We start from the raw sequence: 55,666 nt of genomic DNA, 5'->3' as shown, positions 1-55,666 counted from the left end.
ATGTGGCCGCCTATACGATCACGGCGCGCTTCGCGGTCGGCTTGAGCGCGCTTTTGATCCTGGAAGCGCAGCTTCGCCACGGCGTCGGGACGGAATGGCTCGACGTGACCTGCGCCGGGGCCATCATCTTTGGCTATGTTGGTTGGCTGTGCCCGGCGATTATGGGCGCGGACAAGGAAAGCGTCTCTTACTATATGGTCTTTGGGACCATATTCATGATGAGCGCCAATCTTTTCTTTACATTCAATTTCAAGCTTTCTATCGTAACCTCGACAATAATCCTATGTATACTTTATATCGTAAATTACTTTGTTCCATCAACTCTCATATACAAAATGGTATTTGGGGCTTTCTATGTTTCTTGTTTCACGTTCACCTCATATGTGAACTGGAAACTGAATGAGGAACGCTACAACGTCTTCCTGAACGCCCTGGAAGCCAAGATCCAGCACAATGAGGCGACCGAACGCGGCAAGGCCCTGCTGAGGTTGTCGCGGACCGATCCGCTCACGGGTCTGGAGAACCGGCGCGCGATCGACGAGAAGCTGCGAGACTACTGGAACGATTGGCAAAAGGTCGGCACCAGCTTTGGGGCGATCCTCATCGACGTGGACTTCTTCAAGAAGTTCAATGACTGCTACGGCCATCAGGAAGGCGACCGCTGCCTGATCCATGTCGCCAATGCCCTTAGCGATATGATCAAACAGTATAATGGCTCCATCGGCCGCTATGGCGGCGAAGAGTTCATCGTCCTGGCTCGCATGGAGAAAAAGGAGCAGATCCTGGACATTGCGGAAGCCATTTGCAGAACGGTGGAGAACCTGGCTCTGACGCACGAACTGCGGCGCGACGGCGTCTCTATCGTAACGGTAAGCGTTGGCGCCGCATTCACCCGGACGCAGACCGGGGCCAAGCTGGAGAAAATCATTCACGAGGCCGATCGCGCTCTCTATCTGGCGAAAGCCGGCGGCCGAAACTGTGCCCGGCTGTTCGATCCAACCGACCCGCAAAGCAGTGACGAGAGCGAGAACATTGCGGCTTTGCTGAAGATCGCGATCGGCCAGAATCTCGTTTCACTCGTTTACCAGCCTATCCAGGATGTCAAATCGGACCGGGTTGAAGCGGTGGAGGCTCTGATGCGCCTCAAGATGCTCGACGGCACATCGGTTCCGCCGAGCCTGTTCATTCCGGTCGCCGAACGGACCGGCGCGATCCTGGAACTCGGGCGCTGGGCGATAAGGACAGTGTGCGCCGAACTGCTGGCGGACGACCACGTCCGTGTCGTCAGTGTCAACGTCTCCCCGATCCAGCTCAAGACACCGGGCTTCGCGACGTCGGTCGCGACAATTCTGGGCGAGACGGGTGTCGCAGGCAACAGGCTGGCCTTCGAGATCACCGAAGGGCTGGAGATGGAGATGCACTCCGACATCCTGCGCTGCATCAGCGACCTGAAGCTGCTCGGGATCAAGATCTGGCTTGATGATTTCGGGACCGGCTTCGCGGGTCTTTCGTGGCTTCGCCTGATTGATTTCGATACGGTGAAGATCGATCGCTCGTTTCTGCATGACTGCAGCTCCCCGAGCGGCAAGGCGATGCTGCAGGACATTATCACCCTGGTTCGAAATCGCGGCCACAAAATCCTGGTCGAAGGGGTGGAGACAGACGAGCAGATGGCCCTTATGCGCGAATTCGGCATAGACAAGATCCAGGGCTTCCATGTCGGCCGTCCCGCTCCCGCCGTCAGTTTCCAGGCAAAGCGAGCCATGCGCAAACGGCCATTTGCCGTGCTTAAGTCCGCATGATGGTGGCCTCTTCCGACGTTTGGCTTAGCCGTCGTCAAGCCGTGCTAGCGGTCGCCGGTCAACGCGGCGCGTAACGCCTGGATCTGCCGGTTCAGCGCATCGAGCTCAGTCAGCGTCATGCCCGAGCGTTCGACCAAGGCTTCGTTCAGGCAGTTGCATTGGACAAGCAGTGCGCGCCCGGCTGATGTCAGATCGACCTGCACCTGGCGTTCGTCGGTCTGGCTGCGCTGGCGGGTCACCAGCCCGGCCTGCTCCATTCGCTTCACCAGCGGCGTGACGGTGCTCGATTCCAAAGCGAGCCGATGGGCGATGGTGCCGACCGACATGCCGTCGGCCTCTCCAAGCGCGTTCAACACCAGGTACTGGGGATAGGTGATGCCCATCTCGTCCAGCATCGGCTTGTAGGTGCGGTTGATCGCCATGCTGGTGGCATAGAGCGTGAAACAGAGCTGATTGTCCAACGGGAGAGGCACGGCGCATTCCTTTTGCCAATGTGGGCATCATTTCGATACCACGAAAAATGATATCGCGATACATATTTTTGTGGACAAGGGTTTTAGGCCGCGTTAGCTATGTCGTTATCGCGATATTGTTTATCGCGAAAATAACCAGAAGGAGATTGAGATGACCTCGCAAACCAAACCCAGCTCCGGCAGCGGCATGATCACCACCAGGGACGGAACGCAGATTTACTACAAGGACTGGGGGACCGGGCAGCCTGTCGTCTTTCATCACGGCTGGCCGTTGAGCAGCGACGATTGGGACGCCCAGATGCTGTTCTTCGTGTCACAGGGCTACCGTGTCATTGCCCATGATCGCCGAGGCCATGGCCGCTCGACCCAGACGGATATCGGCAACGAGATGGACACCTATGCCGCCGACGTCGCGGAACTCGCAGCCCATCTGGACCTCAAGAACGCCATCCATGTCGGCCATTCGACCGGCGGCGGCGAAGTGGCGCGTTATGTCGCCAAGTATGGCGCCGGCGGCCGTGTCGCCAAGGCGGTGCTGATCGGCGCGGTGCCGCCAATCATGCTCAAGACTGCCGCCAATCCCGGCGGCCTGCCGATCGAAGTGTTCGACGGCTTCCGCTCCGCGCAGGCAGCCAATCGCGCCCAGTTCTTCCGCGACGTTCCATCAGGTCCGTTCTACGGCTTCAACCGCCCGGGCGCAGAGGTATCGCAGGGCGTCATCGACAATTGGTGGCGCCAGGGCATGATGGGCGGCACCAAGGCGCATTATGATTGCATCAAGGCCTTTTCGGAAACCGACTTCACCGAGGATCTGAAGGCGATCGACGTGCCTGTGCTGGTCATGCACGGCGACGACGACCAGATCGTTCCCATCGCGGACTCGGCGCTGCTGACGATCAAGCTGCTCAAGAAGGGCGAGCTCAAGGTCTACAAGGGCTTCCCGCACGGCATGGCCACGACCCATGCAGACATCGTCAACGCCGACCTGCTGGCCTTCTTCAAAGCATAGGCCGTTGGAACGAAAAAAGCACCCGCCGTCCGGCGGGTGCTTTTCCTTGCGTGGGTTTCAGGCCTGATCTAGGCGGCCGCCTGCGCCTTGCGCGCTTCCTTCATGTTGGGCAGGAACACGGTCAGCAATCCAAGGAACGGCAAATAGGAGCAGATCTGGAAGACGAAATCGATGCCCTTCATGTCGGCGACGACGCCGAGCACGGCCGCCGCGATGCCGCCCATGCCGAAGGCGAAGCCGAAGAAGATGCCGGCGATCATGCCGACGCGACCCGGCACGAGCTCCTGCGCAAAGACGACAATGTTGGAGAACGCCGAGGAGAGGATCAGGCCGATCAGCACCGTCAGCACCATCGTCCATTCCAGATTGGCGTAGGGCAGGGCGAGCGTGAAGGGCAGCACGCCGACGATGGAGAACCAGATCATCGCCTTTTGCCCATAGCGGTCGCCGAACGGGCCGCCGAGCAGGATGCCCAGCGCCGAGGCACCGAGGAACAGGAACAGCATGACCTGGCTCATCTGCACAGAAACGCCGAACTTATGCATGGAATAGAAGGTGTAGTAGCTGGCGAGGCTGGCGATGTAGGCATTCTTGCTCAGCACCAGCAGTGTCAGCACGATCAATGCATTCATCACCTTGCGGCGCGGGAAGGGCGAAACGAAGCTCGCCGCCTTGCGGGTGCCCTGCGCGGCACGCAGCCGGCTGTACCAGCCGCCGACCTGCCACAAAACGATGATGCCGATCAGCGAGCCGACGGCGAACCAGGAAATGCTGGTCTGGCCGAACGGCACGACGATGAAGGCCGCCAGCAGCGGCCCCATGGACTGGCCGAAATTGCCGCCCACCTGGAACAGCGACTGCGCCAGGCCGAAGCGGCCGCCGGAAGCGAAGCGGGCGATGCGCGAGGATTCCGGGTGGAAGATCGCCGAGCCGATGCCGATCAGCGAGGCGCCGATCAGCAGCAGCGAATAATGCCCGGCATAGGCGAGCACGATCAAGCCGATCAGCGACGACGCCATGCCGTAGGGCAGCGAATAGGGCATCGGCCGCTTGTCGGTGATCATGCCGATCAGCGGCTGCAGCAAGGATGCGGTCACCTGGAAAGTGAAGGTCAACAAGCCGATCTGCCAGAAATCGAGGCCATAATTCTCTTTCAGGAGCGGGTAAATGGCCGATAGCAGCGACTGCATGATGTCGTTGATGCAGTGGCAGAAGCTCACCGCCAGGATGACGGTGAAGGCCGTCGCCTGGGCTGAGGCGTGACTGGCGCTCGCCGGTGGGGCGACGCTGGCTGCTGTCGTATCGGTCAAGGTAGGCTCCGTGGTCTTTTTGGCGGGCACGCCCGCAGGCAACTGGCGGACGCTCCTTGCGGCCATCCTAGGGACGGTGCCTTATAAGCCGCTTGCGAGACGACTTCTTTCGTGGTTTGGTCCAATAGTTTCGCAAGTGGGCCATAACTAGATGCCGCACGGCAAAGAAGTCTTTCACGCTGGCAATGCCAATCTCGGCCAGTTGCACGAGAGCCGCTGGCAGTGGCTTGAGCAAGTGGCCGGGCCGGCGGTGGCATTGCCGACCGAATATCCTGACGGCTACCGCGTGCCACAGCACCGCCACAGCCGCAGCCAGCTCTTGCATGCGCTTGTCGGTGTGGTGCTGGTGACGACACGCTACGGGCGCTGGATGGTGCCGCCCGACCACGCGATGTGGATTCCAGCCGGCACCGAGCATTCCGTCGAGATGCTGGGCGACGTCTCGATGCGTTCGGTTTATGTCATGCCACAGGCGATCCCCGGGCTGCCCGAAGGCTTGCGCGTTGTGGGCGTCACCGACCTGATGCACAGCCTGATCGTGGAATCGGAGAAGCTCCCGCAAGGCGGCGTTCTGGAAGGACGCGGTGGGCTGATCATGAACCTTTTGCTGCACGAAATCCCGACCTTGCCGGAACGGCCTCTCGGGCTGCCATTTCCGTCCGATCCAAGATTGTCGGCGCTGTGCCGACGCTTCGTCGCAGCACCGTCGCCGCATGCGACCATCGACGAGTGGGCCGATGCAGCCGGCATGAGCCGCCGTTCCTTCACGCGCGCCTTCCAGCGCCAGACCGGCCTGTCGCTGTCGACATGGCGCCAGCAGGCCTGCCTGTTCGCGGCGCTGCCCAGGCTGGCGGACGGCGAGCCGATCACCAGGGTGGCGCTTGATCTCGGCTATGACAGCGTGCCGGCCTTCATCACCATGTTCAAGCGCATGCTGGGGACCTCGCCGCGCGGCTATATGCGCGGCGCACGCGAGAACGTCGAGGTCGCTCGTCGCCTGATCGGCCCGGTTCGGTTGGAAAGCTCCGCGCCTTAAGGGCAGGCGGGTTTAGTCGAACAGGCTGGACACCGATTCCTCAGTCGCCGTGCGCGAGATGGCTTCGCCCATCAGGTCGGCGATCGAGATGACGCGGATGTTGGGCGCGTCGAGCACGCCCTGGGTCGGCTGGATGGAATCGGTGATCACCAGTTCCTGCAGCTTCGAGCCGCTGATGCGGGCAACGGCACCGCCCGACAGCACGCCGTGGGTGATGTAGGCGGTGACGCTGGTGGCGCCGTTGGCCAGCAGTGCATCGGCGGCGTTGCACAGCGTGCCGCCGGAATCGACGATGTCGTCGATCAGGAGGCAATCCTTGCCGGCGACCGCGCCGATGATGTTCATGACTTCCGATTCGCCCGGCCGTTCGCGGCGCTTGTCGACGATGGCCAGTTGCGCATCGAAGCGCTTGGCCAGCGCACGAGCGCGGACCACGCCGCCAATGTCGGGCGAAACCACCACGACGTTGCCGAGTTGCTTGTATTTGGCCTTCACGTCGCGGGCCATGACCGGCACGGAAAACAGATTGTCGGTCGGGATGTCGAAGAAGCCCTGGATCTGGCCGGCATGCAGGTCGAGCGTCAGAACGCGGTCGACGCCGGCGCGGGTGATCATGTTGGCAACCAGCTTGGCCGAGATCGGCGTGCGGCCGGAGGCGCGGCGGTCCTGCCTGGCGTAGCCGAAATAAGGGATGACCGCCGTGATGCGCTTGGCCGAGGAGCGCATGAAGGCATCGATCATGATGAGCAGTTCCATCAAATGATCGTTGGTCGGAAACGAGGTCGACTGCAGGATGAAGACATCTTCGCCGCGCACGTTTTCCTGGATTTCGACGAAGATTTCCTGGTCGGCGAAGCGCCTGACCGTGGCTTTGCCCAGCGGGACATTGAGGTACCGGGCGACTGCTTCGGCCAGCACCCTGTTGGAATTGCCCGCGAAGAGTTTCATGCACGGTTCCTGGTGGAGGATGATGAGGCCTGACGGACTCGCTTGCGCCCTTTAACCGGGCTTTTAGCGGCCCGCGCTGGTATTGCAAGCGCCGAGATCGGGAATCCGCCGGCTAAACTCAAGAAAGCTCCGCGCCATCGCCGGACTGCAACAGGGAACACGGGACTTGTGCTGGTCCTTCTTCTCATTGGGCATCGGATTTTCCCAAAACCGTCTCCACTTTGGGGTCCGATGCCTCTAGCCCGCCTTGCCGCCGAGCCAGGCGGCGAACTGGTCGATGGTCTGGTCGGCGATCGCCTGCATGGTGGCCGGCGAGATCCCCTTCCAGCTGTCGCCGCCCGCGCTGCCGCCGGAATTGACCGACGGAGCCTTCTGCTGGCCATTGATGCGGTGCAGCCGGTTGCCAGCGGGGTCATAGACGTCCCAGACATAGATGACGGTGGTGTCGGCGCCTTCCGACATCGTCGAGAAATAGCCTTTCAGCACATGTGTCACGGTCTGGTCGGCGCTGCCGGCGAGAGTGATGCCGCGCTGCCTGGCACGGGTCTGCAACTCCGCCGTCAGAGGTGTCGCAGCTTCCACCGAAGCGCCGACGATCGGCGCGATCTGCAAGCGGGTCTTCGACAGGATGGCAGCGCTTTGGGCTGATGTGACCGGTGCGGCGGCGGTTGCGGGAGCGCCAGACGTGCTGGTGGCGGGCCCGGCCGGAACCGTTGCCGCCGTGTTGCCTGACGTTGCGGGCAGCGTCTGGGTCGACGTCGCCGGCGGGGTGATCGCCGACGGTTCGAGCACGTCCTTTGCGTTGGTGCAGGCGGCAAGAGCCAATGCCACAAGCAATGACACGGTCGTCACATGCGATCGTCTCATTTGCCTTCTAACTCCTTGGCGAAGAACGCCTCCCACTGTGGATTCACTTTACGATCAAGTCGAGATCATGGCGGGACAGCGGCCTGGGCTGGGATTCGGTGGTCAGGTAGGTGCGGCCAAGCGTCATCGCCGTCTCGGTGTCGGAGTCCATGATGATCATATGGGCGAACAGCGTCATGTTGGGCGCGATCGGTTCGGGATTGCCCTGGTAGAACATCGGCATGTCCATCCAGGACGGGGTGAAGCGGGCGCCGACCGAATAGCCGCAGGCGTTCAGCCGGTGCTTGGTCAGGCCGTGTGCCTCCATGGTGCGGGCATGCGCATCGAAGACGTCGCCGAAGCTGTTGCCCGGCATCATCGCCTTCTCGACAGCCAGGAGTGCTGCGCGGGCGGCGTCGAACAGTTCCTGATGGCGCTTCGACACCTTGCCGGTCAGCACCGTGCGCATCATCGGCGCATGGTAGTGGTTGAAGACGCCGGCCCATTCGAGCGTCAGCTGGTCGTTCTTGGTGAGCTTGCGGCGGCCGGCCTTGTAGCGGCACAGCAGCGCATCGACGCCGGAGCCGATGATGAACTCGTTGGCCGGATAGTCGCCGCCGCCGGCGAAGATCGCGCCCTGCATGGCGGCCAGGATCAGAGCTTCGTCGCCGCCTTGCTTGATCAGCGGCAGTGCCGCGTCGAGCGCATCGTCGGAGAGATTGGCGGCCTTCTCGGCCTTGGCGATCTCGGCCGGGCTCTTGAACAGGCGCAGCCGGCCGACAATGCCGGACGCATCGGCGATCTGGCCGAAGGTCTGCAACTGCTCGTCCAGGCGGCGGCCGTTGAAGGCGGTCAGGCCGTGGGTGTCATATTCGACACCGATGCGGGCGCCGAGCAGGTCGAGTTCGTTGAGCAGATTGCGCAGGTCGACCGCGGGATTGGCGCCGTTGCGGTCGGTCCACAAGACGATGTTGTCGATAATCGAGGTCTGACGTGCCTGGCGCAGGTCGGCCGAGCGGGTCAGAAGCACCATCGAACCGTCGGCCTTGACCACCAGGCACTGGAAGAAGCAGAAGCCGAACGTGTCGTAGCCGGTCAGCCAATACATGCTTTCCTGCGCGAACAGCAGGATGGCGTCGAGCTTCTTTTCGGCCATCTCGATGATCAGCCGGTCGCGCCGCGCGTCAAATTCAGATCGTTCAAAATGCAGCGCCATTATTCCCTCTCCAAGACAATTGCCGAAACCTGCCGGCCGTAATCGGGCTCCTTGCGATGCGTGGTGCGCCGATAGGAGTAGAACAGGCCTTCCTCAGCGTAAGTGCAGCGGTCGAGGCCCTCAGCCGTCACGCCTGCCTTGGCCAGCCGGTCAACCGTGTAGCGGTTGAGGTCGAACATCGCATGGCCGGCATTGGCGGACGGAGCGAAATAGAGGATGTTTTCGGCGTCGGATTCGACAAAGCGGGCGACGAATTCCGGGCCGACCTCGTAGTTTCGCGGGCCGATGGAGGGGCCTAGCACGGCGACGATGTTTTGGCGCCGGGCGCCGAGGCTTTCCATCGCCAGGATGGTGTTTTCGAGCACGCCGGTGAACGCGCCTTTCCAGCCGGCATGCGCAGCGCCGATGATGCGCGCCTGCGCATCAGCGAACAGCACGGGACCGCAATCGGCGGTCGAGGCGCCGATGGCGATGCCCGGCCGATCGGTGACGATGGCGTCCGCCTTGGGGCGCTCGCCGGCAAAGGGCTCCCTGGCAATGACGACATCGGGCGAATGGATTTGCCAGGCGGTCAACAGATGGCTTGCCGGCACGCCCATCCAGGCAGCGACACGGGCGCGGTTCTCGGCAACCAGCGTCTGGTCGTCATTCGATCCGGTGCCGATGTTGAGGCCCTGATAGATGCCGCCGGAAACACCGCCGACGCGGGTGAAATAGCCGTGGCGGATGCCTTGTGCCTGCGCCTCGTCCAGCAGCGGCGACCGAACGGGATCCGGTTTGGTCTGATTCAGCATGCGGGCGTTGTTGTCCGTGTGGGCGGTTTCGTCAAGAAGAAGGTGCTTGCTCGAGAACAGGCTGCAAAGCGCGGACGGGAGATTGGGAGGGGCGGCGGTAAAAAGTCAATCCGCCTCGGCAAAGGGCCGAACCGCCACGCCGCGAGGCAGCACCGCAAGCACCTTGAACAGCTCGCCCATGGCTTGCGGCCCGGCGAGGCGCTCGACGTCGCCGGCGATCCTTTCGCGCGCCGCCTGACCGGCATCGGCGCCAAGGCGGCCGGCGCGCTCGAGGATGCCCATGCCGAGCAGGAAGTCGCCCTGTGTCGTCAGATGGGCTTCGAGGCCATGTGCACGCGCGATCGCGGCAAGGGCGGCGAAATCGACGTGGGACGTGAGGTCGGCCTCACCGGGATTGGCCAGCACATCTTCGTGATCGTGGCTGCGCAAGGCCTGCAGCGTGTCCCCGACACCCGGCTGGAAATGGCCGTAATCGAGAAACAGGCCGGCGCCGCCATGCCTGGATATGCGCTCGGCGATTGTTGCCATGAGCGCGGTGCGGGCAGGTGCCACTTCGGCGATCGCGCCTTGCGGCGCGTGAGCGGCATCGGCGGGCAGCAGCGTCGGGTCGACCGAGCCGGCGCCGGCGAAGAAGCAAAGGTCGTTGGTCTCGTCGAGGCCGACCATGCGCTCGCGCCAGCCGGCGCCGGCGCGGATGAACTGGCGGATGGGAACGGCGTCGAACAGTTCGTTGCCGACGATGAACAGCGATTGTTGCGGCAAGGTCTCGATGGTTTCGTGCCAGCCAACCGCGAAGGGTGTGACGCCAAGCGTCTTTTTTTGCACCTCGGTCAGGCGCGGGCTTGTCTCGATCATGGCGAAGGTGGCGCCGTTGGCCAGGTCAGGATCGAGCCGCGACAGCGTGCGCAGCATGTCCTTCATCAGCGTGCCGCGGCCGGGTCCGATCTCGGCGATGGTGGCCGACCGCGGCCGGCCGCCCGCCAGCCAGGCTTGATAAAGCCACACGGCGGCCAGTTCGCCGAACATCTGGCTGATTTCCGGCGCGGTGATGAAGTCGCCGCCCGCACCAAAGGGCTCGCGCGTCGTGTAGTAGCCGTCCGCCGGGTCGAACAGGCAGAGCGCCATGTACTCGTTGACGGGAAGCGGCCCCAGGGCCTCGATCAGGTCGACGATGCGGGTCTTCAGCCGTGTCATGCCGGCTGCGGCTGTGCCACCGGCTTGGCGGTCAGCATCGCCCAGATGCCGGCCAGCACCATCGGGGTAGAAAGGATCATGCCCATGGTCAGCCAGTTGGTGCCGAGGAGATAGCCGAGCTGCTGGTCAGGCTCGCGGAAGAACTCGACGAAGATGCGCGACAGGCCATAGCCGCAGATGAAGGCGCCGCCGACGAAGCGCGGCGTCTTCAGCTTAAGGCGCGAATGGGTGAGAATGCGCAGCACGAGGAACAGCACCACACCCTCGAGCAGCGCCTCGTAAAGCTGGCTCGGATGACGGGCAAACGGCCCGCCATTGGGAAACTCGAACGCCCAGAGCACGTCGGTTGGTCGGCCCCACAGTTCGGAATTGATGAAGTTGGCGACGCGCACCAGGCCAAGGCCGACCGGCACGCCGGCCGCCACGACATCGAACAGCGACCATGTGCGGATGCCGCGCTTGATGGAAAACAGCGTCATGGCGAGGATGACGCCGAGCAGGCCGCCATGGAACGACATGCCGCCCTGCCAGACGGCGAAGATGTCGAGCGGGTGCGCGATGTAGCGCGCCAGATCATAGAAGAGCACATAGCCGGTGCGGCCTCCGAGCACGACGCCGATGGCCGCCCAGACGATGAAGTCGTCGAGATCCTCCGGCTTCATCGGCAGGACGCCGTTCGGCCACAGCCTGGCATTGGCGGCGAGCCGCTTGGCATACCACCAGGCGAACAGGATGCCGACGATATAGCCGACGCCATACCAGTGCACCGCCAGCGGCCCGATCTGGATGAGGATCGGGTTGATGTTGGGGAAGGGCAGGGAGGCCAGCGGCAGCAGGAAATATTCGTTCAACGGGGAACTCTCGGTTGCGAACGTGTTTGGGCGCGGACCATGCGGCAGGGTTTTGGCAGGGTCAAGGCAAGGTGGGCGCACTCGACTTGATGCCGCAGCAAGGTGCAACAAGCTTGCATTCGACGCGCGGCGCCACTACGTCAATTTTGTGCAAGCGCGAGGATTTGCCATGTCGACCGGACCGAACCGCATTCTCGATGAATTCGCCAAGCTGATGACCGACGCCGCCGGCGCCGCCCAGGGCGTGCGCCGTGAGGTGGAGACCGCCTTCAAGGGGCAGGCCGAGCGCATTCTCAACACGATGGACGTGGTGCAGCGCGAAGAGTTCGAAGCCGCGCGCGAGATGGCCGCCAAGGCGCGGGAAGAAAACACCCGCCTTGCCGCCCGCATCGAGGCGCTCGAGGCGAAGCTTGCCGAACTGGCCGGTGACGCCACACCAGCGACGGCCGCCAAGCCGCGCACAAAAAAATAATCGTTAAACTTTTCCACATAGCCCGATCCTGAAAAGCGCTTTGCCGTGAATCGCTTAACGGCATTGCATGAATCTTTGTGACAGCGGCTTTCCACATGCGAATGACGCAGTGCGAAAAATTGGGCTGTTCACGCGACTCCCGATCAATAGACTGAATTTGTTGCATGATTCGGAGCAGGATCATGCGACCGGGCGGTGGGGTCCGGTCTGGGGTCTTTGCGTCGAGAAGTCGTCTTTGCGCGAAGAAAGTCCTGGCCGTCCGAGTTCTAGACAAGATTGTTCGTTGTGTGTGCCCTCCCGCGGAGCGTGTGGCGGCGCTCGTACAGAACGACAGGAAGCATTCCATGGAACTTCTCGAACTCGAATTCTCCCGCGAAATCCATCCGGTGGATGTTATCGAGCAGGTGGCCCACAACAACGACTGGTCCTTCGAGCGGGCCGGCGACGACGAGATTTCGATCTCGGTTGCCGGAAGCTGGACCGACTATCACGTCTCCTTTTCGTGGATGGAGGATTTCGAGGCGCTGCACCTGGCCTGCGCCTTCGATATCAAGGTGCCGGAGACCCGCACGCTGGAAGTGATGCGGCTCTTGTCGCTGATCAACGAGCAGATGCTGTTTGGCCATTTCGACCTCTGGGAGCAGGAGGGCGCGATCATGTTCCGCCAGTCGCTGCTGCTGGCCGGCGGGGTCGAGCCGTCGAGCCAGCAGGTCGAAGTGTTGCTGTCGTCGGCGCTGGAAGCCTGCGAATGCTATTTCCAGGCGTTCCAGTTCGTCGTCTGGTCGGGAACCTCGGCCAAGGACGCCCTGGCCGGTGTGCTGTTCGAGACCTACGGCAACGCCTGAGTCCCCGTTAAGGCAGACAAGACCAAGATGAGTTCGAACACCGAGCGCAAGCCCGAGATCAGTTTTGCCGATTTCGATCGTGTCGACATCCGCGCCGGCACGATCGTCGAGGCCGAGCCGTTTCCCGAGGCGCGCAAGCCCGCGTTCAAGCTGAAGATCGATTTCGGCGCCGGCATCGGTATCAAGAAATCGTCGGCGCAGATCACCAAATACTATACACCGGAGACGCTGATCGGCCGGCAGGTGTTCGCGGTGGTCAATTTCCCGCCGCGCCAGATCGGTCCATTCATGTCGGAAGTGCTCACTCTCGGCTTTCCCGACGAAGAGGGCGCCGTGGTGCTCGGCGCGATCGAGCGTAAGGTGCCGGATGGCGGGCGGTTGTTTTAGGGTCTCAACTGGGGATCGGAATCCCCCGCGAACCGGGACGGATTGATAATCCTTTCGGCAGATGCTTCAGCATGAATTCATGCCATGTCGTGACAGGAGTGTCGCGCGTGGACATCATCCGCTTTTCCTGTCCGCGTCGACCAATTTCCTTATTCTGTAAAATTTGAACTGTTTGCCTTCGGCGATTAATTCAAGATTGCCGTGTTGTGGCGGGCTGCGCTCCGGCGCGATTACCAGCAGATAGTCAAAGTCACGGGTCCAATGCGCTGCATACGCTGCCTCGACCGGTGGTAAAGCACCGGCGGCGTAGGCCTCCAGCTCAGACATCGGGATAGGCCCGCCTTGCGGTACGGTCAGGTTTGCCACTTCCGGCCGGGGCCTCACCGGCTGTTTTCCCGGATAGGTGAACAGCGTTGGCATCAGTGCATTGCGTGTGACTACAGCCAACGCGGCAGCATTGTACATTGGATAAAGGAGCAGATTCGTTGGCGGGTCGTCTGGAAGGCCATTCTGGCCGGTAAGGATTCGCGAACCCATTGGAATGGCGTCGAACGCGGTCATAAGGGCACGATATTCGCTGCGGCACGACAATTGGGCCCAGATCGCGATGCCACTGTTTGCAAGCCCGGCGCCAAACGCCAGCGCGACGAGAAGTGTTCCACGCGAGTCTTGCGGACGCTTGATCGTGACGAAGGCTGGCAGGATCAGAATAAGCGCCAGAAGGACGCGCCCGTCGACAAAGGCCGTGTCCACAACGCGAAACGGCATGACAATGAACAGGCACAAGAGCCCAAAGCCTATCCAGCAGCCGACGCGAGAGACCGCCACCATCCTGTGCTTCACCGCAAGGTAACTGAGAATGACCAGCACCACGGTCACGGCTGAGGAAGTGTATCTGCTGAAGCCGTTGACTTGAACCAGCGCCAACAATTTCGCCGACAGGGCCCATTCGGTTCCTTCGCCACCCACTTTGCCGCCGTAGGCGAGCGCCAGGGCGCCAACTGCGACGACCGGAGCAGCCATTCCGGCAACCAGCAAGATCGTGCGTTTCCAATTCTCAATATGGTCTGGCCAGCGGGAGAGTTCGTACAGCCCCACCACAATGCCATAGAGGCCGAGGGCAAATAGGTGAGAGATATACAGAACCAGGACGAAGACGGCGTGGATCGCAAGACGCAGCGGCAAAGGTCTTTCCGCAAGCCAAATCCAAACCGCGATGGACCAAAGAACGATCCCCAGTCCAAATTCAAAATTCACGAATCCGAAAGCGAAAGGCATGGCGTAGAGGAAGAGCGAAGCGACGAAGCCGCTGAGGATCACGCGCCCCTGTGCGGCCGCTCCGACGGCCATTGCCCCGCTGACGACCAGCATTTGCGAGACTAGATAGAAAAGCTTTGATGCCAGCTCGATCCCGATCAAGCGCCCAGCGAACGGGACGATGAGATCCATGGCTAGATTAGGGTAGGGTGCCCACGCGGCTTCATAGTAGGGATGGGCTTCGGGCGTACCGGCGCGCATCAGGATCGACATTCTTGCGAGATGATTTGGATAGTCTGCCATAGCGGGTATGTCGACGAGCAGTACGGACAAGAAAGCCACCACCAGCAGAACTATCAGCAAGATACCTTCGGGCCTGATGAAATGGCTCGTGTAACTGTTGATTTTGTTGCTGACTGTTGCTTCGAGCATGCCGCAATGTAGGTAGAAATGGTAAATTTTGAGTCGCCGACAATTATCAATCTGACTTGGTCATGGCTCCGAAGTCGCACAATACGTCACGCCGAACCAACCCTTTGAAACAAGGTGCCGTGGCAGACTAACGGTTGATTGTGCGTCGCCGCGCTTTGTCATTCGTGGCGGTGTGTCAGCTTCGCCCTTGGATAACGAAAAGCACGATCAGGCCGCCAGCTTTCGCGGTGTGCCCAGTGCTTCCTCGACCGTATCGAGGAACATTTCCGCACAGGCCTTCCAGCTATAGCGCATGGCGCGTTCGCGGGCTTCGGCACGGTCGACGTTGAGCGCGGCGAGTGAGGCCTCGCGCAAATCGTTGGAGACCGCGCCGCCAAAACCATCGCCGACAATGTCGATCGGCCCGGTCACCGGATAGGCGGCAACCGGCGTGCCGCTGGCCAGTGCCTCGATGATGACGTTGCCGAACGTGTCGGTGCGGCTCGGGAAGACGAAGACGTCGGCCGAGGCATAGATCTCGGCCAGTTCGTCGTTGGGGCGATGGCCGAGGAAATGCGCTTGCGGATATTTCGCCTTCAGTCTGGCAAGCTCGGGGCCTTCGCCGACGATCACCTTGCTGCCGGGCAGGTCGAGGTCGAGGAAAGCACCCAGGTTCTTTTCGATGGCGACGCGCCCGACGCAGAGGAAGATCGGGCCGGGGAAGCCGAGGTCCTTCTTCCTGTCCGGGCGGAAATGGTCGGTGTCGACGCCGCGCGTCCATGGCCGCAGCTTGGTGAAGCCGCGCGCGGAAAGGTCGTCGGCGAGCGACTGGGTGGCGACCAGCGTGCCTTGGCCGGAATTATGGAAATCGCGCAGCCAGCGATAGGCCCAGCTTTCCGGCACCGGCAGGCGGGCGCTGAGATATTCGGGAAAGCGCGTGTGATAGCTGGTGGTGAATGGACGGCCGGCATTGCGGCAATAGCGCCGCGCCATGATGCCCAGCGGTCCTTCGGTGACGATGTGGATGTGGTCGGCCTTGCCGGCGTCGATCAGGCGCGCGACATGGCCGGGCGTGGTCAGCGCCAGCCTGATGTCGGGATAGGTCGGCAAGGGCAGGGTGCGAAAGATATTGGGCGTCAGGAAATCCACCGCAACGTCGAAGGATTTCAGCGTCTCGGTGAGCCGCTCCAACGTGTGGACGACGCCGTTGACCTGCGGGCGCCAGGCATCGGTGACCATCAGTATGCGCATGGCGGCCCTTTGCTTGAAAGGTCGACGGTTGCCTTGAGACGATGCCGGAACGGCGACCAGCCTGCTGCTCTCGCTTCGCTCCAGCGCACCCGGACAGGTACGGGGTCGAAGATAGGCGGCAAGGCCGAATCAATTGAGGTCGCGCGCTTCATGCGCGCTCTTGATCATGGTTTCATGACGGGCGGATGAAGCGGTTTCCACTTTTCGGAATCGTGCCCGGTTATGCCGGAACCTTGATGATGGCGCGCAGTCCGCCGAGCGGGCTGTCTTCAAGAGTGATGTCTCCGCCATGGGAGCGGGCGATGTCGCGGGCGATCGACAGGCCGAGCCCGGTGCCGCTGGCATCGAGGTTGCGGGCCTCGTCGAGCCGCACGAAAGGCTTGAACACGTCTTCGCGTCGATCGGCGGGAATGCCCGGACCATCGTCATCGATGGTGACCAGCAGCGAGCCGCGGCCATGGGTGGCGTTGACCTCCACCGTCTTGGCATAGCGGAAGGCGTTGCCGATGACGTTGGACATCAGCCGGGCAAAGGCATTGGGCCGCACATGCACATCGTGATCGCCGGCAAGCGTCGTCGACAGCTTACGCTTGCGCAGCCTGGCTTCCTCGTCGAGCTTTTCGAAATAGGCCTCGAGATCGAACCGTCCGGCGTCTTCCGAAGCTTCGCCGCGGGCAAAGGACAGATAGCCTTCGAGCATCGACTGCATGTCGTCGATGTCCTGGTCGAGCGCTGCCTTGGTCTCGGCCTTGCCGCCGGAAAGCGCCAGCTGCAGCTTGAAGCGAGTGAGGATGGTTCTGAGGTCATGGCTGACGCCGGTCAGCATGGCGGTGCGCTGTTCGATCTGGCGTTCGATGCGCTCGCGCATCTGCATGAAGGCAAAGCCGGCGCGGCGAACCTCCTCGGCGCCGCGCGGCCGGAAATCGCGCGGCATCGGCCGGCCCTTGCCAAAGCTTTCGGCGGCTTCGGCAAGCATCAGGATCGGCCGGATCTGGTTGCGCAGGAAGGGAATGGCGATCATCAGCAGCACCAGCGAGGTGCCGACCATCCAGATCAGGAAGATGTGGGTGTTCGAGGCATAGGCCTGGCTGCGGCGCACGAAGACGCGCAGCACCTTGCCCTCGAGCTGCACGCGCACCTCGACGATGTTGGAGTTGCCGACCGTGTCGATCCAGAACGGGCGGTTGATCTGGCGGGTGATCTCGGACGAGAGAACATCATCCAAAATCGAGAAAAACGGCTTTGGACCGGGCGCGGGGAGTGGGTCGGGCGGCAAGAGGTCGACCTTCAGCTGCATGCGGTCCTGGGCGATGCGGATGATGTTGGTGTAGTCGGCATCGCGCGGATAGGTCTCGATCAGGTCGATGATGGCGGCGATGTCGCGCACGGTGGCCTGGGACAGGCGTTGCGTCACGGTTGCCCAGTGACGTTCCATGAAGACGAAGGCGACGACCGATTGCAGCAGGATCATCGGCGCGATGACGATGATCAGCGAGCGGGCATAGAGCCGCTTGGGCATATAGAGCGAGACGAGGCGCCAGAAGCGGTTCCAGGCGCGCGGCACCGCCTTCAGCGTCCGCGCGGCGCGTGCGCTCAAGCCGCCATTGCCCGGCTGTTCCAGTTCCGTGGTTGCCATTCGCTCTTTTCGCTTGCCCGCAGCCGTTCAGCCGGCCGCAGGCGGCATTCTATTCCACGCTGAGCCGATACCCAATACCGCGTACGGTCTGGAGCCAGACCGGATTGGACGGATCGCGCTCGATCTTGCGGCGCAGCCGGTTGATCTGGACGTCGATGGTGCGCTCGCCGACTTCCGAATCGTCGCCGACAAGCTCGTGGCGGGGTATCGTCTCGCCCGCCCGCGCGGCGAAGATCGCCAGGATCTCCTGCTCGCGATCGGTCAGCTTCAACGCCTCGCCGCCACGCTTCAATTCGCGCCGGGCGATCTGGAACGTGTAGGGGCCGAAGACCAACTGCTCGACCTTGGGCGTGGTCGCCGGGCCACCGCGGCGCAGGATGTTGTTGATGCGCAGGATCAGCTCGCGCGGATCGAACGGCTTTGGCAGATAGTCGTCGGCGCCAGCCTCCAGCCCTGAGATGCGGCTGTCGGTCTCCGACAGCGCTGTGAGCATCAGGATCGGTACGTTCTTTTCGGCCCGCAGCGACTTGGTCAGGTCGACGCCCGTCTCGCCGGGCATCATGACGTCCAGCACCAGAAGGTCGAAGTCGAGGCCGGCAAGCTTGCGCCTGGCTTCGCCGGCATTGCCGGCAACGGTGACGCGAAAGCCATTTTCGGTCAGATACTGCTTGAGAAGATTGCGGATGCGGGTGTCGTCGTCGACGACAAGCAGATGCGGCGCGTCGTCGTCCGGCGCGGCCGCGTGATCGACCCGTTCAGTGCTCTCCATGGCTTTTCCCTGACATTTTTGCGGACCCAACGTCGATCTGCGCCCTCAGTTCCGGATTGACCATCGCTTCGAGGAACCGTTCCACCAAGGTCCGTTCGGTTACTCCGGAATCCCCCAATGCAGCATGGATGCGGCGCGACTGTGGCCGCGCCAGCGCCAGCGCCAGCGCACGGCCCTTGGCTGTCGGATAAAGTTCGCGCTGGCGGCGGTCGCGCGGACCTTGCAACTGCACGATATGGTCGGTGTCGATCAGTTGCTTGAGCACACGGGCCAGGCTCTGCTTGGTGATCTTCAGCACGTCGAGCAGTTCGGCGACCGTCAGGCCCGGCCTGCGGTTGACGAAATGCAGCACCCGGTGGTGGGCCCGGCCGAAGCCGTAATCGGCCAGGATCTGGTCCGGATCGGAGGTGAAGTCGCGATAGGCAAAGAAGAGCAGCTCGATGATGGCGAAGTCGATGCCGTCCTCGACCGACATTGCGGTCCTGATCGGTTTTCCGGCGGCTGGGCTTCGATCCGTCATTATTTCTCCGTGGGAAAGAGAGATTATGTCAGTACTATTGACGTAATTTCCCTGCAATGGTAATTTTTGACAAGCTTTTGGGCGGATTGCGAACGAAAAGGCAAGGGAAGCCGGTTTTTCCGGAATTTCCTAAGTTTGCCAGAGCGCAATTATCCGCCTACGCTCCACCATAAAAGCCGCTTTGGGCGGCCGACACGAAACACACAACGATACAACTATCCGGGCTGCCGCCCGTGGGAGGTTACCATGGCATCCGTTCCCTTCGATCAACTCGATGGCTTCATCTGGATGAACGGCGAATTCGTCCAATGGGGTGACGCCAAGATCCATGTGCTGACGCACGGGCTGCATTACGCCAGCGCTGTTTTCGAGGGAGAGCGCGCCTATGGCGGCGAGATCTTCAAGCTCAACGAACACACCGAGCGCCTGCATGAATCGGCACGCCTGCTCGGTTTCAAGATCCCGTATTCGGTGGCCGAGCTCAACGACGCCTCTTCCACGCTTCTCAAGAAGCAGGGTTTCCAGGACGCCTATGTCCGGCCGATCGCCTGGCGCGGCAGTGAGCAGATGGGCGTCTCGGCGCAGAACAACCGCATCAACTGCGCCATCGCCATCTGGCAATGGCCAAGCTATTTCGATCCTGCGCAGAAGCTGAAAGGCATCCGTCTCGATGTGGCGGAATGGCGCCGGCCCGACCCGCGCACCGCGCCTTCCAAGTCGAAGGCCGCCGGGCTCTACATGATCTGCACCATGTCCAAGCACGCCGCCGAGGCCAAGGGCTATGCCGACGCCATGATGCTCGACTGGCGTGGCCAGGTCGCCGAAGCGACCGGAGCCAACATCTTCTTCGTCAAGGACGGCAAGATCCACACACCCAAGCCCGACTGCTTCCTCGACGGCATCACCCGCCGCACGGTCATCGGGTTGGCCAAGGATCGCGGCCTGGAGGTAATTGAACGCGCCATCCTGCCGGAAGAGCTGGAAAGCTTCGAGCAGTGCTTCCTGACCGGGACGGCAGCGGAAGTGACGCCGGTTTCGGAGATCGGGCCTTACCGATTCGAGGTCGGCGAAATAGCCAAGAATCTTATGAATGACTATTCTGCGGCCGTTCAGCCCAAGCACGCGATCGCCGCAGAATAACGAAAGTCACAGCTTTTTTAGGAAGTAGGGGCGGTTTTCGGGCCGCCCCTTTTATTTCAGCGTTTCTGCATTTGACTTTCGTCCAATTCGGCGTCTCATGATGGTGTCGGCCCGGGAGGCTGACAGCTATGGAGGGACTAATCATATGGACATGAACACGCTTCTTCCGATCATCATACAGGTGATTACTGGCATCATCGGTGGTCAGGCGGTCGGTGCGGCGCTCAAGACGGCGGCGATGGGTCAGCTTCCCAAAATCCTGGGCGGAGCCATTGGCGGCGTCGGTGGTGCGGCGATCCTCGGCAGCCTGCTGGGTGGCGGTGCGGTCGATCCGGCGGCTGCGGCAGCAGCAACGAGCGGTCTCGGCAGCGCGCTGAACCTGCAGAACATCGTCGGCGGCGCCGGCGGCGGCGCGATCCTGACCGCCATTCTCGGCGCGGTCATGGGCGCCATGAAGAAGTAAGCAGGCCGTTTCGGTCTTTTCAAATGGGCGGCTTCGGCCGCCCATTTCCGTTTTGGGGCTACTGACTGTTCGTCTTTCGAGGGTGGACGCCCTTTGTCCGCGCCTCTACATCACCCGTGAACATCGAAAGGACGATCATGGGTCAGCTCAATGCCGGCATCGTGCCGGTCACACCGTTCCAGCAGAATTGCACCATCCTGTTCGACATGGATGACAAGCATGGCGTCGTCGTCGATCCGGGCGGCGATATCGACAAGGTACTGGCGGTGCTGAAGGACAATGCGATCTCAGCCGGAGCTATCTGGATAACGCATGGCCACATCGACCATGCCGGCGGTGCAATGGAGTTGAAGGAGGCGCTCGGCGTCGAGATCATCGGTCCGCATGAGGCCGACAAGTCGCTGCTCGACAATCTGGAAAACCAGGGCAAGCGCTACGGCATCGCCGGAGCGCGCAACTGCGTGCCCGACCGGTTCCTGGCCGAAGGCGAGACCGTGTCGTTCGGCGGCCATGTGTTCGAGGTGCTGCACTGCCCCGGCCATGCGCCCGGTCACGTCGTCTACTACAACCGCGCAGCCAAGTTCGCCCATGTCGGCGACGTGCTGTTCCGCGGCTCGGTCGGCCGCACCGACCTGCCGGGCGGCGACCACACGGCGCTGATCGCTTCGATCAAGGACAAGCTCCTGCCGCTCGGCGACGACATCGGCTTCATCTGTGGCCACGGTGCCGGCGGACGTTTTGGCGAGGAGAGGCGGACCAATCCTTTTTTGACTTGAACCAGGCTCGGAACCGTAGCTGTTTTTCATCAGCCTCAAGCAGACCGTTGACATTGTAGAGACCACAACAAAAAAGCGCTGGCCTTGCGGTCAGCGCTTTTCTGTTTTGGGGCAGGGAAGCCCTTGGTTAGTTGGCAGTGCAGAAATGCTGTTCGCCGTCATTGCCGGTGAACGTGCCGGTACGGGAATTGAAGCTGCGGTAGCGGTCCGAGCAATATTCGTACCAGTCACGCGTCCACGGTTCGGCATAACGATTGGCGTAGACCACCCGCGGCTCCGCATAATAGCGGCGGACCGGGGCCGGGCGCACCACGACGTCACGATCGTAGTAACCGTCATCGTAGTAGCGGTCAGCGTCGGGCGGCGGGCGGTCATTGGCCAATGCGCCACCGATCAGCGCCCCGGCCGCGAGGCCGAGCACGCCGGCGGCAATGGCATCGCCATTGCCATGATGGCCATGATGACGGCGCCAGTCGCGCGCATTGGCGGCGGGCAAGGCCGTGAGCGTGGTGGCGGCCACGGCAGCGGCCAGGACGGCGGTTTTGAAAATTCGGTTCATGTCGGTCTCCTTCGTTCCGGCCCGTGCAGTTTCGGGGATGCGGTCCGGCTTTACCGAAGACTAATATGCGACCGTGGCTGAACGGGGGCTGAACGGATTTTAACGTGTTTATTCAAAACGGACGTCAAAAATCACAGGCTCTCAAGGGAGCGATCTGCCCGGGAGCGCCGGTTCGAAGCCGGCTCAGCCGACCGACAGGTTGACGGCCTTGGGACCCTTGCCGCGCTTATCCGGCTCGGTATCGAACGACACTTTCTGCCCATCCTCGAGGCCGGGAAGACCGGACGCCTGCACAGCTGAAATATGGACGAAAACATCCTTCGCGCCATCATCGGGCGTGATGAAGCCGAAGCCCTTGGCATGATTGAAGAATTTGACGGTGCCGGTCTGCGGCATGGGAAGCTCCTTTGTCCCATAAACTCCAGTCTCGGGCCGGCAAATGCCCGAGTGGAAATTTGTCCTTTATTTTAGCGTCATCGGCAAGAGAAAGTTTTGCGGGCGTCTAAAGCACGTTGCGGCATGCTTCGGGTCTTTGTTTTTATGCAAGTCGTTGCCCAGAACCCGGCCGCTTGGGCGACATCACTGGCCCGCGCCTTCGATAAGGAAAAGGCGCGAAGAAGATCGCCGCGCCTTTCAAAATTCAGATCCCTCTCCAGGCCAGGTGCAGGCATGGAGCCTCCGTCGCACGTCTAAGTGACATGCGGCGCGCCGATGGCTCAGGCTGCGCGGAGGTTGACGGCCTTGGGGCCCTTGCCCATGCGGTCCGGCTCGACGTCGAAGGTGACCTTCTGGCCGTCAACGAGCGTGCGCAAGCCGGAAGCTTCGATCGCGGAGATATGGACGAACACATCCTTGGCGCCACCATCGGGCGTGATGAAACCGAAGCCTTTGGTCGCGTTGAAGAATTTAACGGTGCCGGTCTGGGCCATTGGGGAAACTCCTTCACCCGTTCAGTCTTTGGTGGTCCCGCCCGCCGCCTGGCGCAAAGGGCAGTTCCCGGTGGTTGCTTCGGCAGTCATGCATTGGCGCATGGTCAAACCCCCCGCCGAAAACGGGGCCGTCAGAGATTCACAGTATCGGGGAAAGGTCGTCCAAAACGTTCCGCTCTCCGGGTCGCAAATGCCCGAACACGGAATTTATCGCACGGAAACGTGATGGTTGCAAGATACCGCCGCGGGCCGCCGTACTGGCGCATCCCGACGCATCAATCGACTGACCTGAGCATCGATGGGCTCGGCATAGGCTTGCTTGCCGGCCGGGTCATCGGCCAGAACCGGGCCACGAATGGGCCAGACGTCGAGGTGGCCGAGGAGGTCGACGCCGCCTACAGCCCCAGCGCGTTTCCGACTGAAAGGGCTGCAAACGGGGGTTGCATTTGGCAAGGGAATGGCGAGGATCGGCAACCGGGGACGCGATCGTGGGAGATCATCATGAAATATCTGGCGGCAATCTTTTCGCGGCAGGGTTTTGTCATCCTGTTGCTGTCGGCACTTCTTGCCGCCTGCACCGTCGTCGTCGATGACGGACCAGGGCCGCGTCCGCGTCCGCCCCGGCCGGAACCGCAATATTGCAGCAAGCAGTACGAGCCGGTCTGTGCCCGGCGCGGCGGCGATCGCCAGACCTTCGCCAATGCCTGTCTTGCCGACCGGGCCGGCTACCGCATCGTGCGCGACGGTCCGTGCCGCGACGGTGGCGGAGGTGGCGGTGGCGGTGGGGGCGGTGGTGAAGAGCAGACGTTCTGCACCCGCGAATATGCGCCGGTGTGCGCGCGTCGGCATGGCGAGATGCGCACCTTCCCCAATTCCTGCGAAGCCCGTGCCGCGGACTATCGCGTCGTTGGCGACGGGCCGTGCTGAGAACGCTGCGCCTCGTTGAGGACGACAAGCATCAAGCCGTCGGCTCACCTGGCGACAGTCGGCGATGAACACAGTCGGCGATGAACTCGGACGCGGGCATGGGTCTGGCAAACAGCCGGCCCTGGCCGTAGTCGACGTCGCGTGCCGCGAGGTAGTCGGCCAGCGCCTGCGTTTCCCCGCCTTCGGCAACGATCTTCAGCTTTAGTGTCTTGGCCATGTCGATGATATGCGCGGTGACGGAACTGGTGGCGGAATTCGTGCTGATCGTATCGATGAACGATTTGTCGATTATGAGCGCATCGAGCGGCAGCCCCTCGAGATAGGACAGGCTGGAGTAGCCGGTGCCGAAGTCGTCGATTGCCACTGCGTGGCCAAGTTCGCGGGCACGAACGAGCGTTGAGCGGGCCGAGTTGATATCGATGAACGCGCGCTCCGTGGCCTCGAGCCAGATTTGCTGGGGCCGGATCGCGGTGTGCTGATTTGATCTTTCCGCACCGACGAAAGGATGAGACAGCAAGCGAAGCCTTGAACCTACGGCGCCGATGGCCTAGATCGCCACAGGCGGATAAAACACGGCAGGTTTCCCATCAACAGAGATCAAAGACGAGCGGCGGGTGCGGGAGCCAGGTCTGGCGCAGGCGGACAGCCGCCGCTGGGCCTCGACCAGTATGTGCAGCAGGCGTTGCAACTGCATCAGGCCGGGCGCCGGCAAGAGGCTGAGACGATCTACCGGCAGGTGCTGGCGCGTCAGCCCAAGCACGCGGCCGCGGCGCATTTCCTGGGACTGCTGCTTCACCAGACCGGGCGCAGCGAAGAAGGGCTGGATCTCATCGAACGGTCGGTGAGCCTGCAGCCGACGAATCCCGATTTCCTCAACAATTTCGGTACGGTGATGCGCGACCTCGGCCGCCCTGCTGCGGCCATCGATTTCTTCCGCGGCGCAGTAGATCTGCGGCCGGACCAACTCGCGGCGCGCGACAATCTCGGCTCATCGCTGAAACAGGTCGGCCAGTTCGAAGAGGCCGAAGAGATTTATCGCGGCACGGTTGCACGCAACCCATTTCATGTGCGCGCCCGCATCGGGCTTGCCGAAACCCTGCAGGAAGCCGGGCGGCTGGATGAGGCGCTGGCTGCCTTCCGCGAAGCGCTGGCGATCCGACCCAAGGATGCCGACCTGCTGCACGGGCTCGGCGTCGGGTTGATGGAAAAGGGCAAGCTCGACGAGGCGGCCGACCTGTTCCGGCAGGCGTTGGCGATCAACCCCGCCATGGCCACAGCCTGGCTGATGCTGACGCAGGTCAAGCGCCAGAAGGAGCGCGACAGCGAACTTGGGGGCATGGAAGCCCAGCATGCCAAGGCGCCGCAGGACAGCCTGGCGCGCATGCAGCTGTCCTTCGGACTCGGCAAGGCGAATGACGATCTCAAGGATTATGGCCGGGCCTTCGACTATTTCGCCGAGGGCAATGCGATCCGCCGCAAAGGCATCGACTACGACCAGGCCAGGACGCGGGCCGAGTTCGAGGCGATGAAGGCCACCTTCGATGCCGGCTTCTTCGAGAAGCACAGGCCCAGCTCAATCAGCGACGACACGCCGATCTTCATTGTCGGCATGCCGCGTTCGGGCACGACGCTGGTCGAGCAGATCATCGCCAGCCATCCGCAGGTCTATGGCGCAGGCGAGCTCAGCATCTTGAAGAAGGCGGTCGGCAGGCAGTTCCCGGCGACCATGCCGGGTGGCTTCCCATGGGGCGTATCGGATACGGGCGATTCGGATTTTGCCGAGGCAGGCCAAGCCTATCTCGACATGCTCCATGCCCGCTATCCGAACATGCGCCACGTCACCGACAAAATGCCGGGCAACTTCCTGCTTGTCGGCTTCATCCACATGATGATGCCGAAGGCCAGGATCATCCACTGCGCGCGCGATGCGGCGGCCACCTGCCTGTCGATCTACAAGGTGCATTTCCGCGGCGACAGCCATCGCTATGGCTACGATCTCGGCGAGCTCGCCGACTTCCACAATCTCTACACCGACATCATGAAGCATTGGCACACGGTGCTGCCAGGCGTCGTGCACGATGTACGCTACGAGGATTTTGTCGCCGACCAGGAAGGCCAGACGCGGGCATTGATCGCCCATCTCGGCCTGCCCTGGGACGACGCGGCACTATCGTTCCACGAGACCGACCGACCGGTGCGCACGGCTTCAGCCGCACAGGTGCGCCAGCCGATGTATCAGGGGTCAGTCGATCTATGGAAGCGCTATGGTGACCGGCTGAAGCCGCTTCTGGACAGGCTGGATTAGCGCAACGCTCTCTAGCTGATCGTGGCCTTAGAGATTGGCCTAAGCACCCGCGTCGTCATCCTAGGGTCTTCGCGACGGAGCTTCGCTCCTGCTTCGCCCTAGGATGACGAAGCTGAGGGGCTTCTGCCAATCTGCTACCGGCTGCTCAAAGCTCTATGAATGGCTTGAAGCCGCCGAAGATCATGCGCTTCCCGTCGAACGGCATGTCCGCCCAATCGGCCTTCAGGCGCGGATCTGCCATCACTTTGGCCATGACGGCATCGCGGCTCTCCCGCGACTCATAGACGGCCCAGGCGAAGACGACGATCTCGTCGTCCTTGGCCTGCACGGCGCGCGGGAACGAAGTGACCTCGCCATAGGGCACGTCGTCGCCGATGCATTCGACATAGCCGAGCGCGCCGTGTTCCATCCATATAGGGCCTGCGAGGTTGGCCAGCCTCTTGTAGTCATCGAGATTTACCTTGGGCACGGCAAGCACGAAGCCATCGACATAGGACATTGTGGGTCTCCTCCTGGAAATTCACAATCCCTCACCGACGCCAGCCGGTGAGGGACTTCGCCATTTGCGATAGATCAGGCTTTCTTGACCGGCGCGTTCATCGCCCATTCGACGCCGAACGGGTCGCGCATATTGCCCCACTGGTCACCCCAGAACATGATCTGGAGCGGCACGGCGACTTCGCAGCCGGCATCGACGGCGCGCTTCCACCAGGCTTCGATGTCGTCGCTGCCGAGGTGAAGCTGCATGGTGTAACCCTGCGGCTTGACGGCAGGCATGCCGTTTTCGGGATAGAAGTCGGAGAGCATCAGCGTCGAGCCGTTGATGTGGAGGTGGATGTGCATGGTGCGGCCTTTTTCGTCCGCCGGATAGGCAAAGACCTGCTCGGCACCAAAGGCCTTCTTGTAGAATTCGGCAGCCTTGAAGGCGCCATCCAGCTGCAGATAGGGGGTCAATCCGCCGAGCACTTTGGCCGCGGGCTGAACGGGGGTCTGATCGGTCATCTGTTGTTCCTCTTTGCGTTTGGCCTTGCGAGCCAAAGGACGGATGAGGTGCCGGCGTTCCTACATGGCCGGCAGATTTTTTTGGCCGACCGGCCCTGGACAGTCCACGCAGCCGCAGTTGGACGAGAGGCGTGAAACGAACTTGCGTCGACCGCGCCCAATCAGAGCGCAATTCTCTCGGCTCGCAGGCTAGAACAGATGGATCAGGCGAACGCCTCTTCAAATCCTGGGACGACAATGATCCTCTACTATCAGACCCACTCACCCTTCGCGCGCAAGGCGCTCGTCTTCGCCCACGAGGTTGGCATTGCCGATCGGCTGGAGGTCATTCATCACGAGACCAGTCCGACCTTGCGCAATGCCCGCGTCTACGCCGAAAACCCGCTCGGCAAAGTGCCGGTGCTGTTGCGGCCCGACGCGTCGCCGATCTTCGATTCCGATGTCATCTGCGCCTATCTCGACACGCTGCATGACGGTCGCAAGCTGCTGCCGCAGGACGGCGAGGCGCGCTGGCAGGCATTGCGGTTGCAGGCGGTCGCCCAGGGCCTGGCGCAGACGGGTATAGCCTTGCGCTGGGAGACGGAAAGGAGACCCGAAAAGTTGCGCTATGGTGCTCTCGCCGACGGATACCGGGAAAAGATCGAGGCGAGCTACGACTGGATCGAGAGCACGCTGGACGACGAGGCGCCGCTCCATATCGGCCACATCGCCTTGGCCACCACGCTGTCCTGGATGGCGTTCCGTCACCTTCCGCCTTTTCGCTCACGGGCACTGCTGACGCGCTGGTTCGAGGCTTTCGAAAAACGCGTATCGATGCAGGCGACGCCGCTTTCGGGCGATACGCATGACTGACTGGCGCCCCGCGAGGTCAGGGGCGGCGGCCGTTTTGCGCATCGAAGACGTCCGGAAACCCGATATCCTTGCGCAGCGAGGCAGGCAGTGAACGCAGGACGCGTTCGCTGCGGTGACGAGCGTGCGCTGCCGCATACCGGGTTGCGATGCGACCGATGGACGAAAGAACCGACATGATAATTCTCCTGGGTTGGGCCGGCATCATCGTGTCGGCATCCCAAGGACGCGACGGGCTGAGGCTATCCGACAGATCGTCGAGATTTTTTAACGCTAGCTCCGCAGCCTGCTTGAAGCGGGTTGTTGCTAACGCGATTACTTCAGGCCGCGGTTTGTAGACGTTCGATTGTTTCAAGATCGGCCTTCTTCGCCTCTCCCTCTACGGCGAGGTCGTAGCTCGCCTGCATATTCATCCAGAACTGCGGCGTGGTTCCGAAGAACTTCGCAAGGCGCAAAGCGGTGTCGGGCGTTACCGGTGTCGTCTCGCTGGCCAGGCGCTCGATGCGTGTGCGGGGCACATGCAGCTTTTTGGCCAGCGTGTAAGGCTTCAGATTGAGCGGCACGAGATATTCCTCACGGAGAATTTCTCCGGGATGGATAGGTGGGTTGATGTTCAGCATTTTGAACCCTCTTCAATGATAGTCGGTGATTTCAACATCCTCCGCTTGCCCTTCCACCCACCGAAAGCAGACGCGGAATTGATCGTTGATGCGGATCGAATGCTGGCCCGCACGGTTACCTTTCAGCGGCTCAAGCCTGTTGCCGGGAGGTCTTCAGATCCGACAGTTCGGCGGCGTTGTCGATCATGAACAGCTTCCGCTGGGCTGAGCGGACAAAGGTCCGATGGGAAGCCCTTCGGAGCCTTGCCGTTCGAAACGGCTTCGCTGGTCTTGTCTTTGAAGGAGCGTATCATCTTGCCGACCCGAGTGGCGTACCATGGCATGATACGCTTCGGAAGTCAAGAAGACGTCTCGTAACATGATACGAAACTCCGGCCTGCGCTCGACAGGCCGGAACTTCATCGGCAGTTTTGTTCACCGATTAGCCAGCGCCCTCCGCCACCGAGCGGAAGAAATCCTCTGGGTCTTCGACTTCGGTCAGCCGCCGTTTCTCGATCAGCCAGAAGCGGTTGCCGATGGCGCGGATGAAGGAGCGGTCGTGCGAGGCGAGCACACAGCTTGCCTGATGTGCCAGCAGTTCCGCTTCCAGGGCTTCCTGGCCGTCGATGTCGAGATGGTTGGTCGGCTCGTCCAGCAGATAGAAGTTGGGATTGGCGAGCCTCAGCGCCAGCATCATCAGCCGCGCCTTCTGGCCGCCGGACAGCGCACCGATCTTTTTCTCCTGCATCTCGATGACCACGCCGGCGCCTGCCAGCAGCGAGCGGGCACGCTGCTCGCCGACATCGTAGCGGCGCGAGACCAGCATCAGCGGCGTGTCGTCGCCGCTGATGCCCGACAGCGCCTGGTCGCTGTAGCCTAGCACCGTCGACGGCGTCACCTTCACATTCGGCACCGTGTCCGGTTCGACAATGGCATTGCGGATCAGGGTGACGAAGCGCGACTTGCCGACGCCGTTGCGGCCGAGCAGCACGATGCGGTCGCCCTGGCAGATATGGCGCTTGCCGGTTCGAAACAGCGGGGTGCCGTCGGGTGTTTCCACAGCCGCGTCGTCGAGCGTGATCAGCACCTTGGCGTGGGTGCCTCGATTGGCCAGTTTTATGGCACCCGCCGACTTTTCGCGGTGCGCCGGTGCGGCCGCTTCTTCCAGTTTTTCGGCCCGCAGGTTGAGCTGCTTGGTCTTCACCGTCAAAAGGTCGCTGCCCGAATTGATGCCGATGTTGTTGAGCTTGGCCGCCTGCCGGCGCAATTGCTGCGCCGCCTTCATGTCGCGCTGGAACTTGCGCTCGGTCGAGGCGTCGACGTCGTCGAGCGCCTGTCTTGCGCGGGAGTAGGGCAGGGCAAACACCGGCGACTGTTCCGGGCGCAGGAACAGCGTCCGGTTGGTGGTGGCGTCGAGGAAGGCGCGGTCGTGGCTGGCGATGACGACGGGCACCTCGCGCGGCAGCGTGTTCAGCCAGGTTTCGAGCTGGCTGATGCGGACAAGGTCGAGATGGTTGGTCGGCTCGTCGAGCAACAGCACGTCCGGATCGGTGACCCAGACGCGTGCGATTAGCGCAAGCCTCTGCCAGCCGCCACTCAGCGCCTGCATTGGCCGCTCGCGCATCGGCTCGGGCACGTCGAGTGAATCCAGAACCACGTCGACACGCCACATCTCGCTTTCGGCCTGCTCGGACGGCAAGGCATCCGCCACCACCTGATGGAAGCTGCGGGTGAGAAGGGCCTGGGCAACCGACTGTTCGACATGACCGACGCGCAGGCCGCGCGTGCGGGTGATGTCACCGGAGGTCGGCTCAATCTCGCCGGTCAGACATTTCAGCAAAGTCGACTTGCCGCGGCCATTGGCGGCGACAATGCCGAGCCGGTCGCCGGTGCCGATGGTGAGGTCGAGATTGGCAAACAGCGACGCACTCATGGTGACGCCGAGGGATTTGAGGCTGATCAGGGCCATTTTGATTTCTCTGGTCTTGCCGGAGACTACTCCGGTCCACTTTGACGGTGCGCTTTCCGGCCATCAGGCTCGGCATTACGCACCACGAAGGGCAGACCAAAAAATCGAAGCGGGAAAAACCCGGACCGTCCCTGGTCAGCCCTGCAAGCTAGCTCGCAGGGCAGAAATCGGGCCACGCTGACGATGGTGACGAGAAAAATCAAACACGTGAGCCCTCCTTTCAAGACGTTCGAGTGTGTCGGAGCGATTACACCAAAGGCGGGGCTGGTGGCAAGTGGGTCGGCGGAATGCGGCGGCGGCGGAGCGCTTCCCTTCCCCTTCTGGGAGAAGGGGAAGGCGCTACTTTCCCGGCCTACCCGTCTTACCCGGCCGGCGCTTTTCCCGACGGGCGTCGGCGGGGTCTTCGTAGGAGCCAATGCCTGTTCGCTTGCGAACAACTGGCTTGGCGGATTCGTCCCCCACGAGGGGGGAGATTGGCTGCGGCTTGGCCGGCACTTTTCCTTCGATCGGTTTTTCCGTCCGCCGCACCGTCATCTCGTCCAGCGAGTTCTTCTTGAACAGCGGCTTTGTGGCGTCCCCGGGAATGCCGAAATCGGAACCATGTGCCTCGGATGCCGACTGTTTCTTGAACAGCGAGCGTGACACCGCGCCGGCCGGCGTCGGCATGTCGGTACCTGGACCCATGTCGTCGATCGAGGGTTTCGAAAACAGCGGCTTTTTCACCGGCACAGTGCCATCGGCGCCCATCTCGTCGAGATCAGGCTTGCGGAAGAGGTTGGGCCGGGCAGCCTTGGCTGCCTCTTCGGCGGCACGCGCTGCGTCGAGCTTGCGAAAACGCTCCTGTTCCTCTGCTGTACGATGTTTGGCCACGCCCTTGTTGTGCTTGCCCTTTTCGCGGCCGGAGGCCGGGCTTTCCATGTCGGCGTATTTGGCCAGCGGGTCTTCGGAGATGGACAGTTCCATCTCACGCAGGCGCTTGATTTCGTCGCGGATGCGGGCCGCCTTCTCGAAGTCGAGATTGGCCGCGGCATCGCGCATCTGCTTTTCCATCGCGTCGAGATGGGCCTTGAGGTTGTTGCCCATCATGGCGCCGGCACCGTCGGTGAACTGCGAGATATCGGCGCGGACGTGGTCCTTCTCGTAGACCGAATCGAGAATGTCGGAGATGCGCGACTTGACCGATTCCGGTGTGATGCCGTTGGCCGCGTTCCACTCCATCTGCTTTTCGCGGCGACGGTTGGTTTCGGCCATCGCCCGTTCCATCGAGCCGGTCACCTGGTCGGCATAGAGGATGACCTTGCCGTCGACGTTTCTGGCGGCGCGCCCGATGGTCTGGATCAGCGAGGTTTCCGATCGCAGGAAACCTTCCTTGTCGGCGTCGAGAATGGCGACGAAGCCGCATTCGGGAATGTCGAGGCCTTCGCGCAGAAGATTGATCCCGACCAGCACGTCGAAGGCGCCGAGGCGCAGATCGCGCAGGATCTCGATGCGCTCCAGCGTATCGATGTCGGAGTGCATGTAGCGGACGCGGATGCCCTGCTCATGCAGATACTCGGTCAAATCCTCGGCCATGCGCTTGGTCAGCACGGTGACCAAGGTGCGGTAGCCGGCCTTGGTGGTATCGCGAATCTCGCCGACGACATCGTCGACCTGGCTCTTGGCCGGGCGGACCTCGACCGGCGGATCGATCAGGCCGGTCGGACGGATGACCTGCTCGGCGAAGACGCCGCCGGCCTGTTCCATCTCCCAGGCGCCAGGGGTCGCCGAGACCGCGACCGAAAGCGGACGCATGGCATCCCACTCCTCGAAGCGCAGCGGCCGGTTGTCCATGCAGGACGGCAGACGGAAGCCGTATTCGGCCAGCGTCGCCTTGCGGCGAAAGTCGCCGCGATACATGCCGCCGATCTGCGGCACGGTGACATGGCTTTCGTCGATGAAGACCAGTGCGTTGTCGGGGATGTACTCAAACAGCGTCGGCGGCGGATCGCCCGGCTGGCGGCCGGTGAGATAGCGCGAATAGTTCTCGATGCCGGCGCACGAGCCGGTGGCTTCCAGCATTTCGAGGTCGAAGCGGCAGCGCTGTTCCAGCCGCTGTGCCTCAAGCAGGCGGCCGGCGCGTTCGAGTTCGACCAGCCGGTGCTTGAGCTCTTCCTTGATCGACTTGATCGCCTGGTTCAGCGTCGGGCGCGGCGTCACATAGTGCGAATTGGCGTAGATCTTGACGCTTTTCAGCTCGCCGGTCTTCTGGCCGGTCAGCGGGTCGAATTCGGTGATCTGCTCGATCTCGTCGCCGAACATCGAGATGCGCCAGGCGCGGTCTTCCAGGTGGGCCGGGAAGATTTCGATGGTGTCGCCGCGCACGCGGAACGAGCCGCGGACAAAGTTGATGTCCTGCCGCTTGTACTGCTGGGCGACGAGATCGGCGAGCAGCGCGCGCTGGTCGAGCCGGTCGCCGATCTGCATCTGGAAGGTCATCGCCGTATAGGTTTCGACCGAGCCGATACCGTAGATGCAGGACACAGAGGCGACGATGATGACGTCGTCGCGCTCAAGCAGCGAACGCGTCGCCGAGTGGCGCATGCGGTCGATCTGCTCGTTGATCGAGGATTCCTTCTCGATGAAAGTGTCGGTGCGCGGGACGTAGGCTTCCGGCTGGTAATAATCGTAGTAGGAGACGAAATACTCGACGGCGTTTTCCGGGAAGAATTTCTTGAACTCGGAATAGAGCTGCGCGGCAAGCGTCTTGTTCGGCGCCAAGATCAAGGCAGGCCGCTGCGTCTCCTCGATCACCTTGGCCATGGTGAAGGTTTTTCCTGAGCCGGTGACGCCGAGCAGCACCTGGGTGCGGTCGTGGTTATCGACGCCTTCGACCAGATCCTTGATCGCGGTCGGCTGGTCGCCGGCCGGCTCGAACTCCGACACCATCTTGATGGCGATGCCGCCTTCGGATTTTTCGGGGCGGGCAGGGCGGTGCGGCGTCCACAGCACGCCGTCCTTGTGCAGCGGATTGCCGGATTCGATTAGCGCCGACAATGCCGCCACCGTCGCGGTGACGCTGCCCGAGGCCATGGTCTCGGCGTCCTCCAGCGAAATGTCGAGGCCGGCGACCGGATTGAGCCCGGCTGCCGTGCGCTCCCTGGCTGACGCCGCGCCACCCATCGAGGTGCCGCGCGAACTGCGCCCCGGCGAGCTTGAGCGCTCGGGTATCTTCTTCGACGGCTTCGGCGATTTGCCGCCGTCACCCTTGGCGACAAGACGTCCTTCGTTTTCGGCTTCCTGCTCGATCTGCTCGGCCCAATCCGCGATCGAACCGGTCAGCGGCGTGCCGGAGAGCTCCGGCTGCGGCATCTCGGCGAAGCCGCCTTTGTGCAGCGGCTCGGAGGCGTCGAGGAAATCGGTCAGCGGGCTGCGCCGCTTCGGCGCGGCGCGGTCGTCATTCGCCGTCGGCGGCGTTTTCTGATCGGGAGATTTGGCCATGTCCCGAATATGGGATTTCCTGGCCAAAATGGAAAGAGCGCGGTGGGGAGAGGCGTGCCGGACAGCGCTGCTCCTGACAGCAGGCTGTCAGGAGCAGCGGGAAGGCGCCCGAAAGCCTCTTGTCGTTACACGCCCCTGGCGGCTGATGCGACCTGCGTCGCCGACCCGTTCAGGCGCGGCACCACGACGAGGCGTTTGATTTTGCCCTTCTTGAAAGCGGCGAGGAAGCGCGCATAGTCCTTGAAGGCGACGCAGCCGCTCGACTGGGCGTAGCGGCCCCGGAGCAGGTAGGTATGGGCCAGCAGGCCGTTGCGATTGTATTTGTTGCGGCCATCGACCGGTGTCAGGCGCAAGGCCTCCACTCCGTGGAAGCGCGACTCGCGCATCGACAGATTGTAGGTGTTGGGCGGCGTGGGTCCGCGATTCTTCTGGTCGGCATAACGCGGCTGGTCCGCCATGGCGCCGATGCCTGAATGCGCCTCCAGCCTCGAGCCGTCAGGCATGTAGACGGTCGCGCTGCTGATGTCGTACACGGCGACGCCATTGCCGGCTCCGCTCCTGGCGGCTGGCGAGTTGAAGAGGTTCCTGAACGCCTTGCCAAGGCCGCCCGAGGGCGTGTCGGGCTTGGCATAGGCCAGCACATCGCCGCCATCGGCCGGCCGGCCTTGCCGCGTCGGTTTTGCCGGCTGGACCTGCTGGACCGTCTCGCGTGCCGGCTTCGGCTGCTGAACGGATTTCGGCTGCTGGACGGACTTAGGCTCCTGGACGGACTTAGGCTCCTGCTGGACCACTTTGGGCTGCGGCGCGTCGAATTGCGGACGCCGGGTCGGCAACGGCACGTCGTCGGTCAGAGCGTCCGGCAGGGAGGCGGCATCGCCGGGTTGATCCTGCTGGGTTTCGACGGGTGAAACCACGACATCGGCTGACGATTCCTCGATCGGCAGTGGTGAGGCGAACGCCTCGTCATCGGCCGGCAGGGACTGCACCAGAGCAAGCGCCAACTGCGAATTGTCCGGCGTACCGGATTGGGCAAAGCCCATCGGAGGCGGTGCGGTCTGAACGACCACCGAGTCGGTATCCAGCCGGGCGAAACGTTCGGCCGCCGGAACTGGCATGTTATCGGACAGGCTGGCTGTGAGCTGGACGGAGGGCACCAACGACGCCTCGGCAATTCGCGGTGCGACTGTGGAGATCACCGGGCGGGTGTTGGCATTGGCGGCAGGCTTTCCGGCGTCGGCAAAGGCAGCGGCCAGCTTCATCGGCGAAAGCGACGCTTCCATGCGTTCGAAGCGCTCCTGCGCCTTCGACTTCACGGCGGCGGGCATCGGCTTTGCCTGCGCTACAAGGCGTCCGGATTTTTCCGCCCCAGCGCTTACCCTGGCCAGCTTGAAACAGCTGGCGCCGCACTGCACCGAATGATCATGCAGGGCCTGAGTGCCGCCATTGGCGTTGGCCAGCACGAAGGGTGCTTTCAAAAAGTGCTGTTTCAGCGGATCGGCAAGTGCGAGCGATCCCGGTGTCGACAGTGTCTGGGGCAGGCCAACCGAAGTTGCCGATAGAGAGGCGCCGACGGAACTGAGGCCAGCCATGGTGCCGATCAACCAAAGGCCGATGGCGGTGCTGACGCAAGGCAGCGCGACCCAGCGGGCCACCCGGCCAGCGTTGAAGGAAGGGGAACGTGGAGCATCGACGAACTCGCCGCCCTCACGCTGTCCCCGGTTTTTTTTGTGTGTACTCAACAACGCCATGCAACCAATCTCGCTTCAATCGGTTTCCCCGTACGTGGCCTTGAGAGCCGCGACGACCATTCTGTGAGTGATCCCAGGTGGTCCCCGACGCGTTTGCCGCGTCTGTAGTTGGTTGCCGATTGCTTCAAAATATGGACAAAGTTGGTTAATCAATTCCTCTCAAAACCAACGACGAGATGTGGATTTTGGCCAAATCAGCCTTCGTCCACGGCCAGGAAAGTGGTGTTGTCGCCCTTCCGACCTGGTTTTGCTGCCTGTTTTTGGCGGCCGAGTCAAGCAAAACAGCCACTGCTAATTTTTACGCAGCGCCTCCGCGCGGTGTATGCAGCGAACCGACTGCCGGCAGACCTGCCTACAAAAGGCGCGCGTGTTTCCGGTAAAACTGTCGCCTGCCATGCTAGATTTCTCGCGGGAAGGCGGCCTCAAACGGCCCACCCTCAGTTGAACCAAAGCGCAAACGTCAAAAACCCGCCGCCGCCGAACTGGCGCTGGATCTGGTCGAAATCGTCGCTGGTCGCGAGCTCGCCGCTTTCGAGGTAGGGCGCGATGGCCGGGCCGGTGATCGACAGCACGAGATCGAAGTTTTTTGGCTCGTCGAAGAAGCGCTTCATGTTGATGCCAAGCCCAGTACTGGCGGTGACGCGGAAATGCGGCAGCAGCTTGCGGCCTTCCAGGAGATCCTCGGCCATGGTCAAGGCGGCGAGCCAGGCCTGGACCTGCTCCTCGCCGACTTCGAGGCCGGTGAGCGGGTTCTCGCCCTTCTGCTGCGGTCCAGGCAGCCATTCGCGGTCATTGTCGGTCTCGGCGCGGATCGCCTTCCAGTCCTCGCGCGACAGCCGGATCATTTCCAGCAGGTGGCGGCGCGCCGCTTGCCGGCGCTCCGGTTCGATCACCGGCCAGTTGACGAGATGCACCATCGAGATGAAATCGGCGATGCGCCATTCCGAGGAGAAGATGCTCGAGCCCATGTCGCCGGCCGGCGGCACCAGAATATCCTGCAGCGGCAATTTGGCGCGCGGGAACAGCATGTGAAACGAGCCGTCGAAGGTGCTCCTGAAATCATGCGCCAGCCAGAAATCGGCCTGCGCCATCAGGAACTCGGCATAGCCCTGCAGCCAGTAGCCGTCGGCGCGGTCGAAGCGGAAGGTGAGCGTGGGGGCGGCGGCGTCCGACGAGATACCGCCGCGCGAGAGTGAGGCGATGATCGCCGCCATGCTCTCGTCCGGCGCGATGTTGCCGTCCTCGTTGAGGTCGATGCCGGCATGGGTGAGATCGATGACCATGCCGATATCGGCATCGGGCGGCACCGAGGCAAACGTGGCTGCGGATTTCTCCAGCCGGTCACGGAAGCCGACCAGGATGGCGCGGAACTGCTCGTAAGTGAGCGGCTCGGGATTGGGATTGTCGGGCACCGGCAACCGCATCAGCGGCAGCATGAAGGATTGCGGGCTTTCGAAACCATGACGGTGCAGGCCGGTGGCCAGGATCTCCAGTGCGGTAAAGAACTCGCCCGCCCCGGCCGCATAGGCGGATGCCGGGTCTTTTGGCGCGGCAGCCTCCAGCGTCGAGAGAGCGGTGTCGCGCGCGGCCACGGTCTTCGCCTTGAACAGTGTGGTTGCCGCTTCTGGCATTGCCGCCGACGCGGAAGACAGCGGCAGGAGCAGAATGAAAGCGGATGTCAGCAGGCCTGCCAGTCGTGTCATCTTTTCCCCCAAATGTTTGTCGCGCAGTGCAAACATACACCATTTGCAGCGTCGCGCTTCAACCCGCCCCGCGGACGGTCTACACAGGGCAAACAATTGGGCATCGCGTGTCGAATTATCCGTTTTCCTACAAGCTGTCCTGGCTGCCGCGTTTCCTGAAGCCGTCACTGGCCGGCGACGCTCAAGACTTTGCGCCGATGGCCGGGACGCTGATGGATCCACCGCCGAAGCAAGCGGTGCGGCTTGCCTTTGTCGGCGACATCTCGGCAGTGGCCAACCGCAGCGCGCCGGATTGCGATCCGGCGATCAAGGCGCTGCTCGGCGCTGCCGATCTGGTGATCGGCAATTGCGAAAGCCCTGTTGTGGACAGGCCAAGCGCGGTGCTGGGCACAAGGCTCGGCACGCATCATGCGATGAGCGAGCCGTTCCTGGCCGAGGCGCTGACGGCGGTTGGTGTTGCGCGCGAAAAACTCGTGCTGTCGCTGGCCAACAACCATGTGCTGGATCAGGGCATCGCCGGTTTCGACGGGACAATCGCGGCGTTGCTGCGGCTCGGCATCCGCACGATCGGCCTGGCCGACGGTCCGGTTGTGCCGATCCAGGTTGGATCGGTTGATATCGGCTTCGCCGCCTTCACGCTGTGGCGGAACGCCGATGAAAAACTGTTTGCCGGGCGCGTTTCGATGGACAGCGATCCGGCGAGCTGGCCACCCGCTGGCTTGGACCTTCTCTGCGCCGTGCCGCATTGGGACTGGGAGTTCCGACATTTTCCGCGCGACGGGACGCGAGCGCTGGCCAGGCGGCTGGCCGGGCAGGGCGTCAGGCTGATCGCCGGCCATCATGCCCATGTCGTGCAGCCGGTGGAAAAGATTGACGGGACGATCGTCGCCTATGGGCTCGGCGATTTCCTCGGTACCGCCTTTGCCCGGCAGCCATGGCCGGGCCGCATCGGCTCTATCCTCGTTGTCGATGTCAGTGCCGATGCCGGGACGCGCGGCAGGATCGCGTCTTACCGGATGCATCCCTTCATGCGCCTGCGCGCTGGCGACCACGAGCGGCTGGTGTTGGTGGAGGCTTTGGAGGGCCGAATGCGTGACAAGGTCGCGGAGCGACTGAAAGCGATCTTTCCTTCTCCACCAACCGATGAAGGCGTTCCCGCTTAACCATCTGGCGGCCCTTGCAAAACCAACTATCATGCTCCCGCAGAGGCAGGATTGCGGGGGTAGCGGTGGAATCAGCGGATTTCATGCCGAGCGAAACGGTCATCGCCGGCATCCGAAAAGACATCGAGGCCTATGAAGCGGCGAGGGCTTCGGCGGTCCGGCAGGTGCGCTGGCGGGTGCCGGTGTTCGTGGGGCTGGTGCTGGTGGCCGTGGTGCTGGTCGCCTGGCTGTTCAACAAGGTCGCCGACCCCAACGAGCAATGGGTCTCGACGCCGCATGTATTTCTCTATGTGATCGGCTTCGCGGCTTCGATCCTGCTCTATTTCCAGGCCAGGAAACCGGCGACGCGGCTGCAGCAATCGTTCCGCGAGACGCTGCTGCCGATCATATTCGGCTTCATCGCCGACATGCGCTACCAGCATGGCGTGACGCCGAATTCCTTCGACCGGTTGCCGCGCACGGCGGTTGGTCCGTTCAACCGGCAGGCGTTCGACGACATCGTGGCGGGCCGCTATGAGGGGTTTCCGTTCGAACTGTACGAGGCGCATCTGCGGGAAGGGTCGGGCAAGGGCTCCTCGACCGCCTTCCAGGGCGTCATCGTCGCTTTCGAGACCATCGCGCCGTTTCCCGGCATATTGGTGGCGACGCGGCGGACCAACGCGGTGATCAGCTTCTTTCGAGGCATATTTGCCAGCAAGCTGCAAGAGCTGTCCAGCGGCGATGCTTTGCTCGATGCCGCCTACGAGTTCCGCACCGACAATCTCGGGGCGGCACAGCCATTGGTGAGCGGCCGGCTGGCGCAGGCGCTGAAATGGCTTGGCGAAACCTGGCCGGACGACCCAGCCCGCGTCGCGCTCAACGGCAGCGATGGTTTCCTGCTGTTGCCGCAGACGAAGAACTTCTTCGAGCTGCCGGATATTTCGGTGCCGCTCGACTACAGCAGGCATGTCGCGCCGATGATATCGGACATGGGCGCGATGCTGGCGACGGCGGCACTTGTGCGCAAGATCGGCGCGAAGGACGAAGCGGGTTGATCGGGCTGCGCTTTCAGCACTCGAAGCCGTATTTGTCACGCATGTAGTCCGCCTCTTCTTTCGACATTTTGTTGAACATGACGCACACGGTGAAGCTGCCGACCTGACGTCCGCCGCGTGTGTATCCCCAGTCGGAAATATCGTCCCTGGTGAATTCTATGTTCTGGCCGAGGACGACGTTGTGCACTTCCTCCGGCTGGTTTGCCAATATGCCGACAAATCCGGTTTCGGTGCGGCGGAACGGTATGACCCAGAAGTGTTCGGTGACGTTGCCGTCCCGTACCTTGACCTTCAATTTGAACCTCTCTGTGTCGGCGGGAGGCGCCTCGGACAGTGCCAGGAAGTCGTCCAGGCTGGCGAGCGCCTGCGCGGTCGCCGCTGCCATCTCTGGGTCGCCGGGAGTGAAGATAATTGTTTTGTCGTCGCCCGGATCCGTGGCTTGTGCGCCGGCCAATCCTGGAGCAAGCGCCAGCATCAGGGACATCGCAGTCCGGACTGCAAGCTTCATGGAAGGCCCCCCTTCATGTCAACGGTCGACACCATCCCGCATTCGACGTCGGTTTGCAACCGTAGCGCGAGTTTGATCAGCGTTGGCGTGGCGGTTTTTGAACTGATCCGCGAAACAAAATGTGTATCGACGATCGGTCAGCGCTCTGTTTCGTGATGCTGCCCGAGATGGATTGCGGCGGCTGCGTGGTGATCGAAAGCCGCCCGTCACAATCGGCCAAGTGACTCTTTTCGCGGACAGAAGTGCGTTCATTGGGGGAGCCGAAGCGGCCTGAAATGATCTAGGTCGCAGATAATGTGTCGGAATTAAGCCTATGATATTATTTGCGAAAATTCACCCAATGTGATTTGCGGAGGGTGCGCTTTCCGTCCAGTTTCAGGCCGTCCGGTGCTGTCGTTTCCCAAGGCGGCGGTCCGGAAAAGTGAAACAGCACGGAGTGCTTACCAATGAAGAAGACCCTCGCAACCACCGCTGCTCTGCTCGCCTTCCTCGGCACCGCTTATGCCGCGACCGTTCAGGGCACCATTCTGGCCGTCGATCCGACGACCAAGTCGATCACCCTCGACGACGGCAAGATCTACCAGCTGTCGCCCGAAGCGACGATCGGGAAACTGAAGGTCGGCGCCAAGGTGGCGGTGACCGTCGATGACAAGACCGGCATCGTGACGTCGATCAAGAAGGCCTCGTAAGGCGTCAGCGTCGTTCGTCGGCAAGCCTGCTGACGCAATTTCAGACCCTGTTCCATTCTGGCCGGTCCTCAGGGGACCGGCCATTTCGTGCCCTCCACCCTCGACGCCAGGCAAAACGCCGTCCCGGCGGCGCCGCTATGGTTTTTGCCAAAGAGCCGCGCTATCCCTTGGCCAGCGGGGGATAGTCATGGCCGACGAGCAAAAAGGGTTTCGCCTGTCGCGGCGATTGCTGCTGGGTGCGGCTGTCGTCGGCGGCGCGGTGCTGTGGGGCGGCAACACGGTGGCGCGGCTGGCACGCGGACCTTCGGGGCCGAAGAACGCAGGACGGATAGCCGATATAGACGGCTTCGCGCTGCCTCTGAAGCCGCTGGACAATGCGCCGGCCTTCGATGCGTCACTGCCCTGGTCGGCAAAGGGTGGTGACATCAACGATGCCAGCGGCCTGTCGATGACGCCGGTCTACGGCGTGGTCGAGGTCAGCGGGGACGAGCACATCGCCAAGGCCCTGGCCTTCGCGCGTGCCAATGGGCTGAAAATATCGCTGGCCGCCATCCGCCATTCCATGGGCGGGCATGCCTTCGACGACAACGCGCTGGTGCTCGACCTCAGAAAGTTCAACAGGGTCACCGTCGATGCGGCGGCCAGGACCATGACCTTGCAGCCGGGCGCGCGCTGGCATGACATCCAGAACCTTCTGCATCCGCACTTCGCGGTGAAGGCGATGCAGTCGACCGACATCTTCTCGGTCGGCGGTTCGCTGTCGGTCAATGCGCATGGCATGGACCACCAGGCGGGTTCGGTGGCGGGCTCGATCCGCTCGATGCGGGTGATGCTGGCCGACGGTTCGGTGACGACCTGCTCGCCGACCGAGAACATCGATCTGTTCCGCCACGTCGTCGGCGGTTACGGCCTGTTCGGCGTGGTGCTGGAGGCGACGCTCGATATCGTCGACAACGCCGTCTACCGCACCTCGCGCGAAATCATCAAATCGGACGATTTTCCGGAATTCTTCGCCAAGGTGCTGGAGCCGAACAAGGATATCGGCCTGTTCTACGGCCATCTGTCGACGGCGCCCGGCAACTTCCTCGAGGACATGATCGTCTACCGTTACGACAAGGTGGCCGAGCGGCCGCCGGCCGATCAGCCCGAGATCGGCGAACCGGGATCGGTCGGGTTGAAGCGGGTGATCATCAACCTGGCGAAATGGGGCAGCCTGTTCCAGGAATTGAAGTGGTTCACCGAAAAGACACTGGAGCCGAAATTCGAAAGCTGCACGGTGGCGCGCACCTCGGCCATGGCCGAGGGCGAGGCCTGTCTCGTTACCCGCAACAACCCGATGCACGATTCGGTGCCCTATCTGTTCAACGATCAGATGGAAGAGACCGACATCCTGCACGAATATTTTATTCCGCGTGCCGCCTATGTCGAATTCATCGCGGAAGCGCGCGAGATCCTGCGCAAGCAGACGCTGCCGGTGCTCAATGCTTCGGTGCGCATCGTCCACAGGGAGGATGTGGCGCTGACCTACGCGCCGGAGCCGGCCTATTCGCTGGTGCTCTACGTCAACCAGCCGACCGATGCCGACGGCAATGCCAGGATGCGGGCGCTGACGCGGGCGCTGATCGACGTGACGATCAAGCATGGCGGGCGCTTCTTCCTGCCTTACCAGCTGCATTATACGGCCAGGGAATTGCTGGCCTCCTATCCCGAACTGCCGGCCTTCCTGGCGGCGAAGCGGCAGTATGACCCGACGGAACTGTTTTCCTCGACCTTCTACCGTGCCATCAAGGCGCTGAGCGGGGTGTCGTAAGAAGCAGGAGAACAGCCATGCGGATGGTATCGGCGGCGGCACTCATCCTCATCGCGCTGTGCGCTGGCCCTGCCGGAGGCGAGGATCTCAAGGCCTTCAAGCTGACCATCGACGGCGTGACGGTCGATATCGATCCCGGCGAGAGCGCCGATGTGACGCTGCCCGGCGGCAAGCAGAGCAAGGTGATGCTCGAGCGCAACGACTTCGCTACCTTTTCCGGCAGCGATTTTTCCTTCGTCCACCCCAGCGGCATTTCGGTGACCAAGACCGATCTCGGCGATGACATCACGCAGTATCTGATGGCCTCGGCGCTGGGCACGATCGTCGTCGTGCAGGAGTATGGCGCCATGAATCCGGTGTCGCTCAACCAATTGATGCTGCAGGAGATGACCAGGCAATCGGTGCAGGCCGGCGCCAAGCTGACGCAGGGGCCGACCACGCGCAAACTCGCCGACGGCAAGGAATTGACCGGGATCCGGGCCGAGGTGAAGACACGCACCGACACCGCCGATTTCGAGATCGTCGGCTTCGGCCTGCCGATCGGGGGCTGCTGTTCATCACCCGCATTGCCGGCGAGGATGCAGCGACCGAAAAGCCGCTTGTCGACAAGTTCTGGCAGAGCCTGAAAATCAGGTTCAGGCCGGACTAGGATCGTGTCTCAGTTTGGATTTCGGCTGGGGTTTTGCGTAACGGCGGCTCAAGTTATTCTGAAGACCCCGGGTTGGAGATCCTGCAGCATGGCGAAGCTCATTTTCAGAATGAACCAGTCACTCGACGGCTATGTCGACCACCAGAAAATGCCGTCGGGCCCGACGATCTTTCGTCACTGGATAGAGCAAGTGCGCAATTTGAGCGGCAGTGTGTACGGGCGCGGCATGTACGAGGTCATGCGCTATTGGGACGAAGACCATGCTGAGTGGAGTGCGGAGGCGCATGAATTCGCGGCGGCGTGGCGGAGCCAACCGAAGTGGGTTGTGTCGCGCTCGCTGAAGTCGGTCGGCCCCAACGCAACACTTGTCGCGGATGACGTCGAGGCGGTGATACGCGGGCTTAAGGCTGAGCTCGTCGGGGAGATTTCAGTTTCTGGACCAGGCCTGGCGCGAAGCCTGACCGACCTTGGTCTTGTCGATGCGTACCAACTCTACCTCCATCCGTTCGTGCTTGGTCATGGCAAGCCATTCTTCGCCGGCCCCCGGCCGCCGCTTCGCTTTGTGGCCAGCGATTTGATTGGCGACGACGTGATCAGGTTGACCTATGTGCCTGCCTGATCACGCGATCGTCGAACTGAGACGCCAGCGGGCCTACAGCCCCTTCGGCATCAGGCCAGCCAGCCAGTTCACAGAGCGCTTCGCGGCGTCGGCGGTTGCCGAGGCGGCGCGGCCGAGATCGGTCTTGACCACGGCGTAGCCGTTCTTGGTGCGATAGAGCACACCGGTTCCGCCATCGACCACCTGTTCATAGGCAACGGGCCGGGCGGCGTCGGCTTCCATGGCGGTCGTCGGCGAACCGACCGAGACGCTCGGCCGGTGGCTGAGTTCCGGCGGCAGCGGGCTTTCGGTTCTGACGACGCGGCTGGCGGGCTTCAGTTCCGGGCGCGATGCGGTCGCGGCCAGTTGCGAGGAGGACGACGAACCCTTCGTGCGGCAAATGCCGGAGACGAGCGGATAGTTGAAATTGCGCTCGTGCAGCATCTGGCTCTTCATCGCGGCTTCGCACTCGGCGACGGTCGACCATTTGGCCGGCGTCTCGCCGATATATTCGCAAAGCTTGGCGTCACAGTCGCAGCCGACAATGGTCATGGCGACAAGGGCGGTCTTGATCACGGTCTTGTCCCTTCGAGATGCCCCCCGGCAGCCCTTCCATTTCTTCCCATTCCTTCGCGCGCGAACAAGGCGGGATTTGGCCGCGATTGTGGAATGGGCGTGACGGAGGCCAGGAAATGCGTAATCTTGGCCGGGCGTGACCGAAAGGCCTCAGTAATCGTAGACGTGTTCGAGCCTGGCGCCGGACTTGATCAGCGCCGGCAACACGAGATGCAGCTTGCGCACGGCAACGATCATGCCGGTGCGGCGCGTGGATTGATCGGCCGGCAGCGGATAGCTGAACAGGATGCGCATGCCTTCGGGAATGGCGATCGTATCGGTGGAGAGCACCGTGGCCATGATCTCGTCATTGCCGCCGATCTCGACGAAGGAGACGCCCTTGTCGATCAGGCGCAGGATCATTTCGGTGAAGACCTGATAGCGCCTGGTGACGAAGATGGTGCCGTCAGCGCCCATGTCGCGTTCGAGCAAGGTGTCGGGCTCGTTGCGCGTGGCTTCGCCGACGGGCCCCTTGGCCCAGACATGGATGTCGAGCAAGGCGGGGTCCATCGTGGCAGCGAGGGCCTTTTTTATCAGGTCGGCATAGCCCTGCTTGATGGTGTCGGCGAGGCCGAACGCCAGCTTGCGTTCGCTGGTGCGGATCGAGCTGTCGCCCGGCGCCGGCTGCACGGCAAACAGGCCGGCACGCTTGTCGGCATACGGGAACTGATACCAGGGCACCTGGTCGAGAAACGCGGCATAGTCCGCCGCGACCTTGGCCTGATAAATGTCGGCGGCGGTGCGCTTGGCCGTTGTCGCCTCGGTGATGCGGCCGACCGTGTTCTCATAGGCCCACTGCAATATATGCTCGATCGAGTGGCTGGTGCCGATGATAACCAGCATCTGGTGGTTGGCATAGTTGAATTTGTAGGGAGCGCTGGCGCGGATCACCATGGCGTAGTCCTGCCAGAAGCGGCCGATATAGGACCAGTAGGGGAAGCCGCTCGGCTGGTCCTTGTCGACGAAGCCGGCATATTCGCGTGCGGCGTAGACGATCGCCCATTCCGGATAGGTGAGGAAGGTCGATTCCTCCGGCCGCTGGTAGCCGGGGATCTCGGCGCGGACCTTGTCGGCCAGCGCCTTAGGCGGGGCGCCGTCGGCAATGCCGGGCAGCGGCGTCTTGTCGAGCGACGACGTCGTCAGGAAGCCGTAGCTCAGCCCGGCGATCGGGATGAGGATGACGACGACGATCAGCCAGAGGATCGTCTTGATGAGGCGCTTCAGCCAGCGGAACAGGAACATGCCCGATCAGGCCGTGGCGAAGTGGTCGTGTACGCGCCTGGCCAGCCGGAAGCCGACATAGACGGCGAAGCCGCCAATGACGATGTGCGGCAGGTTGGCGAAGAAGCGGGCCGGGAATTCGATATCGTTGAGAGAGCGGAAGCCGTTGATGAAGATACCGGCATCGAGGCAGCCGGAACCGGTGACCAGCCCGAGCACGCCGTCGAAAAGGTAGACCGAGCCGAACAGCTTGAAATAGAACACTGCCTGGCGGTGCGAGATGAAGGCGGCGGCCAGCGCCCAGACGCCGGAGAAGGCGTGCAGCAGGTCGTCGTACCATTGCAGCGAGAACAGGCCGAACAGATTGCCGTCGGCATCGTTGAAGGCCGGTATGTAGCCGATGGCGACGACGCCGAAGAACAGGAAGGCATAGGCAACGGCAAGCTTCTGGACGAGCGTCATGAAGTATCCCCCTTCTACAAGCCCATTTGTAAACGCTACTCTGCCGGCCGCCTGACGCGGTTTTCTGCGCTTCCGATGCTCACGGACTCAAAGGTCCGCTGCGCTTCGGTTCTCGAAAACCACGCCATCCGACTCGGCAGAGCGCGTTTTCAAACGGGCTCTGACCAGGCGATACTAACCGATTTTAGCGCGTGGAGAAGCGGCGCTCGCAAGATCGCCGCCAAAGGGCATCGGGGGGCCAAAAAGACAGTCGGCGCCGGGATTTCTCCCAGCGCCTCCCTGTCAGATCAGGACACGGTCGCGGCAGCAACTTCCGTAAAGTCGTCGCGCCTTGCCGGCCTTGATTTTGACGGTCCTGCCAGTCCGCCGCCCGAGAGCAGCGTCCGTTCGGGACCACGCCGGTCTCCACCCTTGCGAGCTTTGCCCTGCGCACCATCGAAGGTTTTTGCCGTCCTTCATGGCAGCATCGGTCCGCCGTCGGCGTTGGCACGCTTTCCGCGGCCCCGTAGGTCTCGGCTCCGTCCCTCGAAACAGGCAAGCCTGCTCTCGCTTCGGGCCGTACGGGCCTCAGGAAATCCGCCTTTCACTTCGCCTTTCGGCTTGATGATCGGTAGCCGCCTGAGATGGGTTTAATGTACGCCGGGTAAGAGTCCTGGGGAATGGCCGCTGCCCTGTGGATAGCGGGATTACCGGGGATCGTTAGCCACAAACCGGGGAATTCGAGCGCCGGCTGCTTTAGACAGCCCGCCCGCTTTTTTGCGTACGAGCCGACAGCGCCCCTTGCTCCGCCGGTGGTCGCGGGCTTCAATGCCGGCAAAGGATCGGACCTGCATGTCCGGCGCCGGGGAGGGCGGGTATTTTGAAAGTCGGAGTGGTTCTCAACCCGATTGCCGGTGGCGGCCGGCTGAAACGGCATTGGCCTGATGTCGCCGTGTCGCTGAAAAAGCATTTCGGCGAATTCGAGCTGCGCGAAACGCAGGCCGAAGGCGATGCCGAAAGGCTGGCAATCGATCTCGCAATGATTGGCTTCGATCTGGTGATTGCGGCCGGCGGTGACGGCACCGCCAGCGAAGTGGCCGACGGGCTTCTGCAGGCGGCCCAGGAGAGCGGCCGGATCACTGAACTTGGCCTGTTGCCGTGCGGCACCGGCATCGATTTCGCGCGCGGGCTCGGCCTGCCGAAAGAGGTGGATGCCGTGCTGAAGCGGTTGGCCGAAGCCAAGGGTCGCAAGGTCGATGCCGGGCGCATCGGCTACATCGACGATCACGGCGCGCTGGCCAGCCGGCACTTCATCAACATCGCCAGTCTGGGACTTTCCGGCGCCACCGACCGCGCCGTCAATGCCGACAAGCGCAAGGGCAGGATGTCGGCCAAGGCACTGTTCCTGTGGCGCACCGTGGTGGAGTTCATCCGCTACCGTTTTCAGGACGTCAGGATCACGGTCGACGGCGGCGCACCCGTCGAAGCGCGCATGGCGCTGGTGGCGGTCGCCAATGGAAAGTTCTTCGGCGGCGGCATGATGATCGCGCCGGATGCCGACCTGACCGACGGGCAGTTCGACATCGTCATCCTGCGCGCCGCCGGCAAGCTGAAGCTGATCTGGGACATCCGGCTGCTCTATGGCGGCCGGCACCGCAACCATCCGGCGATCACCATCCTGCGCGGCAGGAAAGTGGTGGTCGAGCCGCTCGGCGATGCGTCAGAGAATGGCGCGCTGGTCGATATAGACGGCGAGTCGCCGGGACGCATACCCGCGACCTTCGAGATCCTGCCGGGTGCATTGACGCTCAGATACTGAATCAAGCCGTTGACAGATTGATTCAGATGAATCCGCCCATCAATCCAACGTCCTGAAATCGCTTGATAACTGGCTGATGTCAGAGTTCCAGCTTGGCCGGAAAACCGGGTGCGCGCAGGTCGGCATCGACGGCATCCTCGAGCAGTTTGACGATCTGGGTGGACCAGGCGCTGCCGCCATATTCCTGTTTGCCCATCTGGAAAATCTCACTCACAAGCGGCGCCAGTTGGAGCGGCAGTCTGAATTCCCTGCCCATCGCCAGCGCGAAGCCGAGGTCCTTCAGCGCCAGATCCATGGTGAAGCCGATGTCGTAGGAGCCGTTCAAGATGAGCTGGCTTTCGGTCTCATGGACGAAGCTGTTGCCGGAGGAGGCTGAGATGGCATGGTAGGACTGGGCGAGGTCGAGCCCGCCTTGTTTGGCCAACATCAGCGCCTCGCCGGCGGCGACGAGATGGATGAAGGCGAGCATGTTGGTGATCACCTTGATCACCGCCGCCGAGCCGACCGGACCCATCAGGAACGACTTTGCGCACATCGCCTCGATGGCCGGCCGATGACGTTCGTAGAGCGCTGGATCGCCGCCGACCAGCGCGGTGATCTTGCCAGCCGCCGCCAGATGCACGCCACCGGTGACCGGGCATTCCAGCGTCTCGACGCCCCTGGCCGAGGCGAGGGCCGCAAGGCGAAGAATCTCGTCGCGGCCGTTGGTCGACATCTCGATCCAGGTGCCGCCCTTGGGAAGGCCCTCAAGCAATCCGCCGGGTCCGGCCAGCACCGCTTCGCTGACCTTGGGCGAAGGCAGGCACGTGATGGCCTTGCCGGCCCGGGCGGCGGCCTCGGCCGGGCTGCTCGCGGCAGTGGCGCCGAGCGCCACCAGGCGCTCGACGGCGGCGGGATCGCGGTCGAAGACGGTGACGGCAAAGCCGTTGCGGATCAGGCTGGCGGCAAGGTTGCCGCCGAGATGGCCAAGGCCGATGAAGGCGTAGCTCTCGCTCACGGCATCAGCGGGGTCTGCATCATCTGCAGATGCAGGTCCTTGCCCGTATAGGGATGCGCGTCGCAGACCGCTTCGTTCAATTCGACGCCGAGGCCGGGCTCCCTCGAGGGGATGACATTGCCGTCCTGCCACTCGATCTTCTTCTTCAAGAGCGTGGCATGGAAACCGTCCCACTGCTTCAGCGATTCCAGGATGAGGAAGTTGGGCAGTGTCACCGCCAGCTGGATGTTGGCCGCACCGACGATCGGCCCGCAATAGCAGTGAGGGGCGACCTGGATGTGGTAGGCCTCGGCCATCGCCGCGATCTTCTTGGTTTCGAGAATGCCGCCGGAGCGGCCAAGGTCCGGCTGCAGGATGGTCGCGGCGCGGTTCTCGATGACGCGGGCGAACTCGAATTTGGTGGTCAGCCGTTCGCCGGTGGCGATCGGGATCGAGGTCGCGCGGGCCACTTGCGCCATGACCTCAGGCATGTCAGGCGGCACCGGCTCCTCGAACCACAAGGGATCATAGGGCTCGATGGCGCGCGCCATGCGCAGCGCGCCGGACGCTGTGAACTGGCCGTGCGTGCCAAACAGGATGTCGGCGCGGGTGCCGACCGCCTCGCGGATCGCCTTGATCATGCGGGTGGACAGGTCGATATCGACAAGACGCGGCTGGTGGCCGTCGAAGGCGGTGTAGGGGCCGGCCGGGTCCAGTTTGACGGCGTTGAACCCCTGTTCGACATATTCGAGCGCGCAGGCGGCGGCGAGATCGGGGTCGTTGTAGACGTTCTTGCCGTGCGCATCCTCGGAGTGGACGCTGCCGGTGTGCGGATAAAGATAGGTGTAGGAACGCAGCGTTTCGTGCACCTGGCCGCCGAGCAGTTTGTAGACCGGCTTGTCGGCCTCCTTGCCGATGATGTCCCAGCAGGCCATTTCCAGCGCCGAGAAGCAGCCCATGCCTGACACGTCGGGCCGCTGGGTGAAGCCGGACGAATAGGCGCGGCGGAAGAAGTTCTCGATGTCGTGCGGATCGCGGCCGACGAGATAGCGCTCGGCCATGTCCTCGACCATCCGGGCGGTAACATGGGCGGAGAAGGTGGCGTTGTAGGCCTCGCCATAGCCGACGACGCCGCCATCGGTGGTCAACTTGACGAAGATGAAATACTTGCCGCCGATGCCGGGCGGCGGATTGTCGACAACCCAGGTCTTGACGTCGGTGATCTTCATTTTTGGTCCTCCAGAACCAGTTCGGCGCCCTTCCAACCGGTCATGATCGAGGCGGCGTTGGTGTTGCCGGTGATGTTGTCGGGGAAGATCGAGGCGTCGATGACGCGCAGGCCGTCGATGCCGTGCACCTTGAGACGCGGGTCGACGACGGCGCGCGCCGGATCGGGCCCCATGCGGCAGGTCGAGACCGGATGATAGACGGTGCCCGAGCGCTTCCTGAAATCCTGAATCAGGTCTGCATCGGAAGTGATTGACGGGCCTGGCAAAACCTCTTCCTCGATGATCTCGGCCATGGCAGGCATCGAGGCGATCTTGCGGACGAATTTCACCGCCGCCAGCATCTCCTCGACATCGGCATTGGTGGAGTAGGCATTGGCCGTTATCCTGGGGTACTCGCGCGGGTTGGCCGAGCGGATCATGATCTCGCCACGGCTCGACGGGCGGCAGTTGGACAGGCCGATGGAAAAGCCCGGCCATGGGTCCGGCGTCAGGATCGGGCGCTCGCCGCTTTTGGGAATGACGGTCGAGAACGCCTGGAAATAGAGCTGCATGTTGGGCCGCGTCGCCGCCGGGTCGGTGCGGAAGAAGCCACCGGCATTGTTCATCGACAGCGACAGCGGGCCCGAACGGGTCAGGATATATTGCATGCCGACCAGCAGCTTGCCCCACCAGGGACGCAGCGTCTGGTTGAGCGTCGGCAGCTTGCCCTTGAAGGTGTAGTTGATGCCGACATGATCCTGCAGATGCGCGCCGACATTCTCGTTGGCGTGGACCATCCGGATGCCCAGGCCTTTCAGCAGCGCGGAAGGCCCGACGCCGGACAGCTGCAGCAATTGCGGCGAGTTGACCGAGCCGCCCGACAGGATGACTTCGCGACCGGCACGCGCCGACTTCGTCTCGCCGTTCTGCTGGTATTCGACGCCGATGGCACGCTTCCCCTCGAACAGCACCCTGGTCGCCAGCGCCTTCATCTCGACGCGGACATTCCCGCGCTTCATCGCCGGACGCAGGAAAGCGCGCGCCGCCGACATGCGGCGGCCGTTGCGGGTCGAGATCTGGTAGATGCCGACGCCTTCCTGGGCGGCGCCGTTGAAATCCGGGTTGAGCGGCAGGCCGGCCTGCTGGCCGGCGGCGAGATAGCGCTGGGTCAGCGGATGGACGGCGTTCGAACAGTCGGTGACATGCAGCGGGCCCCCCGTGCCGCGCCATGCATCGGCGCCGGCCTGGTTGTCCTCGAGCGCCTTGAAGGCGGGCAAGAGGTCGTCATAGCCCCAGCCTGGATTGCCGGCGGCGGCCCAGGCATCGAAATCCTCGCGCGCACCCCGGATCCAGACCATGGCGTTGATTGAGCTTGAGCCGCCAAGCAGCTTGCCGCGCGGCCAGTGGTCGGCATTGCCGGCGAGGCCGGGATCCGGCTCTGCCTTGTAGTTCCAGTTGACCGCGGGATCGAAGAAGGTCTTGCCGTAGCCGAGCGGCATCTGCACGTAGAAGCGGCGGTCGGTGCCGCCGGCCTCCAGCACCAGCACCGAGAAGCGCCCCGAGGCCGAGAGTTTTTCGGCCAGGACCGAGCCGGCCGAGCCGGAGCCGACGATGATGAAATCATAGGTCTGCATGATGGAAATGGGAGGCTCCGAAAGATTGGCTGCAGCCTAGACGCGACGGCATTCCGAAGTCGCCGCGCCATCCGGCATCAGTTGTGAAAAAAGCGACCGTCGAACCGATCAGGTTTGCGGGGATTCCCGACAATCGCGCTTGATATCTATCGTCCCGACAGCCTATGCGATGGCACTATCTTGGCGCATAACTTTTCGGAATTATGCTCTGGCCCACTCTGCGGAAGGCAGGAAATCATATGCGGACCCTCCCTGACGCGTTCATCCCCGAACTGCCGGGCCACTACAGCGGCAAGGTCCGCGAAAACTACGATCTGGCGGATGGCCGGCGCATCATCATCGCCACCGACCGGCTCAGTGCCTTCGACATCATCCTGACCTCGATCCCCTATAAGGGAGAGATACTGACCCAGACGGCGCGCTACTGGTTCGAGGAAACCGCCGACATCTGCCCCAACCATGTTCTCGAATACCCCGACCCGAACGTCGTCGTCGGCACAAGGCTCGACATCCTGCCGGTCGAGATCGTCGTGCGCGGCTATCTGGCGGGAACCACCAGCACCTCGATCCTGACTCGCTACAAGCGCGGTGACCGTGACATGTACGGCATCCGCCTGGCGGATGGCCTGCGCGACAATGAAAGACTGGCGGAGCCGATCATCACGCCGACCAGCAAGGCCGCGCATGGCGGCCATGACGAACCGCTGTCCAAAGCGGAGATTATCGAGCAGGGCCTGCTTACGCCAGCGCAGTGGGACACCGTGTCGGACTACGCCTTGCGGCTGTTCGGCTGCGGCCAGCAGCGCGCCGCGGAACGCGGCCTGATCCTCGCCGACACGAAGTACGAATTCGGCACCGACAAGGATGGGACCATCATTCTTGCCGATGAAATCCACACCCCGGACAGCAGCCGGTATTGGATCGCATCGAGTTACGAACAGGCGCTCGCCAGCGGCAGCCGGCCGGAGAGTTTCGACAAGGATTTCATCCGCTCGTGGGTCTCGGTGCGCTGCGATCCCTATAGCGACCCGATCCCCAAAATACCCGACGAGATCGTCGAACAGGCCTCGCGGGTTTACGCGCAGGCCTATGAGGCGATCACGGGCAAGGAATTCTCGCCGGATCTTTCCGGAGACAGCGTGCTCGATCGCATTCGCACGAATCTCAGGCGCTATTTCTGATCAACCTTTGCCGGGCGTTGGCTGACGGTGCATCAAACGAAAAACCCGCCTGTGCGGCGGGTCACTGGCGCAAATCAGCACCATAGGCAAAAATGTACCATAGCTGAGGTCACCGAGTCAAGAAAAAATTCCTATCGGGAGAAGCTCCGGGGCCTCGTGGCCATGCCGTGGCGCGTTGACCTTCGGGCGCCGTGACGATACGGGATCGAGGGCAGCCGGTCTCGAAGGATTTCTCGCATGGTGCACTACGCTGAAGGACGGCCGCTTGGCGATCTGACGCTGCGCACCCTGGCCATGCCTTCGGACGCCAATGCGGCCGGCGACATTTTCGGCGGCTGGGTGATGGCGCAGATGGACCTGGCCTGCGGCATCCGCGCCGCCGAGCGCGCCAAGGGCCGCGTGGTGACGGCGGCGGTGAAGGAGATGTCGTTCGCCAAGGCGATGAAGATCGGCGACACGCTGTGCATCTACACCCATGTCGAGCGCGTCGGCCGCACCTCGATGACGCTCAAGGTCGAGGCCTGGGCGCAGCGCTACCTCTCCGACCTGATGGAGAAGGTCACCCATGCCGATTTCGTCATGGTGGCGCTGGATGGCGAGGGCAAACCGAAAGCGGTTCCCGCCGAAGGCTGACGCAAGCCGTTTCTCCCAGGCTTGGTCATTTGTAACAGCGCCCGTGCGGGAGGCGCTTTTCGTGACATCCAACGGTTGCCTCCATGCCCGATCCTGCTGCAATCGGAGGAGAGACAATGCGTCAACATCTGCTGAACGGTTGGCTCGTGGCGGCCCTGGTCGCGACGACCTGCCTGCTCGGCGTGACCGCTTACGCGGAGGTGAAGGAAGACATCTCGCGCGTCGCCTGCACGCGTGGAGGACAGGCTCCTGGCGAGCGGGGCGCACGGTGTGATACCTGTGCCGCCGCGCGATGCGATGTGCGCGCATCAGGAGCCTGAGCGGCAGCCGTCAGGGGACCGCATGAGCGGCAATCCGCCAGCCAAACCGGCGCGTGCATTCGGTTCAACGATCCGCGCAGCCGAGATAGAATTTCCGATCAGACAAGCCGGATGTTGCGTGCGGGGCTGAATCCCTTGCCGCGCAAGGGTTTCAGACGCGGGCGCCGTCGAATTTCTCGCGCGCCGCCTTGACGCGCATGGTGTTGGCGCGCGCCCATTCGCTCAGTGCGCTGACGGGGATCAGCAGCTCGTGGCCGAGCTCGGTCAGCTCATAATCGACGCGCGGCGGAATGGTTGGAAACACGGTGCGGGTGACGAAGCCGTCACGCTCCAGCCCGCGCAAGGTGGTGGTCAGCATCTTCTGCGAGATGCCGCCGACGGCTGCGCGCAATTCGTTGAAACGCAGCGGTCCGTCGCCCAGCTTGCCGACGACCAGAACGGTCCATTTGTCGCCGACGCGCTGCAGGATTTCCGAGATGGCGCGGCAGTCTTCGGAGCGGTGTGGGTGCCTCGGTAACAAAAAAGTGCCTTCTTGTGCATCGCGTTTGCAGTATCTCATATAGCGCAGGTATCCAAATGATACCAGTACTTCGTGCAAGGAGAGCCCTTATGTCCAAACCCAAAATTGCCATCGTCGTCGGATCGACGCGCGCCGCTCGTTTCGCCGATGTGCCAACCCAGTGGATCGCCAAGATCGCCAAGTCGCATGCCGACATCGATGTCGAGATCGTCGACCTTCGCGACTTCCCGCTGCCGTTCTTCGACGAAGTCGCATCCTCCGCATGGGCGCCGTCGCAGAACGAAGTGGCACAGCGCTGGCAGAAGAAGGTCGCCGAATTCGACGGCTTCATCTTCACCGCCGCCGAATACAATCATGGCCCGACCGCCGTGCTGAAGAATGCCATCGACTACGCCGCCAATGAATGGAACAAGAAGCCGGCCGGCTTCGTCGGCTATGGCAGCGTCGGTGGCGCTCGCGCCGTCGAACAGCTCCGCCTTCATGCCGTCGAATTGCAGATGGCGCCGGTCAAGTCGGCCGTCCATATCGCCTGGGGCGATTTCCTCGCCGTCCGCCAGGGCGAGAAGAAGCTGGAAGACCTCGAGCATCTGAACCAGGCCGCCACGGCTCTGGTCAACGACGTTGCCTGGTGGGCCAAGGTGCTCAAGGCAGCGCGTCAGGCCGACGCCGTCGCCGAGGAAGTAAAGGCGGCCTGACCGCCGGTTCGAATTATCCTCCCAAGGATCCGGGGCGGCGCTTGCGCCGCCCTTTTTCAATTATAGCGGCTCAAACCGAAAGCTGGCACCGGATCGGACGACGCGGCCGACACCGGGCGAATCCAGATGCGCGCCGGCAACGAAACAATGATCGTCGGCAGCAAGCGCCAGCAACCGCAACCGGCTTTCGCGCGCCTGGTCCTGATCGGCATCGAATTCCCACGTCACCTCAGGTCGATCGAACTGAAGCGATGGGACGTGAACGGTGTCACCCCAAATCAGAATGCGTTCGCCACCGCTCGAAACACGAAAGCAGCTGTGTCCCGCTTCATGGCCATGGGCTTCGACAATGTCGACATGTGTCCCGATACGGTCTCCGGCTTCGAAGGGTTCCGCCATGCCGTGAAATCGTTCGAGCCGCGCTTCGGCGCGAAAAAAGCCGAGTTCTTCCCCGGGAACGAGCAAGCGCGCCAGGCGCG

At 62.5% G+C, this 55,666-nt stretch carries 56 protein-coding genes and 2 pseudogenes (2 of these 58 only partly in view); 23 read left to right on the top strand and 35 right to left on the bottom strand.

From position 1 onward, the window contains the following. On the top strand, positions 1–1,802 hold the 3' portion of the coding sequence (locus LB559_RS24580) for a putative bifunctional diguanylate cyclase/phosphodiesterase (RefSeq protein WP_224675186.1). The gene continues 205 nt to the left of window position 1, outside the view; 1,802 of the gene's 2,007 nt are visible here — the last part of the coding sequence; its start codon lies off the left edge, out of view; it ends in the stop codon at positions 1,800–1,802. A 44-nt stretch (positions 1,803–1,846) separates the two neighbouring features. On the opposite strand, the gene LB559_RS24575 is transcribed toward LB559_RS24580, so the two are convergent. Continuing rightward, positions 1,847–2,275: a MarR family winged helix-turn-helix transcriptional regulator gene (locus tag LB559_RS24575; RefSeq protein WP_013529998.1), complete on the bottom strand. Its 429-nt coding sequence runs from the start codon at positions 2,273–2,275 to the stop codon at positions 1,847–1,849. A gap of 151 nt (positions 2,276–2,426) precedes the next feature. On the opposite strand from LB559_RS24575, the gene LB559_RS24570 reads away from it, so the two are divergent. Beyond that, positions 2,427–3,284, top strand: a complete 858-nt coding sequence (locus tag LB559_RS24570) for an alpha/beta fold hydrolase (protein WP_024505632.1) — start codon at positions 2,427–2,429, stop codon at positions 3,282–3,284. Between the two features lie 68 nt (positions 3,285–3,352). Here the strand turns inward: LB559_RS24570 and LB559_RS24565 are convergent, their stop codons facing one another. After that, the gene (locus LB559_RS24565; protein WP_063170320.1) at positions 3,353–4,594 is read right to left on the bottom strand and encodes an MFS transporter; all 1,242 of its coding nucleotides are present in this window, start codon (positions 4,592–4,594) and stop codon (positions 3,353–3,355) included. 151 nt (positions 4,595–4,745) lie between these two features. On the opposite strand from LB559_RS24565, the gene LB559_RS24560 reads away from it, so the two are divergent. Then, positions 4,746–5,630 carry an AraC family transcriptional regulator gene (locus tag LB559_RS24560; RefSeq protein ID WP_013530001.1) on the top strand — a complete coding sequence of 295 codons (885 nt, stop codon included), beginning with the start codon at positions 4,746–4,748 and terminating at the stop codon, positions 5,628–5,630. A gap of 12 nt (positions 5,631–5,642) precedes the next feature. On the opposite strand, the gene LB559_RS24555 is transcribed toward LB559_RS24560, so the two are convergent. The 6 genes from LB559_RS24555 to lgt form a co-directional block, all read right to left on the bottom strand. Next, a complete protein-coding gene (locus LB559_RS24555) occupies positions 5,643–6,578 on the bottom strand; it encodes a ribose-phosphate pyrophosphokinase (protein WP_013530002.1) in 936 nt (311 codons plus the stop codon). A 237-nt stretch (positions 6,579–6,815) separates the two neighbouring features. Then, on the bottom strand, positions 6,816–7,445 hold the full coding sequence (locus LB559_RS24550) for a hypothetical protein (RefSeq protein WP_013530003.1): 630 nt from the start codon (positions 7,443–7,445) through the stop codon (positions 6,816–6,818). Positions 7,446–7,488: 43 nt separating this feature from the next. Beyond that, positions 7,489–8,640, bottom strand: a complete 1,152-nt coding sequence (locus tag LB559_RS24545; RefSeq protein WP_013530004.1) for a M24 family metallopeptidase — start codon at positions 8,638–8,640, stop codon at positions 7,489–7,491. Further along, positions 8,640–9,434: a peptidoglycan editing factor PgeF gene (pgeF, locus tag LB559_RS24540; RefSeq protein ID WP_027162151.1), complete on the bottom strand. Its 795-nt coding sequence runs from the start codon at positions 9,432–9,434 to the stop codon at positions 8,640–8,642. Before pgeF ends, LB559_RS24545 begins: the two co-directional genes overlap by 1 nt. A gap of 105 nt (positions 9,435–9,539) precedes the next feature. Next, positions 9,540–10,628 carry a class I SAM-dependent methyltransferase gene (locus tag LB559_RS24535; RefSeq protein WP_224675185.1) on the bottom strand — a complete coding sequence of 363 codons (1,089 nt, stop codon included), beginning with the start codon at positions 10,626–10,628 and terminating at the stop codon, positions 9,540–9,542. Next, positions 10,625–11,479 carry a prolipoprotein diacylglyceryl transferase gene (gene lgt, locus LB559_RS24530; protein WP_224675184.1) on the bottom strand — a complete coding sequence of 285 codons (855 nt, stop codon included), beginning with the start codon at positions 11,477–11,479 and terminating at the stop codon, positions 10,625–10,627. The genes LB559_RS24535 and lgt overlap by 4 nt, the downstream gene beginning before the upstream one ends. Before the next feature lie 169 nt (positions 11,480–11,648). Here lgt and LB559_RS24525 point away from each other — a divergent pair, with 169 nt between their 5' ends. From LB559_RS24525 to LB559_RS24515, 3 genes are all read left to right on the top strand, one after another. Next, positions 11,649–11,951, top strand: coding sequence for an accessory factor UbiK family protein (locus LB559_RS24525; RefSeq protein ID WP_013530008.1), 303 nt, complete (start codon positions 11,649–11,651; stop codon positions 11,949–11,951). A gap of 344 nt (positions 11,952–12,295) precedes the next feature. Further along, the gene (locus LB559_RS24520; RefSeq protein WP_013530009.1) at positions 12,296–12,796 is read left to right on the top strand and encodes a YbjN domain-containing protein; all 501 of its coding nucleotides are present in this window, start codon (positions 12,296–12,298) and stop codon (positions 12,794–12,796) included. Between the two features lie 27 nt (positions 12,797–12,823). Further along, entirely contained in the window at positions 12,824–13,183 is a 360-nt protein-coding gene (locus tag LB559_RS24515; RefSeq protein WP_013530010.1) for a tRNA-binding protein, read from the top strand. Positions 13,184–13,297: 114 nt separating this feature from the next. On the opposite strand, the gene LB559_RS24510 is transcribed toward LB559_RS24515, so the two are convergent. The 5 genes from LB559_RS24510 to LB559_RS24490 form a co-directional block, all read right to left on the bottom strand. Continuing rightward, positions 13,298–14,872, bottom strand: a complete 1,575-nt coding sequence (locus LB559_RS24510) for a hypothetical protein (RefSeq protein ID WP_224675183.1) — start codon at positions 14,870–14,872, stop codon at positions 13,298–13,300. A 207-nt stretch (positions 14,873–15,079) separates the two neighbouring features. Beyond that, positions 15,080–16,102, bottom strand: a complete 1,023-nt coding sequence (locus tag LB559_RS24505) for a glycosyltransferase family 4 protein (protein ID WP_027162148.1) — start codon at positions 16,100–16,102, stop codon at positions 15,080–15,082. Between the two features lie 220 nt (positions 16,103–16,322). Continuing rightward, positions 16,323–17,738, bottom strand: a complete 1,416-nt coding sequence (locus LB559_RS24500) for an ATP-binding protein (RefSeq protein ID WP_013530013.1) — start codon at positions 17,736–17,738, stop codon at positions 16,323–16,325. 49 nt (positions 17,739–17,787) lie between these two features. Next, on the bottom strand, positions 17,788–18,507 hold the full coding sequence (locus LB559_RS24495) for a response regulator (RefSeq protein WP_013530014.1): 720 nt from the start codon (positions 18,505–18,507) through the stop codon (positions 17,788–17,790). Further along, on the bottom strand, positions 18,494–19,027 hold the full coding sequence (locus LB559_RS24490; protein ID WP_024505623.1) for a MarR family winged helix-turn-helix transcriptional regulator: 534 nt from the start codon (positions 19,025–19,027) through the stop codon (positions 18,494–18,496). Before LB559_RS24490 ends, LB559_RS24495 begins: the two co-directional genes overlap by 14 nt. Positions 19,028–19,273: 246 nt before the next feature. Here LB559_RS24490 and LB559_RS24485 point away from each other — a divergent pair, with 246 nt between their 5' ends. From LB559_RS24485 to LB559_RS24475, 3 genes are all read left to right on the top strand, one after another. Next, positions 19,274–20,167 (top strand): branched-chain amino acid aminotransferase, encoded by an 894-nt coding sequence (locus tag LB559_RS24485; RefSeq protein WP_013530016.1) that lies wholly within the window; start codon positions 19,274–19,276, stop codon positions 20,165–20,167. A gap of 145 nt (positions 20,168–20,312) precedes the next feature. After that, complete coding sequence (locus tag LB559_RS24480; protein WP_013530017.1) at positions 20,313–20,630, top strand: hypothetical protein; 318 nt, start codon at positions 20,313–20,315, stop codon at positions 20,628–20,630. Between the two features lie 137 nt (positions 20,631–20,767). Beyond that, positions 20,768–21,406 (top strand): MBL fold metallo-hydrolase, encoded by a 639-nt coding sequence (locus LB559_RS24475; protein ID WP_063168837.1) that lies wholly within the window; start codon positions 20,768–20,770, stop codon positions 21,404–21,406. Between the two features lie 127 nt (positions 21,407–21,533). On the opposite strand, the gene LB559_RS24470 is transcribed toward LB559_RS24475, so the two are convergent. From LB559_RS24470 to LB559_RS24460, 3 genes are all read right to left on the bottom strand, one after another. Continuing rightward, complete coding sequence (locus LB559_RS24470) at positions 21,534–21,965, bottom strand: BA14K family protein (RefSeq protein ID WP_013530019.1); 432 nt, start codon at positions 21,963–21,965, stop codon at positions 21,534–21,536. Positions 21,966–22,148: 183 nt separating this feature from the next. Next, positions 22,149–22,361 (bottom strand): cold-shock protein, encoded by a 213-nt coding sequence (locus LB559_RS24465; protein ID WP_013530020.1) that lies wholly within the window; start codon positions 22,359–22,361, stop codon positions 22,149–22,151. Positions 22,362–22,681: 320 nt separating this feature from the next. Beyond that, on the bottom strand, positions 22,682–22,894 hold the full coding sequence (locus LB559_RS24460) for a cold-shock protein (protein ID WP_006202520.1): 213 nt from the start codon (positions 22,892–22,894) through the stop codon (positions 22,682–22,684). Between the two features lie 501 nt (positions 22,895–23,395). Between LB559_RS24460 and LB559_RS24455 the strand changes: the two genes are divergently transcribed. After that, positions 23,396–23,821, top strand: a complete 426-nt coding sequence (locus tag LB559_RS24455; RefSeq protein WP_224675228.1) for a Kazal-type serine protease inhibitor domain-containing protein — start codon at positions 23,396–23,398, stop codon at positions 23,819–23,821. Positions 23,822–23,852: 31 nt separating this feature from the next. On the opposite strand, the pseudogene LB559_RS24450 reads toward LB559_RS24455, so the two are convergent. Further along, positions 23,853–24,308 (bottom strand): annotated as a pseudogene (locus LB559_RS24450) (EAL domain-containing protein); the annotation flags it as partial. 195 nt (positions 24,309–24,503) lie between these two features. On the opposite strand from LB559_RS24450, the gene LB559_RS24445 reads away from it, so the two are divergent. Further along, the gene (locus LB559_RS24445; RefSeq protein ID WP_224621480.1) at positions 24,504–26,126 is read left to right on the top strand and encodes a tetratricopeptide repeat-containing sulfotransferase family protein; all 1,623 of its coding nucleotides are present in this window, start codon (positions 24,504–24,506) and stop codon (positions 26,124–26,126) included. A gap of 145 nt (positions 26,127–26,271) precedes the next feature. Here the strand turns inward: LB559_RS24445 and LB559_RS24440 are convergent, their stop codons facing one another. Both LB559_RS24440 and LB559_RS24435 read right to left on the bottom strand, forming a co-directional pair. Then, complete coding sequence (locus tag LB559_RS24440; RefSeq protein ID WP_224675182.1) at positions 26,272–26,625, bottom strand: DUF1428 domain-containing protein; 354 nt, start codon at positions 26,623–26,625, stop codon at positions 26,272–26,274. A 74-nt stretch (positions 26,626–26,699) separates the two neighbouring features. Continuing rightward, entirely contained in the window at positions 26,700–27,128 is a 429-nt protein-coding gene (locus LB559_RS24435) for a VOC family protein (RefSeq protein WP_013530024.1), read from the bottom strand. A 237-nt stretch (positions 27,129–27,365) separates the two neighbouring features. Between LB559_RS24435 and LB559_RS24430 the strand changes: the two genes are divergently transcribed. Next, positions 27,366–27,980 carry a glutathione S-transferase family protein gene (locus LB559_RS24430; protein WP_024504188.1) on the top strand — a complete coding sequence of 205 codons (615 nt, stop codon included), beginning with the start codon at positions 27,366–27,368 and terminating at the stop codon, positions 27,978–27,980. 16 nt (positions 27,981–27,996) lie between these two features. On the opposite strand, the gene LB559_RS24425 is transcribed toward LB559_RS24430, so the two are convergent. From LB559_RS24425 to LB559_RS24395, 7 genes and pseudogenes are all read right to left on the bottom strand, one after another. Continuing rightward, on the bottom strand, positions 27,997–28,332 hold the full coding sequence (locus tag LB559_RS24425; protein ID WP_224675230.1) for a hypothetical protein: 336 nt from the start codon (positions 28,330–28,332) through the stop codon (positions 27,997–27,999). Then, the gene (locus LB559_RS24420; protein WP_027039367.1) at positions 28,298–28,597 is read right to left on the bottom strand and encodes a HigA family addiction module antitoxin; all 300 of its coding nucleotides are present in this window, start codon (positions 28,595–28,597) and stop codon (positions 28,298–28,300) included. Before LB559_RS24420 ends, LB559_RS24425 begins: the two co-directional genes overlap by 35 nt. A 12-nt stretch (positions 28,598–28,609) precedes the next feature. Continuing rightward, positions 28,610–28,890 (bottom strand): annotated as a pseudogene (locus LB559_RS24415) (type II toxin-antitoxin system RelE/ParE family toxin). A gap of 128 nt (positions 28,891–29,018) precedes the next feature. Beyond that, entirely contained in the window at positions 29,019–30,545 is a 1,527-nt protein-coding gene (locus LB559_RS24410; RefSeq protein ID WP_224675181.1) for an ABC-F family ATP-binding cassette domain-containing protein, read from the bottom strand. Positions 30,546–30,884: 339 nt separating this feature from the next. Beyond that, on the bottom strand, positions 30,885–34,022 hold the full coding sequence (uvrB, locus tag LB559_RS24405) for an excinuclease ABC subunit UvrB (RefSeq protein ID WP_224675180.1): 3,138 nt from the start codon (positions 34,020–34,022) through the stop codon (positions 30,885–30,887). Positions 34,023–34,147: 125 nt separating this feature from the next. Then, positions 34,148–35,770 (bottom strand): DUF2778 domain-containing protein, encoded by a 1,623-nt coding sequence (locus LB559_RS24400; RefSeq protein WP_224675179.1) that lies wholly within the window; start codon positions 35,768–35,770, stop codon positions 34,148–34,150. 437 nt (positions 35,771–36,207) lie between these two features. Continuing rightward, the gene (locus LB559_RS24395) at positions 36,208–37,473 is read right to left on the bottom strand and encodes a hypothetical protein (protein WP_224675178.1); all 1,266 of its coding nucleotides are present in this window, start codon (positions 37,471–37,473) and stop codon (positions 36,208–36,210) included. A 107-nt stretch (positions 37,474–37,580) separates the two neighbouring features. Between LB559_RS24395 and LB559_RS24390 the strand changes: the two genes are divergently transcribed. Continuing rightward, positions 37,581–38,636, top strand: a complete 1,056-nt coding sequence (locus LB559_RS24390; RefSeq protein WP_224675177.1) for a CapA family protein — start codon at positions 37,581–37,583, stop codon at positions 38,634–38,636. Between the two features lie 83 nt (positions 38,637–38,719). Further along, complete coding sequence (locus LB559_RS24385; protein WP_164747158.1) at positions 38,720–39,670, top strand: DUF3137 domain-containing protein; 951 nt, start codon at positions 38,720–38,722, stop codon at positions 39,668–39,670. A gap of 13 nt (positions 39,671–39,683) precedes the next feature. Here the strand turns inward: LB559_RS24385 and LB559_RS24380 are convergent, their stop codons facing one another. Then, positions 39,684–40,178 (bottom strand): YegJ family protein, encoded by a 495-nt coding sequence (locus tag LB559_RS24380; protein WP_013530036.1) that lies wholly within the window; start codon positions 40,176–40,178, stop codon positions 39,684–39,686. Positions 40,179–40,624: 446 nt separating this feature from the next. Here LB559_RS24380 and LB559_RS24375 point away from each other — a divergent pair, with 446 nt between their 5' ends. From LB559_RS24375 to LB559_RS24360, 4 genes are all read left to right on the top strand, one after another. Continuing rightward, the gene (locus LB559_RS24375; RefSeq protein ID WP_224675176.1) at positions 40,625–40,867 is read left to right on the top strand and encodes a DUF1344 domain-containing protein; all 243 of its coding nucleotides are present in this window, start codon (positions 40,625–40,627) and stop codon (positions 40,865–40,867) included. A gap of 187 nt (positions 40,868–41,054) precedes the next feature. Continuing rightward, positions 41,055–42,677: an FAD-binding oxidoreductase gene (locus LB559_RS24370; RefSeq protein WP_224675175.1), complete on the top strand. Its 1,623-nt coding sequence runs from the start codon at positions 41,055–41,057 to the stop codon at positions 42,675–42,677. A gap of 17 nt (positions 42,678–42,694) precedes the next feature. Beyond that, entirely contained in the window at positions 42,695–43,303 is a 609-nt protein-coding gene (locus LB559_RS24365; RefSeq protein ID WP_224675174.1) for a hypothetical protein, read from the top strand. Between the two features lie 111 nt (positions 43,304–43,414). Further along, a complete protein-coding gene (locus LB559_RS24360) occupies positions 43,415–43,945 on the top strand; it encodes a dihydrofolate reductase family protein (RefSeq protein WP_224675173.1) in 531 nt (176 codons plus the stop codon). Between the two features lie 33 nt (positions 43,946–43,978). Here the strand turns inward: LB559_RS24360 and LB559_RS24355 are convergent, their stop codons facing one another. The 3 genes from LB559_RS24355 to LB559_RS24345 all read right to left on the bottom strand — a co-directional run bounded on the left by LB559_RS24355 (position 43,979) and on the right by LB559_RS24345 (position 46,222). After that, positions 43,979–44,500 carry a hypothetical protein gene (locus LB559_RS24355; protein ID WP_013530041.1) on the bottom strand — a complete coding sequence of 174 codons (522 nt, stop codon included), beginning with the start codon at positions 44,498–44,500 and terminating at the stop codon, positions 43,979–43,981. 150 nt (positions 44,501–44,650) lie between these two features. Then, positions 44,651–45,781, bottom strand: a complete 1,131-nt coding sequence (locus LB559_RS24350) for a hypothetical protein (RefSeq protein WP_224675172.1) — start codon at positions 45,779–45,781, stop codon at positions 44,651–44,653. Between the two features lie 6 nt (positions 45,782–45,787). After that, the gene (locus LB559_RS24345; RefSeq protein ID WP_013530043.1) at positions 45,788–46,222 is read right to left on the bottom strand and encodes a DUF4383 domain-containing protein; all 435 of its coding nucleotides are present in this window, start codon (positions 46,220–46,222) and stop codon (positions 45,788–45,790) included. An 859-nt stretch (positions 46,223–47,081) separates the two neighbouring features. Here LB559_RS24345 and LB559_RS24340 point away from each other — a divergent pair. Then, a complete protein-coding gene (locus LB559_RS24340; RefSeq protein ID WP_063172920.1) occupies positions 47,082–48,020 on the top strand; it encodes a diacylglycerol/lipid kinase family protein in 939 nt (312 codons plus the stop codon). Positions 48,021–48,099: 79 nt separating this feature from the next. Here LB559_RS24340 and LB559_RS24335 read toward each other — a convergent pair whose 3' ends face one another. Genes LB559_RS24335 through LB559_RS24325 form a run of 3 tightly spaced genes read right to left on the bottom strand, consistent with a single transcriptional unit; the run spans position 48,100 to position 51,838 of the window. After that, the gene (locus LB559_RS24335) at positions 48,100–49,017 is read right to left on the bottom strand and encodes an NAD(P)-dependent oxidoreductase (RefSeq protein ID WP_224675171.1); all 918 of its coding nucleotides are present in this window, start codon (positions 49,015–49,017) and stop codon (positions 48,100–48,102) included. Further along, entirely contained in the window at positions 49,014–50,225 is a 1,212-nt protein-coding gene (locus LB559_RS24330; RefSeq protein WP_224675170.1) for a mandelate racemase/muconate lactonizing enzyme family protein, read from the bottom strand. Before LB559_RS24330 ends, LB559_RS24335 begins: the two co-directional genes overlap by 4 nt. After that, the gene (locus tag LB559_RS24325) at positions 50,222–51,838 is read right to left on the bottom strand and encodes a GMC family oxidoreductase (RefSeq protein WP_224675169.1); all 1,617 of its coding nucleotides are present in this window, start codon (positions 51,836–51,838) and stop codon (positions 50,222–50,224) included. The genes LB559_RS24330 and LB559_RS24325 overlap by 4 nt, the downstream gene beginning before the upstream one ends. 239 nt (positions 51,839–52,077) lie before the next feature. On the opposite strand from LB559_RS24325, the gene LB559_RS24320 reads away from it, so the two are divergent. The 3 genes from LB559_RS24320 to LB559_RS24310 all read left to right on the top strand — a co-directional run bounded on the left by LB559_RS24320 (position 52,078) and on the right by LB559_RS24310 (position 53,972). After that, entirely contained in the window at positions 52,078–53,019 is a 942-nt protein-coding gene (locus tag LB559_RS24320; RefSeq protein WP_224675168.1) for a phosphoribosylaminoimidazolesuccinocarboxamide synthase, read from the top strand. Positions 53,020–53,256: 237 nt separating this feature from the next. Beyond that, the gene (locus LB559_RS24315) at positions 53,257–53,652 is read left to right on the top strand and encodes an acyl-CoA thioesterase (RefSeq protein WP_024504171.1); all 396 of its coding nucleotides are present in this window, start codon (positions 53,257–53,259) and stop codon (positions 53,650–53,652) included. Positions 53,653–53,768: 116 nt separating this feature from the next. After that, positions 53,769–53,972, top strand: coding sequence for a hypothetical protein (locus tag LB559_RS24310; RefSeq protein WP_081714341.1), 204 nt, complete (start codon positions 53,769–53,771; stop codon positions 53,970–53,972). Between the two features lie 151 nt (positions 53,973–54,123). Here the strand turns inward: LB559_RS24310 and LB559_RS24305 are convergent, their stop codons facing one another. Continuing rightward, on the bottom strand, positions 54,124–54,492 hold the full coding sequence (locus LB559_RS24305; protein WP_024504168.1) for a winged helix-turn-helix transcriptional regulator: 369 nt from the start codon (positions 54,490–54,492) through the stop codon (positions 54,124–54,126). Positions 54,493–54,581: 89 nt separating this feature from the next. On the opposite strand from LB559_RS24305, the gene LB559_RS24300 reads away from it, so the two are divergent. Further along, positions 54,582–55,187 carry an NADPH-dependent FMN reductase gene (locus tag LB559_RS24300; RefSeq protein ID WP_013530052.1) on the top strand — a complete coding sequence of 202 codons (606 nt, stop codon included), beginning with the start codon at positions 54,582–54,584 and terminating at the stop codon, positions 55,185–55,187. 60 nt (positions 55,188–55,247) lie between these two features. Here LB559_RS24300 and LB559_RS24295 read toward each other — a convergent pair whose 3' ends face one another. Then, positions 55,248–55,666, bottom strand: partial view of an MBL fold metallo-hydrolase gene (locus tag LB559_RS24295; RefSeq protein ID WP_224675227.1) — the 3' portion only. The gene runs 304 nt beyond the window's last position; 419 of the gene's 723 nt are visible here — the last part of the coding sequence; the start codon falls outside the window, past its right edge; the stop codon is at positions 55,248–55,250.

The sequence above is a fragment of the Mesorhizobium sp. BR1-1-3 genome, from assembly GCF_020165455.1.
Taxonomy (GTDB): Bacteria; Pseudomonadota; Alphaproteobacteria; order Rhizobiales; family Rhizobiaceae; genus Mesorhizobium; species Mesorhizobium ciceri.
This window is presented reverse-complemented; position numbering and strand designations above follow the sequence as displayed.

Excerpts from the sequence above, each read along its gene's own strand:
- LB559_RS24315 (WP_024504171.1), top strand. The coding sequence starts at position 53,257 with ATGGTGCACTACGCTGAAGGACGGCCGCTTGGCGATCTGACGCTGCGC.
- LB559_RS24420 (WP_027039367.1), bottom strand. The coding sequence starts at position 28,597 with ATGCTGAACATCAACCCACCTATCCATCCCGGAGAAATTCTCCGTGAG.
- LB559_RS24465 (WP_013530020.1), bottom strand. The coding sequence starts at position 22,361 with ATGCCGCAGACCGGCACCGTCAAATTCTTCAATCATGCCAAGGGCTTC.
- LB559_RS24320 (WP_224675168.1), top strand. The coding sequence starts at position 52,078 with ATGCGGACCCTCCCTGACGCGTTCATCCCCGAACTGCCGGGCCACTAC.
- LB559_RS24475 (WP_063168837.1), top strand. The coding sequence starts at position 20,768 with ATGGGTCAGCTCAATGCCGGCATCGTGCCGGTCACACCGTTCCAGCAG.
- LB559_RS24525 (WP_013530008.1), top strand. The coding sequence starts at position 11,649 with ATGTCGACCGGACCGAACCGCATTCTCGATGAATTCGCCAAGCTGATG.
- LB559_RS24330 (WP_224675170.1), bottom strand. The coding sequence starts at position 50,225 with ATGAAGATCACCGACGTCAAGACCTGGGTTGTCGACAATCCGCCGCCC.
- LB559_RS24480 (WP_013530017.1), top strand. The coding sequence starts at position 20,313 with ATGGACATGAACACGCTTCTTCCGATCATCATACAGGTGATTACTGGC.
- LB559_RS24395 (WP_224675178.1), bottom strand. The coding sequence starts at position 37,473 with ATGACACGACTGGCAGGCCTGCTGACATCCGCTTTCATTCTGCTCCTG.
- LB559_RS24490 (WP_024505623.1), bottom strand. The coding sequence starts at position 19,027 with ATGACGGATCGAAGCCCAGCCGCCGGAAAACCGATCAGGACCGCAATG.
- LB559_RS24510 (WP_224675183.1), bottom strand. The coding sequence starts at position 14,872 with ATGCTCGAAGCAACAGTCAGCAACAAAATCAACAGTTACACGAGCCAT.
- LB559_RS24385 (WP_164747158.1), top strand. The coding sequence starts at position 38,720 with ATGCCGAGCGAAACGGTCATCGCCGGCATCCGAAAAGACATCGAGGCC.
- LB559_RS24545 (WP_013530004.1), bottom strand. The coding sequence starts at position 8,640 with ATGGCGCTGCATTTTGAACGATCTGAATTTGACGCGCGGCGCGACCGG.
- LB559_RS24380 (WP_013530036.1), bottom strand. The coding sequence starts at position 40,178 with ATGAAGCTTGCAGTCCGGACTGCGATGTCCCTGATGCTGGCGCTTGCT.
- LB559_RS24535 (WP_224675185.1), bottom strand. The coding sequence starts at position 10,628 with ATGACACGGCTGAAGACCCGCATCGTCGACCTGATCGAGGCCCTGGGG.
- LB559_RS24300 (WP_013530052.1), top strand. The coding sequence starts at position 54,582 with ATGTCCAAACCCAAAATTGCCATCGTCGTCGGATCGACGCGCGCCGCT.
- LB559_RS24500 (WP_013530013.1), bottom strand. The coding sequence starts at position 17,738 with ATGGCAACCACGGAACTGGAACAGCCGGGCAATGGCGGCTTGAGCGCA.
- LB559_RS24435 (WP_013530024.1), bottom strand. The coding sequence starts at position 27,128 with ATGACCGATCAGACCCCCGTTCAGCCCGCGGCCAAAGTGCTCGGCGGA.
- LB559_RS24505 (WP_027162148.1), bottom strand. The coding sequence starts at position 16,102 with ATGCGCATACTGATGGTCACCGATGCCTGGCGCCCGCAGGTCAACGGC.
- LB559_RS24520 (WP_013530009.1), top strand. The coding sequence starts at position 12,296 with ATGGAACTTCTCGAACTCGAATTCTCCCGCGAAATCCATCCGGTGGAT.
- LB559_RS24350 (WP_224675172.1), bottom strand. The coding sequence starts at position 45,781 with ATGTTCCTGTTCCGCTGGCTGAAGCGCCTCATCAAGACGATCCTCTGG.
- LB559_RS24345 (WP_013530043.1), bottom strand. The coding sequence starts at position 46,222 with ATGACGCTCGTCCAGAAGCTTGCCGTTGCCTATGCCTTCCTGTTCTTC.
- LB559_RS24515 (WP_013530010.1), top strand. The coding sequence starts at position 12,824 with ATGAGTTCGAACACCGAGCGCAAGCCCGAGATCAGTTTTGCCGATTTC.
- LB559_RS24555 (WP_013530002.1), bottom strand. The coding sequence starts at position 6,578 with ATGAAACTCTTCGCGGGCAATTCCAACAGGGTGCTGGCCGAAGCAGTC.
- LB559_RS24460 (WP_006202520.1), bottom strand. The coding sequence starts at position 22,894 with ATGGCCCAGACCGGCACCGTTAAATTCTTCAACGCGACCAAAGGCTTC.
- LB559_RS24570 (WP_024505632.1), top strand. The coding sequence starts at position 2,427 with ATGACCTCGCAAACCAAACCCAGCTCCGGCAGCGGCATGATCACCACC.
- LB559_RS24440 (WP_224675182.1), bottom strand. The coding sequence starts at position 26,625 with ATGTCCTATGTCGATGGCTTCGTGCTTGCCGTGCCCAAGGTAAATCTC.
- LB559_RS24550 (WP_013530003.1), bottom strand. The coding sequence starts at position 7,445 with ATGAGACGATCGCATGTGACGACCGTGTCATTGCTTGTGGCATTGGCT.
- LB559_RS24375 (WP_224675176.1), top strand. The coding sequence starts at position 40,625 with ATGAAGAAGACCCTCGCAACCACCGCTGCTCTGCTCGCCTTCCTCGGC.
- LB559_RS24430 (WP_024504188.1), top strand. The coding sequence starts at position 27,366 with ATGATCCTCTACTATCAGACCCACTCACCCTTCGCGCGCAAGGCGCTC.
- LB559_RS24495 (WP_013530014.1), bottom strand. The coding sequence starts at position 18,507 with ATGGAGAGCACTGAACGGGTCGATCACGCGGCCGCGCCGGACGACGAC.
- LB559_RS24470 (WP_013530019.1), bottom strand. The coding sequence starts at position 21,965 with ATGAACCGAATTTTCAAAACCGCCGTCCTGGCCGCTGCCGTGGCCGCC.
- LB559_RS24370 (WP_224675175.1), top strand. The coding sequence starts at position 41,055 with ATGGCCGACGAGCAAAAAGGGTTTCGCCTGTCGCGGCGATTGCTGCTG.
- pgeF (WP_027162151.1), bottom strand. The coding sequence starts at position 9,434 with ATGCTGAATCAGACCAAACCGGATCCCGTTCGGTCGCCGCTGCTGGAC.
- LB559_RS24365 (WP_224675174.1), top strand. The coding sequence starts at position 42,695 with ATGCGGATGGTATCGGCGGCGGCACTCATCCTCATCGCGCTGTGCGCT.
- LB559_RS24485 (WP_013530016.1), top strand. The coding sequence starts at position 19,274 with ATGGCATCCGTTCCCTTCGATCAACTCGATGGCTTCATCTGGATGAAC.
- LB559_RS24560 (WP_013530001.1), top strand. The coding sequence starts at position 4,746 with ATGCCGCACGGCAAAGAAGTCTTTCACGCTGGCAATGCCAATCTCGGC.
- LB559_RS24455 (WP_224675228.1), top strand. The coding sequence starts at position 23,396 with ATGAAATATCTGGCGGCAATCTTTTCGCGGCAGGGTTTTGTCATCCTG.
- LB559_RS24325 (WP_224675169.1), bottom strand. The coding sequence starts at position 51,838 with ATGCAGACCTATGATTTCATCATCGTCGGCTCCGGCTCGGCCGGCTCG.
- LB559_RS24310 (WP_081714341.1), top strand. The coding sequence starts at position 53,769 with ATGCGTCAACATCTGCTGAACGGTTGGCTCGTGGCGGCCCTGGTCGCG.
- LB559_RS24400 (WP_224675179.1), bottom strand. The coding sequence starts at position 35,770 with ATGGCGTTGTTGAGTACACACAAAAAAAACCGGGGACAGCGTGAGGGC.
- LB559_RS24360 (WP_224675173.1), top strand. The coding sequence starts at position 43,415 with ATGGCGAAGCTCATTTTCAGAATGAACCAGTCACTCGACGGCTATGTC.
- uvrB (WP_224675180.1), bottom strand. The coding sequence starts at position 34,022 with ATGGCCAAATCTCCCGATCAGAAAACGCCGCCGACGGCGAATGACGAC.
- LB559_RS24410 (WP_224675181.1), bottom strand. The coding sequence starts at position 30,545 with ATGGCCCTGATCAGCCTCAAATCCCTCGGCGTCACCATGAGTGCGTCG.